General features: G+C 67.6%; 41 protein-coding genes, 1 pseudogene and 1 riboswitch. Of the genes and pseudogenes, 14 read left to right on the top strand and 28 right to left on the bottom strand.

What is annotated here, in order from left to right:
* Positions 1–12: 12 nt before the first annotated feature.
* The 5 genes from RSO01_RS31495 to RSO01_RS31515 all read right to left on the bottom strand — a co-directional run bounded on the left by RSO01_RS31495 (position 13) and on the right by RSO01_RS31515 (position 7,788).
* Positions 13–1,338: an NAD(P)/FAD-dependent oxidoreductase gene (locus tag RSO01_RS31495; protein WP_147154526.1), complete on the bottom strand. Its 1,326-nt coding sequence runs from the start codon at positions 1,336–1,338 to the stop codon at positions 13–15.
* Between the two features lie 71 nt (positions 1,339–1,409).
* The gene (locus tag RSO01_RS31500) at positions 1,410–2,393 is read right to left on the bottom strand and encodes a Bug family tripartite tricarboxylate transporter substrate binding protein (RefSeq protein ID WP_218037517.1); all 984 of its coding nucleotides are present in this window, start codon (positions 2,391–2,393) and stop codon (positions 1,410–1,412) included.
* An 11-nt stretch (positions 2,394–2,404) separates the two neighbouring features.
* Entirely contained in the window at positions 2,405–3,733 is a 1,329-nt protein-coding gene (locus tag RSO01_RS31505) for an NAD(P)/FAD-dependent oxidoreductase (protein ID WP_147154528.1), read from the bottom strand.
* Positions 3,734–3,736: 3 nt separating this feature from the next.
* A complete protein-coding gene (locus tag RSO01_RS31510) occupies positions 3,737–5,737 on the bottom strand; it encodes a hydantoinase B/oxoprolinase family protein (RefSeq protein WP_147154529.1) in 2,001 nt (666 codons plus the stop codon).
* A gap of 5 nt (positions 5,738–5,742) precedes the next feature.
* Entirely contained in the window at positions 5,743–7,788 is a 2,046-nt protein-coding gene (locus tag RSO01_RS31515) for a hydantoinase/oxoprolinase family protein (protein WP_147154530.1), read from the bottom strand.
* A gap of 104 nt (positions 7,789–7,892) precedes the next feature.
* Between RSO01_RS31515 and RSO01_RS31520 the strand changes: the two genes are divergently transcribed.
* The 4 genes from RSO01_RS31520 to ald all read left to right on the top strand — a co-directional run bounded on the left by RSO01_RS31520 (position 7,893) and on the right by ald (position 11,938).
* Positions 7,893–8,801: a LysR family transcriptional regulator gene (locus tag RSO01_RS31520; RefSeq protein ID WP_147154531.1), complete on the top strand. Its 909-nt coding sequence runs from the start codon at positions 7,893–7,895 to the stop codon at positions 8,799–8,801.
* A 118-nt stretch (positions 8,802–8,919) separates the two neighbouring features.
* Positions 8,920–10,248 carry an NAD(P)/FAD-dependent oxidoreductase gene (locus RSO01_RS31525; protein ID WP_147154532.1) on the top strand — a complete coding sequence of 443 codons (1,329 nt, stop codon included), beginning with the start codon at positions 8,920–8,922 and terminating at the stop codon, positions 10,246–10,248.
* A gap of 8 nt (positions 10,249–10,256) precedes the next feature.
* Positions 10,257–10,745 (top strand): Lrp/AsnC family transcriptional regulator, encoded by a 489-nt coding sequence (locus RSO01_RS31530; RefSeq protein ID WP_147154533.1) that lies wholly within the window; start codon positions 10,257–10,259, stop codon positions 10,743–10,745.
* Between the two features lie 107 nt (positions 10,746–10,852).
* Entirely contained in the window at positions 10,853–11,938 is a 1,086-nt protein-coding gene (gene ald / locus RSO01_RS31535) for an alanine dehydrogenase (RefSeq protein WP_147154534.1), read from the top strand.
* Between the two features lie 117 nt (positions 11,939–12,055).
* On the opposite strand, the gene RSO01_RS31540 is transcribed toward ald, so the two are convergent.
* The 5 genes from RSO01_RS31540 to RSO01_RS31560 all read right to left on the bottom strand — a co-directional run bounded on the left by RSO01_RS31540 (position 12,056) and on the right by RSO01_RS31560 (position 16,885).
* Positions 12,056–12,886 carry an ABC transporter permease gene (locus RSO01_RS31540; RefSeq protein WP_147154535.1) on the bottom strand — a complete coding sequence of 277 codons (831 nt, stop codon included), beginning with the start codon at positions 12,884–12,886 and terminating at the stop codon, positions 12,056–12,058.
* Positions 12,883–13,647: an ABC transporter ATP-binding protein gene (locus RSO01_RS31545; protein WP_147154536.1), complete on the bottom strand. Its 765-nt coding sequence runs from the start codon at positions 13,645–13,647 to the stop codon at positions 12,883–12,885. The genes RSO01_RS31540 and RSO01_RS31545 overlap by 4 nt, the downstream gene beginning before the upstream one ends.
* Before the next feature lie 114 nt (positions 13,648–13,761).
* Positions 13,762–14,772: an ABC transporter substrate-binding protein gene (locus RSO01_RS31550; RefSeq protein WP_147154537.1), complete on the bottom strand. Its 1,011-nt coding sequence runs from the start codon at positions 14,770–14,772 to the stop codon at positions 13,762–13,764.
* A 17-nt stretch (positions 14,773–14,789) separates the two neighbouring features.
* Entirely contained in the window at positions 14,790–15,995 is a 1,206-nt protein-coding gene (locus RSO01_RS31555; RefSeq protein ID WP_147154538.1) for a CaiB/BaiF CoA transferase family protein, read from the bottom strand.
* Complete coding sequence (locus RSO01_RS31560; protein ID WP_147154539.1) at positions 15,992–16,885, bottom strand: SMP-30/gluconolactonase/LRE family protein; 894 nt, start codon at positions 16,883–16,885, stop codon at positions 15,992–15,994. The genes RSO01_RS31555 and RSO01_RS31560 overlap by 4 nt, the downstream gene beginning before the upstream one ends.
* A gap of 80 nt (positions 16,886–16,965) precedes the next feature.
* Here RSO01_RS31560 and RSO01_RS31565 point away from each other — a divergent pair, with 80 nt between their 5' ends.
* The 4 genes from RSO01_RS31565 to RSO01_RS31580 all read left to right on the top strand — a co-directional run bounded on the left by RSO01_RS31565 (position 16,966) and on the right by RSO01_RS31580 (position 22,021).
* Positions 16,966–17,424 (top strand): MarR family winged helix-turn-helix transcriptional regulator, encoded by a 459-nt coding sequence (locus tag RSO01_RS31565; RefSeq protein WP_147154540.1) that lies wholly within the window; start codon positions 16,966–16,968, stop codon positions 17,422–17,424.
* 84 nt (positions 17,425–17,508) lie between these two features.
* Positions 17,509–18,795: a cystathionine gamma-synthase family protein gene (locus tag RSO01_RS31570; protein ID WP_147154541.1), complete on the top strand. Its 1,287-nt coding sequence runs from the start codon at positions 17,509–17,511 to the stop codon at positions 18,793–18,795.
* A gap of 76 nt (positions 18,796–18,871) precedes the next feature.
* A complete protein-coding gene (locus RSO01_RS31575) occupies positions 18,872–20,386 on the top strand; it encodes an ABC transporter substrate-binding protein (protein ID WP_147154542.1) in 1,515 nt (504 codons plus the stop codon).
* A gap of 120 nt (positions 20,387–20,506) precedes the next feature.
* Entirely contained in the window at positions 20,507–22,021 is a 1,515-nt protein-coding gene (locus tag RSO01_RS31580; RefSeq protein WP_147154543.1) for an ABC transporter substrate-binding protein, read from the top strand.
* Positions 22,022–22,134: 113 nt separating this feature from the next.
* Here the strand turns inward: RSO01_RS31580 and RSO01_RS31585 are convergent, their stop codons facing one another.
* The 13 genes and pseudogenes from RSO01_RS31585 to RSO01_RS31640 form a co-directional block, all read right to left on the bottom strand.
* A complete protein-coding gene (locus RSO01_RS31585) occupies positions 22,135–23,157 on the bottom strand; it encodes a methyltransferase (RefSeq protein ID WP_147154544.1) in 1,023 nt (340 codons plus the stop codon).
* Positions 23,154–24,134: an NADPH:quinone oxidoreductase family protein gene (locus tag RSO01_RS31590; protein WP_147154545.1), complete on the bottom strand. Its 981-nt coding sequence runs from the start codon at positions 24,132–24,134 to the stop codon at positions 23,154–23,156. Before RSO01_RS31590 ends, RSO01_RS31585 begins: the two co-directional genes overlap by 4 nt.
* Positions 24,135–24,247: 113 nt before the next feature.
* A complete protein-coding gene (locus RSO01_RS49560) occupies positions 24,248–25,294 on the bottom strand; it encodes an AMP-binding protein (RefSeq protein WP_373867969.1) in 1,047 nt (348 codons plus the stop codon).
* A gap of 209 nt (positions 25,295–25,503) precedes the next feature.
* Positions 25,504–25,941: pseudogene (locus RSO01_RS49565) on the bottom strand (AMP-binding protein); the annotation flags it as partial.
* Positions 25,892–26,794: a cupin domain-containing protein gene (locus RSO01_RS31600; RefSeq protein ID WP_147154546.1), complete on the bottom strand. Its 903-nt coding sequence runs from the start codon at positions 26,792–26,794 to the stop codon at positions 25,892–25,894. The pseudogene RSO01_RS49565 and the gene RSO01_RS31600, both read right to left, overlap by 50 nt.
* A 12-nt stretch (positions 26,795–26,806) precedes the next feature.
* Entirely contained in the window at positions 26,807–27,559 is a 753-nt protein-coding gene (locus RSO01_RS31605; RefSeq protein ID WP_147154547.1) for an SDR family NAD(P)-dependent oxidoreductase, read from the bottom strand.
* Positions 27,546–29,249: an acyl-CoA dehydrogenase family protein gene (locus tag RSO01_RS31610; protein ID WP_147154548.1), complete on the bottom strand. Its 1,704-nt coding sequence runs from the start codon at positions 29,247–29,249 to the stop codon at positions 27,546–27,548. Before RSO01_RS31610 ends, RSO01_RS31605 begins: the two co-directional genes overlap by 14 nt.
* Positions 29,246–29,836 (bottom strand): TetR/AcrR family transcriptional regulator, encoded by a 591-nt coding sequence (locus RSO01_RS31615; protein WP_170303506.1) that lies wholly within the window; start codon positions 29,834–29,836, stop codon positions 29,246–29,248. The genes RSO01_RS31610 and RSO01_RS31615 overlap by 4 nt, the downstream gene beginning before the upstream one ends.
* Before the next feature lie 207 nt (positions 29,837–30,043).
* Positions 30,044–31,213 (bottom strand): acetylornithine deacetylase, encoded by a 1,170-nt coding sequence (gene argE, locus RSO01_RS31620; protein WP_147154550.1) that lies wholly within the window; start codon positions 31,211–31,213, stop codon positions 30,044–30,046.
* A gap of 18 nt (positions 31,214–31,231) precedes the next feature.
* Positions 31,232–31,858: a GTP cyclohydrolase I FolE gene (gene folE / locus RSO01_RS31625; RefSeq protein WP_147154551.1), complete on the bottom strand. Its 627-nt coding sequence runs from the start codon at positions 31,856–31,858 to the stop codon at positions 31,232–31,234.
* A 42-nt stretch (positions 31,859–31,900) separates the two neighbouring features.
* Entirely contained in the window at positions 31,901–32,293 is a 393-nt protein-coding gene (gene apaG / locus RSO01_RS31630; protein WP_147154552.1) for a Co2+/Mg2+ efflux facilitator ApaG/CorD, read from the bottom strand.
* Positions 32,294–32,354: 61 nt separating this feature from the next.
* On the bottom strand, positions 32,355–33,263 hold the full coding sequence (locus RSO01_RS31635) for a cation diffusion facilitator family transporter (RefSeq protein ID WP_147154553.1): 909 nt from the start codon (positions 33,261–33,263) through the stop codon (positions 32,355–32,357).
* Between the two features lie 51 nt (positions 33,264–33,314).
* The gene (locus RSO01_RS31640; RefSeq protein ID WP_246158955.1) at positions 33,315–33,785 is read right to left on the bottom strand and encodes a PaaI family thioesterase; all 471 of its coding nucleotides are present in this window, start codon (positions 33,783–33,785) and stop codon (positions 33,315–33,317) included.
* 79 nt (positions 33,786–33,864) lie between these two features.
* Here RSO01_RS31640 and RSO01_RS31645 point away from each other — a divergent pair, with 79 nt between their 5' ends.
* Complete coding sequence (locus RSO01_RS31645) at positions 33,865–34,302, top strand: MarR family winged helix-turn-helix transcriptional regulator (protein WP_147154555.1); 438 nt, start codon at positions 33,865–33,867, stop codon at positions 34,300–34,302.
* On the opposite strand, the gene RSO01_RS31650 is transcribed toward RSO01_RS31645, so the two are convergent.
* The 4 genes from RSO01_RS31650 to RSO01_RS31665 form a co-directional block, all read right to left on the bottom strand.
* Positions 34,299–34,910 (bottom strand): TenA family protein, encoded by a 612-nt coding sequence (locus RSO01_RS31650; RefSeq protein ID WP_147154556.1) that lies wholly within the window; start codon positions 34,908–34,910, stop codon positions 34,299–34,301. The two genes, RSO01_RS31645 and RSO01_RS31650, sit on opposite strands and share 4 nt — an antisense overlap.
* A gap of 55 nt (positions 34,911–34,965) precedes the next feature.
* Positions 34,966–36,174: an O-succinylhomoserine sulfhydrylase gene (locus RSO01_RS31655; RefSeq protein WP_147154557.1), complete on the bottom strand. Its 1,209-nt coding sequence runs from the start codon at positions 36,172–36,174 to the stop codon at positions 34,966–34,968.
* A gap of 74 nt (positions 36,175–36,248) precedes the next feature.
* Positions 36,249–36,325: riboswitch (SAM riboswitch) on the bottom strand.
* A 52-nt stretch (positions 36,326–36,377) separates the two neighbouring features.
* A complete protein-coding gene (locus RSO01_RS31660) occupies positions 36,378–38,066 on the bottom strand; it encodes a thiamine pyrophosphate-binding protein (RefSeq protein WP_147154558.1) in 1,689 nt (562 codons plus the stop codon).
* 9 nt (positions 38,067–38,075) lie between these two features.
* On the bottom strand, positions 38,076–38,372 hold the full coding sequence (locus RSO01_RS31665; protein WP_147154559.1) for an NIPSNAP family protein: 297 nt from the start codon (positions 38,370–38,372) through the stop codon (positions 38,076–38,078).
* A 299-nt stretch (positions 38,373–38,671) separates the two neighbouring features.
* Here RSO01_RS31665 and RSO01_RS49995 point away from each other — a divergent pair, with 299 nt between their 5' ends.
* Complete coding sequence (locus tag RSO01_RS49995; protein WP_147154560.1) at positions 38,672–39,361, top strand: RNA recognition motif domain-containing protein; 690 nt, start codon at positions 38,672–38,674, stop codon at positions 39,359–39,361.
* Positions 39,362–39,483: 122 nt separating this feature from the next.
* Positions 39,484–40,221, top strand: a complete 738-nt coding sequence (locus RSO01_RS31675; RefSeq protein WP_147154561.1) for a DUF1194 domain-containing protein — start codon at positions 39,484–39,486, stop codon at positions 40,219–40,221.
* Here the strand turns inward: RSO01_RS31675 and RSO01_RS31680 are convergent.
* Positions 40,196–41,557 (bottom strand): alpha/beta hydrolase family protein, encoded by a 1,362-nt coding sequence (locus RSO01_RS31680; RefSeq protein ID WP_147154562.1) that lies wholly within the window; start codon positions 41,555–41,557, stop codon positions 40,196–40,198. The genes RSO01_RS31675 and RSO01_RS31680 overlap by 26 nt on opposite strands.
* Positions 41,558–41,658: 101 nt before the next feature.
* On the opposite strand from RSO01_RS31680, the gene RSO01_RS31685 reads away from it, so the two are divergent.
* From RSO01_RS31685 to RSO01_RS31695, 3 genes are read left to right on the top strand one after another with little or no spacing between them, the layout of a single operon-like run.
* Entirely contained in the window at positions 41,659–42,402 is a 744-nt protein-coding gene (locus RSO01_RS31685; protein WP_147154563.1) for an aldolase, read from the top strand.
* Positions 42,403–42,412: 10 nt separating this feature from the next.
* Complete coding sequence (locus RSO01_RS31690) at positions 42,413–43,009, top strand: hypothetical protein (RefSeq protein ID WP_147154564.1); 597 nt, start codon at positions 42,413–42,415, stop codon at positions 43,007–43,009.
* A 34-nt stretch (positions 43,010–43,043) separates the two neighbouring features.
* Positions 43,044–43,592, top strand: a complete 549-nt coding sequence (locus RSO01_RS31695) for a carboxymuconolactone decarboxylase family protein (RefSeq protein WP_147154565.1) — start codon at positions 43,044–43,046, stop codon at positions 43,590–43,592.
* Positions 43,593–43,596: the final 4 nt, after the last annotated feature.

Consider the following 43,596-nt stretch of genomic DNA (forward strand, 5'->3'; position numbering starts at 1 on the left):
TGTGCAGAGCTACTAGAAGTCCGCGACCTTGCCCCAGGCCGAACCGGCGAACCGTTCTACTCGGTAGGGCGTGGGATCGACCACCGGCCGCGCGCCGGTGATCAGGTCGGCAACGAGGTGCCCGGCACCCGGGCCGATGCCGAAGCCGTGGCCGCTGAATCCCGCCGCCAGGATCAGACCGGGCAAGCCCGGAACCTCGCTGATGGCCGGGATGCCGTCGGGCGTGCTGTCGATGTAGCCCGCCCAGGCCGCGGTGATGGGCACACCCTGCAACGCCGGCAACAGGCGGCAGGCACGGCGATGCGTCTCGTCGACCTGCCGCTGATCCGGCGGCGGATCGAGCGTGCGAATGCGCTCCATCGGTGAGGGTCCATCCGGGCGCCAGCGGTCGAGCGTCTCGAAACCGGCGCGCCATCCTTCAAGCCCGCCGGGAGCCAATGAACGCCAGCGCCGCGCGAACATCGGCACGAACTCGCGCGCAAATCTCACCTTCTGCGGCGTTGGATCGACTCGGCCACGGCCGCTGATCGCGAGCGTATATCCGCCGTCGCCGCGGCGCGTCACCGAGACGGCGGCCGTATGGAGGGCGGCGGGCAGCTCCTGTCCGACCGGTCCGACGGCGAGGATGGAGGCGCGGACCGAGGCCTGCGGGAAGCGTATGCCGAGCTGGCGGCAGAAAGCCGACGCCCAGGCGCCCGCGGCCAGCACGACCGTGCCGGTGCGGATCGTGCCTGCCTCCGTGACCACGCCGCTGACGCGGCCGCCCTGGGTTTCCAACCCGCGCGCTGCACACATCTGATGCACGCTGCCGCCGGCCGTGAGGATAGCGCGCGCCACGAGCGGCCCGGCGCGCGCCGGATCGGCGATGCCGTCGGACGGCGAGAAGACGCCGCCCTTCCAGGGCCGGTTGGTCGCCTTGCCACGCTCAGCCGCCTCTGTCGCGCCGAAAACCTCCGTCGTGAGGCCGAAGGGGCGCGCGAGATCGCGCCAGCGCGCCCAGGTCTTGATCTCCGTTTCGTCGTCGCTGAGATAGAGCAGTCCACAGCGCCGGAAACCGACGTCCTCGCCGATTTCCCCGGCGAGCCGCTCCCACAGCGCCATGCTCTCGATGGAGATCGGCAGCTCGCGCGCATCGCGGTTCTGTTGTCTGCACCAGCCCCAGTTGCGGCTCGACTGTTCGGCGGCGATGCGGCCCTTCTCCACCAGCGCCACGCCAAGACCGCGCCGGGCGAGGTAGTAGGCGGCGAAGACACCGACGATGCCGCCGCCGATCACCACGGCATCGGCGGCCGTCGGCACCGTGGACGTGGTCTCGATATGGAGCAGCGGGGCGGGCATCCGGCTCTTCTAGCCTGCCGATGGTAGTGAGATTCACCAAGTTGACGTCGGCAGTCAGTGTTTGTGCCTGGCTACTGAACGCGGGCTCCTGATGCACGGACAATCGGCGGCCAGAAGACGCGCTCCTGGCCGATGAACTGCTCGAACTTCGCCGGCGTGGCGTATTGCAGCATGGGCGGCAGGCCGTTGTCGTTCAGACGCTTGGCGATCGCCGCATCGGCCAGCACTTCGGCCATCACCGTCGAGAGCTTGGTGACGACGGGCTGGGGCAGACCGGCGGGACCGAAGATGCCGAACCATGAATAGGCCTTGAACTCGGGCAGTCCGGCTTCGGTAGGATCCGGAACATCGGGGATCAGCGGCTGCCGGTCCGGGGAGGCCATGAGGATGCGGAGGTTGCCGTCGCGATGATGCGGGCCATGCAGCACCGGCACGTCGAAGGCCCACTGCACGTCGCCGTTGACCAGCGCCTGGATGGCCTCGGCGCCGCTGCGATAGGGAACGTGCTCGGCCTGGCAGCCGGTGAGGCGCAGCAGGTTGGCGCCGGCGAGATGGCTGGTGGCGCCGATGCCGTTGCTGGCATAGCTGAGCTTGCCCGGGTTGGCCTTCATTTCCGCGATCAGGTCCTGCAGCGAGTTCACCTTGAGACCCTTGCGCGTGACCGACAGGCACATCGGCACGAACACGGTCGGCGCGATCGCGGTCAGGTCCTTCTCCGGCGCGAACGGCAGGCGCTCGTAGAGAGCGGGCGCGATGACGACCTGGGAGACAGTGCAGTGGCCCAGGGTGTAGCCGTCGGGCGCCGACTTGGTGACCTGGTCGGTGCCGACCACGCCCCCGGCCCCCGCGCGGTTCTCGACGATGCAGGGCTGGCCCAGCATCTCGTTGAGCTTGGGCGCCAGGATGCGCATGGAGATGTCGGTCGAGCCGCCCGGCCCGAAGGGCACGATGAAGCGGATGGGCTTGTTGGGCCACGCGTCCGCGCGAACGATGGCCGGCGCCGCCATCGCCGCAGCCGAGGACAAGAGCAGGGATCGACGGGTGATGGTGCGCACGACTCTTCCTTTCATGCAGCGAGACGACGGTCGAGCCAGTCGCGCGCCTGGTAGTAGGTGCCGACGATCGGCAGGAACCACGGCTTGCCGTGAAACAACGGATGCGTCGGCATCGTGCCGGTATCGAAGGCGTTCACCCGATCCGACGTGCCATTCAAGATCTTCTGGGCAATGCCATGGCCCAGCCAGTTCATCATCACCACGCCACTGCCGTTGCAGCCCAGCGCATAATGGACGCCGTCGTGCTGGCCGATATGCGGCATGTAGTCGAACGGCACGGCGACGCGCCCGCCCCAGCTGTGCGAGATGCGAACGCCGGCGAGCTGCGGGAAGCGCTGCAGCATCGCGCGATGGAGAATCGCCGCGGTGACCTGCTCGGCTGCCGGGAAGAAGCGCGCCCGGCCGCCGAACAGCAGGCGTCGGCCGTTGGGCGATAGCCGGAAGTGATTGATGACGCGCCGCGTCTCCGACACCGCACGATTCGACGGCAGCAGGCTTTTCGCAAGATCGGCGGGCAGTTCCTCGGTCGCGATCATGTGCGTCGTGACGGGAATCACCTGGCGATGCAGCGGGCCGACCAGCCGGCCGGTGTAGCCGTTGGTCGCGACCACGACGGTTTCGGCGGTCAGCGAGCCGCGGCTGGTCTCGACCTTCCAGTCGCCATCGCGCTGCCGCATGATGGCGGTGACGCGCGTGCTGCCCTGGGCCTTGGCCCCTGCCCGGCGCGCTGCCGCCAGCAGCCCGGCATGGAGTTGAGCCGGCTGCAGATGGCCCGCTCGTCCTATGACCACGCCGCCGCGATAGAAGTCGCTGCCGATCTCGTCCGCCATCGACTTGGCGTCGATCATCCGCGCCTCGGCATCGGAGTAGCGGTTGAGATCGTCGAGACGGTCCTGCCATCCCTTCCAGTGATCGGCCGTCCACAACGCCGTCAGCCGGCCGGTGCGATGCAGGCCGCACTGGATCTGATGGCGTTCGATGGTGGCTTCGAGATGCCGCAGACCGGCCGCAGCATCGCGCAGGATCGCCTGTCGCTGTTCGGCCGCCGCCGACTTGGTGGCATTGCCGCCGCCCGGGATCTTGCCGACATTGACGCCGCCGGTGATCTGCCCGCCGTTGCGCGAGCTCGCTCCCCAACCGAGGCGCTCGGCATCGAGGACCAGCACGTCGCGCCCGCCCTCGGCCAGGGTCAGCGCGCAATGGACGCCAGCGTAACCGCCGCCCACGACCAGCACGTCGACGGCGCGCGGCAGGTCGGCGCGCGGCTCCTCCGGCGTGCGGCAATCGTCCCACCACCAGGGCGCGGCGCGGAAATCCGCCGTGAAGATGTCGATGGCCATGGGCTACTCGGCCGCCGCTTGCTGCGCACGGATGTAGGGCAACTCGGCGAGCAGAGCCTGCCACACGGCCTGGACGTCGGCAGCGCTGCTGCCCTCGCGCTTCAGGCCCTCCATCAGCTTGCGCTTCACGAAGTAGCGCCAGTGGACAGGCAGGCTCGCCAGCAGCGCGGTCATGGCGTCGTAGGCGCTGCGCGTCCACACGCGCTCGTAGGCCTCGCGCGCGGCGCCGAAATGGAAGTGCGGATGCGGCTCGTTGCGGCGGCGCTGCGCCCGCAACGCTTCGGTCGCGGCTAAGTCGACCGCCAAGTCAGCGCCCATGCCGGTCAGCACCACGCCGTACTCCGCTTCAGCATCGGCGATAGCGACGTAGTTGCAGATCACATCGCGCAGCACTCGCTCGGGCTCGCGGTCGAGCGGGTCGCCGCGGCCGCCGCCGCCCGGCGAGACGATGCTGACGATATCGCCGGGACCGGCAGTGAAGGTGTCGATGTTGTTCAGCACGCGCATGTCGGGACGGCCGGGGTTGAGCGACATCGTCGAGCCGCGGCCTGCCTTGCCGCCCAAAATGCCCCAGGCCTGGAAGCGGCAGCGGTCGCGGTTGCGCGCGGTGATGCGCGTGTTGGGCGTGAAGACCTGGAACTCCATGTGGGTGGCGAGCCCGCCGCGCCAGCGGCCGGCGCCGCCGGTTCCCGAGGCCAGGCCATAGCGCCGGAAGCGGATCGGCACCTCGGCCTCGGTGATCTCGACCGGCGTGTTCTTGAGATAGGCCGCGTCGGCGCCGCTGCCGTTGGTCCCGTCTCCCGTCGGCATTCCGCCCGAGCCGCCAACCACGGGATTGACCGCGGCGATCACCGCCTCACCCGTGCGATCGTCGTGAGTCATCACATTGACGATCGAGCTCGAGCCCGCGGGCGCGGCCGGCATGCGCTCGGGCATGGCCTGGCCGAAGGCGCCGAACAGCAGGCTGCGGATGCGCCCGCAGGTCAGGCTGCGCATGCCGACCGCGGCCGGGAACTGCGGATTGACCACCGTGCCCTCGGGCAGGATGCAATGGAACGGCCGCGTCAGGCCGAAATTCAGCACCACGTTGGGATTGAGCGAGTAGAGGATGTAGTAGACGCCGACCAGCATCAGCGTGTGATGCGGATTGCCGCCGGTCGGCACGTTGAGCGACGACGTGAGCTGCGGGTCGCTGCCGGTGAAGTCGAGGATCGCCGAATCGCCTTTTATGCGCAGCGTCACGACCAGTCGCGCGGGATACCCCTCCGGCCCGTCCTCGTCGGCATAGTCGGAGAAGAAGTACTCGCCATCGGGAATCGAGCGCAGGATCTCGCGCGCCTGGTGCTCGGCATAGTCCAGAAGATCGCTCATGCCCTGGCGCAGCGTGTCGGCGCCGAACTTGGCCACGAGCTCGCGCACCTTGCGCTCGCCAGTGTTCATGGCGCCGACGAACGCCTTCAGGTCGCCGACGTTCAGATCCGGCTTGCGGACGTTGGTCATCATGACGTCCAGCAGTTCCTGGTTCAGCACGCCGGCGCGATAGAGCTTGCTGGGCTTGAAGCGGATGCCTTCCTGGTGGATCTCCGTCAGGGCGCGCGACAGACTCGCCGGCACGGCGCCGCCCATGTCGGTGTTGTGGATGTGGCCGGCGGTGAAGCACAGCAGCTCACCCTCGTGGAAGATCGGCTTCCACAGCACGAGGTCCGGCGTGTGGGTGGCGAGAAAGCCCGAATAGGGATCGTTGGTCAGCGCGATGTCGCCCGGCTCGTAATGGGAGATCATCGGAATGGCGCGGCCATAGTCGAGGCCAGGATACCAGGTCGCCCCGAGGTCCATGGGCACGGCGGCCGTGCGGCCCGCTGCATCGAGGATCTGGATGGTGAAGTCCTCGGTCTCCTTCACGAAGGTCGAGTGCGCCGTGCGGTAGAGCGTGTAGGCCATGCTCTCGGCCGCGGCCCGCATGTGGTTGGCCAGGATCTCGAGCGTTATCTTGTCGACTTTCATCACCCCTACTCCGCCCGCTCGAGAACGATGTTGCCGCCGCCGTCGACCGTGGCGCCGAAGCCGGGCGGCACGCAGGCCGTCGTGTCGTCCTGGACGATGACGCAGGGACCGGAGAAGCGGTGATGCGCCTCCAGCGCCGCCCGCCGGTAGAAGGGAACGAGGTGCCAGTCGCCGTCGAAGAAGACTTTCAGCGTCTGCTCCGCCACGGGTGCGGCGGTCGCAGCGCGCGCCAGAGGCCGCAGATAGGGCTTCGACGAGGCGCCCGAGACGACCAGGCGCAGGTTCATGATCTGCACGGGCGACTCGCGGTCGCAGAAATCGTAGATGCCTTCGTGGGCGCGATGGAACGCCTCGGCGATCGCCGCCATGTCGCCGGCCTCGATGAGCTCCTGCGCCAGCGGCACCTCGATCTCGAAGGACTGGCCGCGGTAGCGCATGTCGGCGAACCACGCATAGGCGGCCTCGCCGGTGAACTCCTGCTCGTCGCGCAGCCAGGCCGTTCCGTCGGCCTGGAGCGTCTTGGCCGCCTCGCGCAGCCGAGCCGAGTCGGCGTCCGCCGCCATGATGAAGAGCGTGCGGATAAAGTCGTTTTTCACGTTGGCGACCAGGCCGCCCAGCGCGCTCACGACGCCGGGCCGCGACGGGATCAGCACGCGCTGCATGCCGAGCTCGCGCGCCAGGAAGCAGCCCAGCATCGGCCCGGCGCCGCCGAACGGCAGCAGCGCGAAGTCGCGCGTGTCGACGCCGTAGCGGGCGACGAGCTTGTTGACCTCGACGAACATGCCGGAGATGGCGATTCGGATGATCGCTTCCGCCGTCTGCTCCAACCCGAGGCCGATGCGGCTCGCAAGCGTGCCGATCGCCGCCCGCGCCAAGCCGACGTCGGGGCGGAACGCGCCGTAGGCGAGGTCGTGCTGCCCTAAAAAGCCGCAGACCGTGAAGGCGTCGGTGATGGTGGGCTGCGTGCCGCCGCGGCCGTAGCAGGCCGGGCCCGGTGCGGAGCCGGCGCTCTCTGGCCCGACCTTGAGCACGCCGAAGCCGTCGACCCAGGCGATCGAGCCGCCGCCGTCACCGATCGACGAGACGGCCACGCTCGGGATGTAGAGCGGCAGGTCACCGATCTTCTCGCCCAGGCCGAACTGCGGCTGGCCATCGATGATCAGGGCGACGTCGGCGCTGGTACCGCCGATATCGAGGGTGATGACGTTGGGATGGCCCGCTTCCTTGGCGACCCAGGCGGCGCCCATCACGCCCGACGCCGTGCCCGACAGGACCATGCTGACGCAGGCGCGCTTGCCGAGTTCGGCGCGCATGATGCCGCCGTTGGACTTGGTGATCAGCGGCTCGGCCACGACACCGCGGCTTTCCAGGCCCTCGATCAGCTTCTCGAGGTAGTCGCTGACCTTGGGATGGACATAGCCATTGATCAGCGCGGTCGTCGTGCGCTCGTACTCGCGGATGATCGGCCAGACCTCGCTCGAGCGGAAGACGAACAGCTGCGGCGCGACGCGAGCCGCAATCGCCGCCACTTGGGCCTCGTGCGCCGGATTGCGATAGGCGTTGAGCAGCGAGATGACGATGCCGTCGACGCCCTTGGCCAGCGCCTTCTCGATCGCCGCCACCACCGAGGCCTCGTCGACGGCCTGCTCGACCGAGCCGTCGGACAGCATGCGTTCGCGAATGCCGAAGATGCGGTCGCGCGGCACCAGCGGCGCACCCCGCCGCGAGAACAGGCTGTAGGCCTCGGGCATGCGCAGCCGCGCCAGCTCGACCACATCCTCGAAATTCTCGGTGGTGATCAGCGCCAGCGACGCGCCCTTGCGCTGGATGACGGTGTTGATGCCGACGGTGGTGCCGTGGACGAAGCTCGTGATGTCGGACGGGCTGACGCCGTGCCGCTCCTGCAGCAGGTCGAGGCCGCGCAGCAGCTCGGCCCCCGGCGTCTGCGGCGTGGTGAGCACCTTCAGGCTGTGCAGCTCCTCCTTCGCCTCGTCCCACAGACAGAAGTCGATGAAGGTGCCGCCGATATCGACGCCAACGCGCATGCCCATGTCGACCAAGAGCTCCCGTTTCTGTGCCGTCGATTGTGACGGCCGGCGCCCGGCCGTCGATAGAAGACATTGAGCAGCCCCATAACCTCCGGTTATGGTCCGGCATGAACGCCCGCCAACTCGAGATCTTCCATGCCGTGATGCGCAGCGGGACGATCACGGGCGCGGCAGCCTTCCTCGGTATTTCACAGCCGGCTGTCAGCAAAGCCATGCGCGCGATCGAACGACAGCTCGGCTTCAAGCTGCTGCGTCCGATCAAGGGCCGCCTCTACCCGACACCGGAGGCGCAGCGCCTGCTGCCCGATGCCGACCGCATCATGAGCGAGCTGTCGGCCTTCGAACGCCTGACCGGCGAGGTCAAGACCGGCGGCGCCGCGCTCGTCCGCGTGGTCGCCTCGTCGTCGAGCGCCACCGCGCTACTGCCGGCGGCCGCGGCGCCGTATCAGAAAGCCAATCCGGCCGTCCGCATCTCCTCGCACCTGCTGCCGGCCCGCGAAGTCGCCGAAGCCGTCGCCGCCGGCGAAGCGGATTTCGGCCTGACGCTCTCGCCGGTGCAGCTTCCCGGGCTGACGGTGCGAACGCTGGGCGCGGCCGAAATGGTGTTCGTGGCGCCGATCGGCCATCCGCTGCTCGAGCGCGAGACGATCACGCCGGTCGATCTCGCCCCGCATCCGCTGATCTCATTCGGCCGCGAGACCCATTTCGGCCAGCTGCTCGACCAGGCCTTCGAGTCTGCCGGCGAGCGGCGGCAGATCGGCCTGCAGGTGACCATGAGCCTCGTCGCCGCCTGCTACGTCCAGCGCGGGCTGGGCGTAGGGCTGGTCGACAGCTTCTCACTCAATATCGGATTGGTCGGCGTCGGCTGGCGGCCGTTCACGCCCACTGTCGTGCTGCCGGTGACGCTCATGAGTCAGGGCAACCATCTGTTGTCCCGCCACGCCAACGGCCTGGTGGGCAGCATCGAGAAGGTCCTGCAGGGCTGGGCGCGCTCGATGAGGAAGAGCCGGCGGTGAGAGCGCTGCCCTACAGGGGTTGGGACTCGCGCCAGAGTTTCATTTTGGTGTCTATTGGTTGACGCACTGCTATATCGCAGTCGCTTCGCCTGTTCCTGCCATCAAGGAAGATCGCCGAATGTCGCCTCCGGTTACCCGTATCCAAAGCGACGCAGCGTTGCCGCAATCCGCCGACGTCGTCGTGATCGGCGGCGGCATCGCCGGCATCACGGCTGCCTACCATCTCGCAAAGAAAGGCCATTCGGTCGCGGTGGTGGAGAAGGGTAACGTCGCGGGCGAGCAGTCCAGCCGCAATTGGGGCTGGTGCCGCCAGCAGCATCGCGATCTGCGCGAGTTGCCGCTGGCGCAGCGCGCCGTCGACATGTGGAGCGGACTGAACGCAGAGCTCGGCGCCGAAACCGGCTTTCGCCGCACCGGGCTCGTCTATGTGACGACCAGCCAGGCCGATCTCGACCGGTACGCGAGCTGGACCGACAAGGCGCGCGAGATGCAGATGCATAGCCACGTCCTGTCCGCGGCGGACGCCAAGGCGATGACTCCGGGTAGCACCGGTGCCTGGGTCGGCGGCATCCATTCGCCGACCGACGGCCGGGCGGAACCGGCTCTCGCTGTGCCAGCGATCGCTGAAGGCGCGCGGCGGCTCGGCGTCACTATCCATCAGGAGTGCGCGGCGCGCGGGCTCGAAACGTCGGCGGGCCGCGTCTCGGGCGTCGCCACGGAGAAGGGCACGATCCGCACCAGCGCCGTGTTGGTCGCGGGCGGCGTCTGGACCTCGATGTTCTGCCGCCATCACGGCATCGACATGCCACTGGCCGGCGTGCGCTCGACCTCGTTTTTCACGGCGCCGGCGCCGCAGATCACCGAAGGCGGCATCTCGACGCCCGACATCACGTTCCGCCGCCGGCTCGACGGCGGCTACACGATCGGCATCAGCGGCCGCGGCATGCTCGAACTCACGCCGCAGGGCCTGATGTATGCCCGGTCGTTCTGGCGTACCTTCAAGAAGCGCTACAAGCTCGTCACCATCCGCGTCGGCCGCTCCTTCTTCGATGGCCCCGAGGCCATCCTGAACTGGCGCAACGACACGGTCTCGCCGTTCGAGCGCATGCGCACCTACGATCCGCCGGCCCAGGAGAAGCTGGTGAGCTTCGCGCTGAAGCGCATCGCCGAGCTCTACCCCGAGCTCGCCAACCTGAAGATCGTGCACATGTACGGCGGGCTGATCGACTTCACGCCCGACTGGATCCCGGTGATCTCCGCCATCGACAAGTTGCCGGGCCTGCATGTCTCGGCTGGCTTCAGCGGCCACGGCTTCGGCATCGGCCCGGCGGCGGGGCGGTTGGCTGCCGACATCGTCGCCAACGATTCGCCGATCGTCGATCCGTACCCTTATCGCTATAGCCGCCTCGTCGACGGAACGGATCTGGGCGAGCCCGGCTTGATGTGAGGCCCGCCATGTCCCTCGATCGTTTTTCAATCGCCCTTCTGAGCGCGCTGGTTCACGACGGCCGCGCCAGCCATGTCGAGTTGTCCGAAAAGGTCGGCCTGTCGCCCACGGCGTGCGCCCGGCGACAGAAGACGCTCGAGCAGGAAGGCATCATCGCCGGCTACCGGGCCGAGGTGGGCTACAAGGCCCTGGGGATGGGCACGACCGTCATCGTCCACATTGCCCTCGACAGCCAGCGCGAGGAGGCCCTGAACGCCTTCGAGGTGGCAATCGCCAAGTGCGAGTCGATCGTGAGCTGTTACCTGATGTCCGGCACCGACGACTATCTGGTCGTCGTCGCCGCGCGCGACATCGAGGACTACGAGCACATCCACAAGGACCAGCTCTCCCGCCTGCCGCACGTGCTGCGCATCCAGTCCAGCTTCGCCTTGCGGCAGGTGCTCGACCGACCGCCGTTCCACGCGCTCGCCAAGCGGCTGCAGGTTTCCAGCGCCTAGCTGGACAATCCGCGCCGGAATCGGGCATCTCTCCCCCATCCGCCGTCGACAAAAGCTGGGAAACACCGCCTGCCACTCCGTAGAACCGGGGCAGGAGGAAACAAAGCATGCGCGTCGGCGTTCCCAAGGAGATCAAAGTCCACGAATACCGCGTCGGCCTGACGCCGGAAGCGGTTCGCGAGTACGTCGTCCGTGGTCATTCCGTCGTCGTCGAGAGCGGAGCCGGGCTCGGCATCGGCGCCGACGATGCCGCCTACAGCGCGGTCGGCGCCTCGATCGCCGCCAGCGCGGAGAAGGTCTTCGACGCCGCCGAGATGATCGTCAAGGTGAAGGAGCCGCAGCCTCAGGAATGCAAGCGGCTGCGCGAAGGCCAGATCCTCTTCACCTATCTGCACCTGGCAGCTGATGCCGCGCAGACCAAGGGCCTGATCGATTCGGGCTGCACCGCCGTCGCCTACGAGACCGTCACCGACGCCACCGGCGGCCTGCCCTTGCTGGCGCCGATGAGTGAAGTGGCCGGCCGGCTCGCCATTGAGGCCGCCGGCAGCGCTCTCCGGCGCCATGCTGGCGGCCGCGGCCTCCTGATCGGCGGCGTGCCCGGCGTGAAGCCTGCACGCATCGCGGTGATCGGCGGCGGCGTGGTCGGCACGCACGCCGCGCGCATGGCGGTCGGTCTGGGCGCCGAAGTCGTCATCCTCGACCGCTCCCTGCCGCGGCTGCGCCAGCTCGACGATCTGTTCGCCGGCCGCGTGCGCACGCGCTTCTCGACCCTGCACGCCATTGAAGAAGAGGCCGTTGCCGCCGATGTCATCGTCGGCGCCGTGCTGGTGCCGGGCGCCAGCGCGCCCAAGCTCGTGTCGCGGCAGCTGGTGAGCGCCATGAAGCGCGGCACCGTGCTGGTCGACGTCGCCATCGACCAGGGCGGCTGCTTCGAGACCTCGCATGCGACGACGCATGCCGATCCGACCTACGAGGTCGACGGCGTCATCCACTACTGCGTCGCCAACATGCCGGGCTCGGTCCCGCTGACCTCGAGCTATGCGCTGAACAACGCCACGCTGCCCTTCGGCCTCGCCCTTGCCGACCGCGGCATGGCGGCGATCGAAGCCGATCCGCATCTCGCCGCCGGCCTCAATGTCCATCGCGGCAAGGTGACCAGCAAGGCCGTGGCGGAGAGCCTCGGCCTTCATTGAATTCCGCTGCCATCGGCGGGTCCGAACTCTCCTGGACGAATGATGGCAAGCGCCCTTGGGCGTTTCCTCCCTAGACTGGCCGGAGCCTGAAAAGGCTCCGGCCTCTTTTTTGTCCGGTCATCCAGGCACATCCGTACTGCCCCTGCTCCATTCCAGCAGGCGTCGCTCCACCAGGTCCATGACGGACGTCAGGGTCATCACCAGCAGGGCGACGATGAGGATCAGCGCCAGCACGCCCGCGACGTCGAAGCGGCCGCTGAAGCTCTGCAGCAGCACGCCGAGACCGCTCTTGGCCGCGATCATCTCGCCGATGACGGCGCCGGCGCTGCAATAGATCAAGGTGAGTTTCAGGCCGGCAAAGATGCCGGGCAGCGCCCAGGGAAACCGAACGTGGCGAAACAGCCGCAGCTCGGACGCCCCGAACAGCCGCGACATCAGCAAGAGATCGCGATCGACGTTCTTCAGCCCGCCCAGCGTGCTCAACAGCATGATGAAATAGCCCAGCGAGAAGGCGAGCACGACCTTCGAGGCGATGCCGATGCCGAACCACAGCACGAACAGCGGCCCCAGCGCGATGCGCGGCATGCTGTTGAACGCCGTCAGGAAGGGCGAGACGATGCGGTTGAGCCAGTCGTTGCGATCGAGGACGACGGCGCTGGCGATGCCGAACACCACCGACAGGGCGAAGGCGATCGTGATCTCGAGCACGGTCGTGCCGAGATCAGGGAAGATCTCGCCGTCGCGGAACAGGTGCCACAGCGACTGCGCCACGCTGGCCGGCGTCGAGATGAAGGCGGCGTTGGCAAGGCCCGAGTCGACGGCGCCCTGCCAGGCGAGCAGGATGATGGCGAGGAAGGCGGCCCGAGCCGCGAAGATCGAGGCCGGCCGGCCGCCAACCGACCGCGCGGCCGAGCCGAGCTTTGCTTCGGAGTTCGCGACGTCGGTCATTGCGCACTCGCTTTCAAGGCTGTCCAGGTCCTGCGATAGAGATCGTGGTAGCGCTCATCGGCCTGCAGCGCTTCGGCAGAGCGCGGCCGCGCCAGGTCGACGTGGATCTCGTCGACGACGCCGATTCCCTTCTTCGACATCACGAGCACGCGGTCGGCGAGCGTGATGGCCTCGCCGATATCGTGGGTCACGAAGACGACGGTGGCGCCGCTCGTTTCCCACAGGCCGAGCAGCTGGTCGTGCAGCGTGAGCTTGGTCTGGGAATCGAGGGCGCTGAACGGCTCGTCCATGAGATAGACGCTGCGGCCGACGGCAAAGGCACGCGCCAGCGAGGCACGCTGGCGCATGCCCTGGGAGAGCCGTGAGGGATAAAGGTCGCGGGCGGCGGCCAGACCGACCTTGTCGATGTAGGTCGCCGCGCGCCGGGCCCGTTCCTCGCGGCCGACACCGGAGAGTTCCAGGCCGTACTCGACGTTGCCCGTCACGGTGCGCCACGGCAGCAGCGCGTCGCGGGCGAGCACGTAGCAAATGTCGCCGCGCCCGGCGACTGGCGGCGCACCGCCGATGGTCACCGTACCGGCCGCGACAGGCACCAGGCCGGCGATGACGTTCAGCAGCGTCGTCTTTCCGCAGCCGCTGGCGCCGATCAACGCCACGAACTCGCCGCGCCGCACAGCAAGCTCGACGCCGGTCAGGACATTACGCGCCTGGCCGAAATTCACGTCGAGGCCGCGGACGCTGATGTCGAGTGAGGCGTTCATGACCTGTCACCTCTGTCACCCCGAGCGCAGCGAGGGGCCTTTAGGGAACGGTAAAGGTCCCTCGCTGCGCTCGGGATGACAAAGGGCTGTAGCGGGCGTTTGCCATTCCAGGCGCTAGTTGGCACAGCGGAAGCTCTCTTTCGCCGTGTCGGCGACCACGTCCTTTCGCGTCCTGGCGGCAGCGAGCTGCTTGTTGTCGATCAGGAGCTTGGCCCAGGTGTCGATGGTGTAGGACGTGATCTCGGGTCCGAAGGTCGGCAGCAGACCCTTCACCATCGTCTTGAAGGCATCCTCGGAAAGGTCCGGCACCTTGACGTACTTCTGCATCAGGGCGACGACTTGGTCGAGATTCTCCGGCTTGCTGAACCAGCAGTAGGAATCCTCGAGTGACTTGGTAAAGCGCGCCACCACCTCGGGTCTGTCCTTCAGCGTGGAGGTCGACGCCCACCAGCCGTTGTAGCCCAGGTCATGGAAGACCTTGGGCCCCTGGTTCTTCGAGAGATCGACCACGACGGTGCCTTCGCCGGTCGCGGCCATGATCGACGGCAGCGGCTCGCCGCCGAGATAGGTGTCGACGGCGCCGCGCTGCAAGGCCGGCCGTGCCGTATTGGGCAGGCCAACGGCGAGGAACGTCACCTCGCTCGCCTTGTAGCCGGCATCGGTCAGGATGGTCTGCGCCATGAAATGGACGGACACGCCCATCGCCAGCACGCCCCAGTTCTTGCCCAGAAGATCCTTGATGACGGCGGGATAGCCCTTCGCCAGATCGGGCAGCGGCACGCCCTTGCGCACGATCAGGGCGAACGGGACTTTCACGGTCGAGCCGGTCACGGCGCGCACCGGCAGGCCCTTGTCGACTGCCAGGATGAGATTGTCCCAGGAGTTGTTGACGAAGGTCACGCTGCCGCTGGCGACAGCCGAGGTCATGGCCGGCCCGCTGGCCACCGGCACGAGCTCCACATTGAGCCCGTTCTTCTCGAAGAACTTCTGCTCGCTGGCGACCAGCGCCGGCATGGATATCAGCGCGCCGGGATAGTAGCCGACGGTCGCCTTCTCCTGAGCCCCGGCCGTCGCCGGCACGACGAGGCCGAGAGCCAGCACTCCCCCAATGAATCGATTTCGCATGTATTCCCTCCCTTTGTTCACCACACTCCGTCGTCGCGCAGGGCCTGACGTTGCGATGCGTCGTAGCCCAGTTCGCTGAGGACGCTTTCGTTGTCGGCCGCCAGCAGCGGCGGCGCCCGCTCGGGCGCGACCCGGCGACCGTTGAGCTTGAAGCCGGCCGTCGACAGTGCCGCGTCGCGGCCCTGCTGCGGCAGCTCGATGCGGCGGAACAGGTCGCGCGCGGCGACCTGTTGTTCCTCCAGCAGCTCGGGCACCGATCGCACCGCGCCGCACGGCACGCCGGCCGCGGCCAGCAGGCCCTCCCATTCGATCGCCGGCCGCTCGCTGAGGCGCGCCGCGATGAGGGCGCGCAGCGCATCCTGGTTCTGCTTGCGGACGGCGGGCTGGCGAAAGCGCGAATCGGTCAGGAGCTCGGACAGCTCCAGCACGCGGCACAGCGCGGCATGCTGCGCCTCGGTATTGGCAACGACGGCGAGTGGCGACGTCCTGGTCGAGAACATGCCCGACGACGGCGAGCCGCTCGCCGCGGCATTGCCGATCGGCGCGGCCGGTATGCCACCGTTGACATGGCCCGACACGATCGAGCTCATGCCGGCGACGGCGCAATCGAGCATGCCGACATCGACGTGTTGCGCCTCGCCGCTGCGGTCGCGCTCGCGCAGCGCGGCGACGACTGCGAGGGCAGCCGAAAGGCCGGTCAGGTAATCGACCAGCGGCGGCCCGGTACGGCTCGGCGCCGTTTCCGGCGTGCCGGTGACCGACATGATGCCGGACACCGCCTGGATGATGTGGTCGTAAGCGGGACGCTCCGCCATCGGCCCGTCCTGACCGAAGCCCGAGATCGAGCAGTAGACGATGCGCGGGTTGACGGCCTTGATGTCGTCGAAGCTCACGCCCAGCCGCTTCGCCGTGCCGGGCCGCCAGTTCTCGATCATGACGTCGACGCCGGCCGCGATCTCGCGCGCGATCTTCACACCGCGCGGATCCTTCAAGTTCAGCGCCACCGAGCGCTTGCCGGCATTGCACGACAGGAAGGCGCTGCCGAGGCCCGCGGCTGCCAGGGCCGCGTCGCCGCCTTGGGCGCGCATCCAGTCGCCCTGCGACGGACGCTCGATCTTGATCGTCTCCGCGCCCAGCAAGGTCAGCATGTAGGAGCAGTAGGGTCCGGCGATGATGCTGGCGAATTCCAGCACGCGCACGCCCTGCAACGGCAGCCGGCTCATGGCTTGAACTCCGGTTCGGCAATCCCGCGCGCGCCGAGGCCCGCGACGGCGAAGAGGTGTCCGGCCAGCGGCTGGGTGCGCCGGGCGGCGTCATCGAGGAAGCGACTGGCCGAGGTGACGTAGAGGATGTCGAGGTCCGGCCCGCCGAAGGCACACATGGTGGGATTGGCGACCGGCAAGCGAACATGGCGCACCAGCCGGCCATCGGGATCGAACTGGGCAACAGCGCTGCCCCGAAACAATGCCGCCCAGTAGCAGCCGTCGGTATCGACCGTGGCGCCATCGACGAAGCCGTCGATATGGTCGGTCGAGATGAACAGCCGGCGGTTGGCGAGCGCGCCGGTGGCGAGGTCGAAGTCGCAGCGCCACACCCTGCGCGTCAAGGTGTCAGAGAGGTACATCGTCCGGTCGTCGGGGCTGAAAGCGATGCCGTTGCCGATCGCGAGGCCGTCCTGCATCAAAACGGGGTCGCTGCCCGACAGCCGCCACAAGGCGCCGGTCGGCGAGCGATGGTCGGTGTTGACCGAAGCGCACCAGAAGCGGCCGGCGCGGTCGCACTTGCCGTCGTTCAGCCGGTTGGTCGCCGGCCGATCGGCCTCGACGGCCGCGATCGGCTGCGCGCTGCCACGCTCGGGATCGAGATGCCAGAAGCCGCCCTTGATGCCGGCGATCATGCCGCCGGCCGAGTGGCGGCCGATCGAGCCGATGGGCAGGCCGCCGAGCGCGTTGCTCAGCTCCATGCAGCGGATCTCGCCGGTTGCCGGGTCGAGCGCATGGACCTGCGATCGCCAGGCGTCGATCCAGTAGAGACGCCGCTTCGCTGAATCCCAGTAAGGCGATTCGCCGAGATCGTTGGCGACAGAGGACACGCAGGCGATGTCCGGGCGCATCCCCTTCCCTTCGGCTTAATTAGTAGTGATCACTACCATATGGCTTGAGCTTTCACACGGTCAAGTGCTAAGCCCTCGCCATGCGAGAGCCGAAGTCCGTCACGGACCTGCTGACCTATCGCCTGCTGCGGCTGTCGAACACGCTCGGCCTCTACAGCAACCGTCGCTATCGTGCAGAGTTCGACGTGACGCTGCCGGAATGGCGCGTGATGTCGATCATCGCGCTCATGGAAACGACCAGCGCCCAGGAAATCAGCCGGTCGGTCTCGACCGACAAGGCCTGGGTCGGGCTGACCTTGCAGAAGCTCGAGAAGCGCGGCTTCGTGCGGCGCGTGTCGGACAAGCAGGACGGACGTCGCACGCTGGTCAGTTTCACGCGCCAGGGCAAGGAAGTGCACGACGCCATCCTGGCCAACGCCAAACGGCGACAGCGGCGCCTGCTGGGCGCCCTCGGCGAGGATGCCGAGACGGTGTTCGCGGCCATCGAGCGGCTCCAGGCCGAGGCCGACCGCATGCTGGAAGAGCTCGACGAATCGTAGGGGGCGGCGGCGCCGAAGACAGCCGTGCTTTTGTCACGCTGCCGGGGGACACTGCGGCCACCCCGCTGCAACAGGAGAACCGCCATGGCCGCGCCGCGCCCGTCCAAGACCCGCATCGGCAACCACGTGCTCCGGCCCGAGACCTTGATGCTGAGCTACGGCTACGACCCGATGCTGTCGGAAGGCGCGGTCAAGCCGCCGGTCTTCCTGACCTCGACCTTCGTGTTCGGCTCGGCCGAGGAAGGCCGCGACTTCTTCGACTACACCGCAGGACGCAAGAAGCCACCCGAAGGCACCGGCGCCGGCCTCGTCTATTCGCGCTTCAACCATCCCAACAGCGAGATCGTCGAGGACCGGCTCGCCGTCTACGAAGGCGCGGAATCTTGCGTGCTGTTCTCCTCCGGCATGTCGGCGATCTCGACGACCATCCTCGCCTTCGCCCGGCCGGGCGACGTCATCCTGCACTCCCAGCCGCTCTACGGCGGAACGGAAACGCTGCTGGCGCGCACCATGGCGGACTTCAATATCGCCGCCGTCGGCTTCGTCGATGGCGTGAGCGAGCCGGCCGTCCGCGCCGCCGTGCAGGAGGCGCGCGGCAAGGGGCGGATATCGGTCATCATGATCGAGACGCCAGCCAATCCGACCAATACGCTGGTCGACATCAAGCTCCTGGCGAGAATCGCCGACGAGATCGGGGCGGCCCAGGGCTTTCGACCCGTTCTGGTCTGCGACAACACCCTGCTCGGCCCGGTGTTCCAGCGCCCTCTCGACCACGGCGCCGACGTCTCGGTCTACTCGCTGACCAAGTATGTCGGCGGCCATTCCGATCTCATCGCCGGTGCCGCTTTGGGGTCGAAGGCGACCATCGCGCCGATCAAGGCGCTGCGGGGCAGCGTCGGCACGAACCTCGACCCCCACTCCTGCTGGATGCTGGGCCGTTCGCTCGAGACGCTGGGTCTTCGGATGGAGCGTTCGAATACCAATGCCCGGCTCGTTGCAGAATATCTGCGCGACCATCCCAAGGTCGACAAGGTGCACTACCTGGCTTTCCTGGACGAGGGGTCGGAAGCACAGGCCGTCTTCGCCCGGCAGTGCACGGGGCCGGGCTCGACCTTCTCCTTCGACATCAAGGGTGGAGAGAAGCAGGCCTTCGCGTTCCTGAATGCCCTGCAGATCTTCAAGCTGGCGGTCAGCCTCGGCGGCACCGAATCGCTCGCCAGCCACCCCGCCGCCATGACGCACTCCGGCGTTCCGGTCGCGGTGCGCGACCGTATCGGCGTACTCGATACGACGATCCGCCTGTCGGTCGGCATCGAACATCCCGATGATTTGATCGCCGACCTGACGCAGGCCCTGGCGGCGATTGCGTAGAGCGATTTACGCTTCGACGGCGTGAATAGACCTTGGCATGGGGCGTGCAGCGCCGATTGTCATCGATGGAGGCATCATGAGACTGACAATTCGCCGTGCCGCTTTTGCCCTCGCCTTCTGCCTCGCGGCCGGCACTTCCTTCGCGCAGGGCAACCTGCGCATCGGCCTGGGCGATGATCCGGACGGCCTCGACCCGACGACGTCACGCTTCTACACCACGCGCATCGTCTTCGCCGCGCTCTGCGACAAGCTGTTCGACATCGACGACAAGGGCGGGATCGTCCCCCAACTGGCGCTGGGCTCCGAGACCTCGGCCGACGGCAAGACGGTCACGATCAAGCTGCGCCCCGGCGTGAAGTTCCACGACGGCGAACCGGCCGACGCCGCCGCCGCCAAGTACAGCCTCGAGCGACACATGAACATGAAGGGCTCGTTCCGCAAGCCCGAGCTCGCCGCGGTCGACACCGTCGATGTCGTCGACCCGCTGACCGTGAAGCTCAACCTCAAGCAGCCCTTCTCGCCGCTGCTCGCCCAGCTCACCGATCGCGCCGGCATGCTGGTCTCGCCCAAGGCCGCCGAGGCCGCCGGCGACAAGTTCGCCCTGAAGCCGGTCTGCGCCGGTGCCTACAAGTTCGTGGAGCGCATCCCGCAGGACAAGATCGTCCTCGAGAAGTTCCCCGACTACTGGAACAAGGAGCATGTCTTCGTCGACAGGATCACCTACCTGCCGATCGTCGACTCCACGGTGCGTCTGGCCAACCTGCGCTCGGGCGGGCTCGACCTGATGGAGCGGCTGCTCGCCACCGACATCAAGACGGTGCGCGACGATCCCAAGCTCAAGCTCAGCAAGGCGGTGTCGCTGGGCTTCTGGGCGCTGCTGGTCAACGTTGCCAACGGACCCAAGGCCGACAATCCGCTGGGCAAGGACCCGCGCGTACGCCAGGCCTTCGAGCTCTCGATCGACCGCGAGGCGATCAACCAGGTCGTGTTCAATGGCGAGTTCGTGCCGGGCAACCAGTGGGTCAACCCGCAGAGCCCGTGGTACATGAAGGACTTCCCGATCCCCAAGCGTGACATCGCCAAGGCGAAGGCGCTCCTGAAGGAAGCTGGCATCACCGGTCGCATCCCGATCGACTACATGGTCGCGAACAATCCGGAGCTGCGCCAGGTCGCCGAGGTGCTGCAGTCGATGGTGGCCGAAGCGGGCTTCGACCTGAAGATCCGGGTGGTCGAGGCGGCGACCGGGCTCAAGGCCGCCGAGGACGGCGACTTCCAGCTCTACGAGAACACCTGGAGCGGCCGCGTCGATCCCGACGGCAACACCGTGCTGTACCAGATGTGCGGCTCGCCGCTGAACACCGGCCGCTATTGCGACAAGGAGGTCGACGAGTGGCACAAGGAGGCACGCGCCTCGGGCGGCCTCGCCACGCGCAAGAAGGCCTACGAGAAGATCGCGGGCAAGTTCCTGTCCAGCGGCTGGATGATCTACGTCTACCATCCCAACTACCTGATCGCCCACACTGCGCGACTCGAGGGCTTCAAGCCCTATCCGGACGGCCTGATCCGCGTCATGGACGTGAAGCTGAAGTAGCGAATGGCATGGCGTGTGCAACACGTACCTTGTCATCCCGAGCGAAGCGAGGGACCCTTGATCGGCATCGCTAAAGGTCCCTCGCTTCGCTCGGGATGACAGCGTGTTTGGGGGAAATGCATGAGACAGATAGTCCGCGCGACCGCCTTGGCATTCGCACTGTCGTTGGCTGCCGGCACCGCCTTCGCCCAGGGCCACCTGCGCATCGGCATCGGCGATGATCCCGACGTGCTCGATCCGTCGCTGTCGCGCACCTACACGGCGCGCATCGTCTTCGCTGCGTTGTGTGACAAGCTGTTCGACATCGACGAGAAGGCCAACATCGTCCCGCAGCTTGCGACCGGCCACGAGGTCTCGGCCGACGGCAAGACGGTGACGATCAAGCTGCGCTCGGGCGTGAAGTTCCATGACGGCGAGGTCTTCGACGCGGCGGCGGCCAAGTACAGTCTCGACCGTCATCTCAACATGAAGGGCTCGTTCCGCAAGCCCGAGCTCGCCCAGGTCGACACGGTCGAGGTGGTCGATCCCGCGACCATCAAGCTCAACCTCAAGACGCCCTTCTCGCCCCTGCTGGCGCAGCTCACCGACCGCGCCGGCATGATGGTCTCGCCCAAGGCGGCCGAGGCCAGCGGCGACAAGTTCGGCCTGAAGCCGGTCTGCGCCGGCCCCTACAAGTTCGTCGAACGCGTCCAGCAGGACCGCATCGTGGTCGAGAAGTTCGCCGACTACTGGAACAAGGACCAGGTCTTCGTCGGCAAGATCACTTACCTGCCGATCGTCGACGCCACGGTGCGGCTGGCCAACCTGCGCTCGGGCGGGCTCGACATGATGGAGCGCGTGCTCGCCACCGACATCAAGACCGTGCGCGACGATTCCAGGCTCAAGCTCAGCAAGGCGGTGTCGATCGGCTGGTTCGGCCTGCTGGTCAACGTCGACAACGGACCCAAGGCCAACAACCCGTTGGGCAAGGATGCCCGCGTGCGCCAGGCCTTCGACCTCGCGATCGACCGCGAGGCGCTGAACCAGGTCGTGTTCAACGGCGAATTCGTGCCGGGCAACCAGTGGGTCAACCCACAGAACTACTACTATCAATCGAAATTCCCCGTACCCAAGCGCGACATCGCCAAGTCCAAGGCGCTCCTGAAGGAGGCGGGTGTCAGCGGACGCATCCCGATCGACTTCATGGTCAGCAACACGCCCGAGACGCGCGCGGTCGCCGAGGTCGTGCAGTCGATGGTGGCCGAGGCCGGCTTCGACCTGAAGATCCGCGTCACCGAAGTCGCCACGGCGCTGAAGCAGGCCGAGGACGGCGACTTCCAGCTCTACATGAACACCTGGAGCGGCCGCATCGATCCCGACGGCAATTCGGTGATCTACCAGATGTGCGGTGCGCCTCAGAACATGGGCAAATACTGCAGCAAGGAGGTCGATTCGCTGCACCAGGAGGCGCGCGCCGTCACCGATCCGGCCGCCCGCAAGGCGATCTACGAGAAGCTGGCCGAGAAGTTCCTGTCGGACGGCTGGATCTTCTACCTCTATCACCCGCAGTATCTGATCGCCCACACCAACAAGCTCGATGGCTTCAAGCCGATGCCCGACGGCCTGCTGCGCGTGACGGGGGTGAAGCTGAAGTAGTCTTGCCGGACCGCGGGCCTCCAGGCCCGCTCAAATTCTTCCAGACCGCGAGTGTCCCGCTCGCTCATGCGCATGAGCGGGCCTGGAGGCCCGCGGTCCGGGCAAGAGAAGATTCACGGCTTCCGCGCGCGCGTCAGTGCGGTGATCTCGGCCAGCATCGGCTCGGTACCGTCGACGGCGAAGCCGGCGTCATTCAGGCAACGCTCGACGAAGCCCGGTGACAGGCACTCCGCCTCTGGATTGTCCGGGAGGGAGGCGAGCAGGTACCAGGCGGCGAAGGCCGGGCCCGCGTGGTCGTCGTCGACCATGAAATCATGGACTAGTACCAGACCGCCCGGCTTCAGGGCGTCGAAGGCGCGGCTCGCCAGGGTGCGGATGTCGTTGCCACCGACAGCGCTCCACACATAGGACATCAGCACCACGTCCTGGTCGCGCGGCCATGGCGTGCTGAGCGCGTTGCCAGCCACGTGGCTCACCCGGTCAGCCATGGCGGCCTCGGCGGCGTAGCGGCGGGCGGTTTCGACGGTCTGCGGGAAGTCGAGGATGGTGGCCCTGAGCTTGGGGTTCTTGCGCAGGAACGCGAGCGTATAGGCGCCGCTGCCACCGCCGACATCGAGGAACGTCCTGGCGTCGCCGAGATCGACGCGCCGCGCCATGAGCTGCGCAGGGCCGAGCGAGCCCGCATGCTGGGCTTTGCTGAAGGCCTCGCCGCCGACCCCGCTCTCGGAATAGACGATACCCTCGTAAAAACCCTTGTCGGGAAAGATGCGTTCGCCACGCATCGCCTTCCCGAGATGGCGCAAGCCCTCGTAGAGGAAGCCGCCGTTCACGACGCTGATGTAGTCGCGGAAATCGCCCGGCGCGCCGGCGACAAGGTAGGTCGCTGCGGCCGGCGAATTGCCAAACGCGCCGTCGGTCTCGGTGACAAGGCCCGCTGTCTTCAATGCGGTGAGCAACGTCCGCAGGCGGTTGGGCGCCACGCCAGTTGCGCCAGCGAGCGCATCGAGGTCGGTCACGCCACCGGCGATGCGCGTGAAAAGATCGAGATCGACCGCGGCAAACAGCGCCTTCGAGGCGATGAAGCCGTAGGTCAGCGCCGAAATCTGGCGCACGTCGTCGAGCGGCTTGACGGTCATGAGCGTATCGTGACGACGACGCGGCCGGTGGCAGTGCGCTCGCCGATCGCCGCCATGGCCCGACGGATCTCCGTCATCGGCACGGTCAGGCCGACATGAGGACGGAGCTTGCCCGCCTCGATCAGCTCCATGATCGTCTCCTTGGCCTGCCGCGCCGCTTCGGGCTCGCGATCCTCCCAAGCGCCGGCGAAGACGCCGACCACGGAGAAGTTCTTGAGCAGCGGCAGGTTCATGGCGAGCTTCGGCACTTCGCCGCCGACGAAGCCGATCGGCAGCAACCGGCCGCGCCACGCCATCGACCGAGCGAGCTGTTCGAACAGCGCGCCGCCAACATTGTCGAAGCAGACGTCGATGCCGCGGCTGCCGGTCAGCTCGCCGAGCCTCTTGCGCACGTCCTCTTTCGCATAGTTCAGGACGTGCTTCACGCCGCGCGCCCTGAGCGCCGCAACATGGCCCTCCGAGCCGATGGCGGCGATCACCTCGCCGCCGAGATGCAGGGCGACATCGACCGCCGCCATGCCGACGCCGCCACCCGCACCGGTGACGACGACGGTCTCACCCTTCGCCAGCAAAGCCCGATCAGCGAGGGCGTACCAGGCGGTGTCGTAGCTATGGATGACGGTTGCGCCGACCTCGAAGGAGACACCGTCGGGCAGGCGTGCAGCCTTCCACTCCTTGGCGACCATGCGCTCGCCCATGCCGCCGATCCAGTTCAGGCAGGCAACCCGATCGCCGACGCGGAAGCGCGTGACCTTGTCGCCCAGCCCGACAACGACGCCTGCGGCTTCCGTTCCCGGCACGAACGGCGTGGGTGGCCGCATCTGATAGCCGCCCGACACCAGCAGGCGGTCCATGTAGGTCACCGAGGCGGCATGGACCTCGATCAGGATCTCGTCGGCCGCCGGCACCGGCTCCGACGCCTCGCCGATCTCCAGGCGATCCGGACCGGAAAACTCGCGACAAATGACGGCTTTCATCTGGCCTCCCGCAAGGGGGGCGCATGTTCGCGGCGAACATCGCGACGCGCAACAAAAGGAATCGGTCAGGCGAAGTCTCGTTCAATCACCTCCCCCGTCTTACGGGGGAGGAGTCATGGCTGCGCCTGCCGCATCAGATGATCGCGGAACCGCTCGCGCAGGGTGAGCTTGGAGACCTTGCCGGTCGCCGTCATCGGCAGGGCGTCCACGGTGACCACATCGTCGGGTAGCCACCACTTGGCGATGCGTGGCCTCAGGTGATCGAGCACATCCTCGCGGGTGGCGGGGTGCTCCTCGTCCGGGACAATGATCAGCAGCGGCCGCTCCTCCCACTTGGGATGATAGGCGGCGATCACCGCGGCCTGGCGCACGCCGGGCACGCTGCAGGCGAGGTTCTCGATCTCCAGCGAGCTGATCCACTCGCCGCCTGACTTGATGACGTCCTTGGTGCGGTCGGTGATACGGAGATAGCCGTTGCCATCGAGCGTGGCCACGTCACCGGTCGGGAACCAGCCCTCGTCGTCGAGCACCTCGGTCGCGGCGCCGAAATATCCCTTCGCCACCCAAGGCCCGCGCACCCACAAGGCGCCCGCCGTCTTGCCGTCGCGCGCCGCTTCGGTGCCGTCCTCGCGCACGATGCGGGCGTCGAGGCCCCAGCGGACGCGGCCCTGCTGCGCCAGCACGTCGGCCCGCTCCGCCGCGTCGAGGGCCGTCACCGCCGGTGTCGACGTCGCGATGGTGCCGAGCGGGCTGGTCTCGGTCATGCCCCAGAGCTGCAGCACGGTGCAGCCGTGACCCGCCAGCTCGTCGATCATCGCGCGCGGCACCGCCGAGCCGCCGATACCCGCGCGCGCCAGCGGGGAGATGCCCTTGCCGGTCCGCCGCAGATGGTCGAGCAGCATGGTGAAGACCGTGGGCACGCCGACGGTGAAAGTGGCGCCTTCGGCCGTGATCAGCTCCTGCAGGCTCTCGCCGTCGAGCTTCGGCCCGGGCAGGACGAGCTTGGCGCCCGTCATGGCCGCGAGATAGGGGAAGCTCCAGGCATTGGCGTGGAACATCGGCGGGATGGCGAGCAGGACGCTATGCGCCGAGATATCGAACGAGCCCGGTTGGCAGGCCGAGAGCGCGTGCAGCACCGTCGAGCGATACGAATAAAGCACGCCCTTGGGATTGCCCGTCGTGCCCGACGTGTAGCAGAGCGTCGATGCGGTGCGTTCGTCGAACAACGGCCATGCCTCGCCGTCGCAGCCGGTCGCCAGGAAGACTCGTAGTCGACGACGTTCGGCAGGGCGCGCGCCGCCTCGTCGAGGGCCTCCGGCCCGCCCAGCACGACGTAGCGGCCGACTGAGCGCAGCGCCGGCGCCAGCGGACCGACCAGGGACACGAAGGCCGGATCGACGAACAGGATCCGGCTGCCGCCGTGATTGACGATGTAGTCGATCTGCGGCGCGAACAGCCGCGGATTGACCGTGTGCAGCACGGCGCCCATGCCGGAGACGCCGAAATAGAGCTCGAAGTGGCGATGGTGGTTCATCGCCAGGGTGGCGACGCGGTCGCCCGGCCGAATGCCGGCAATCTGCAGCGCCGAGGCGAGGCGCCGGGCGCGCGCTGCCGCCTCGGCATAGCCGTAGCGGTGCTCGCCGCCGTCGGCGTCGCGCGACACGATCTCAGCCCGCGGGTGATAGCGCTCGGCGTAGTCGAGCAGGCCGCTGATGAGCAGAGGCCCGTCCTGCATCAGTCCCAGCATGCGGTCTCCGTCAGGCGAAGCTGAAGCCCATGGTGCGGCCGTAGTAGTGCAGGCCGCCATCCTGGACGATCAGCGACAGGGCGATGTCGTCATCGCCCACGGCGCCGTCGACCTTCGGCGCGTTGCGATGGTCGTGGGCGGCGCCGGCCGGAGTCAGCAAGGTCACGTGCCGCGTCCACGGGAAGGTGCGGCCGCCGATGGTCGAGGCGCAGTGCGCCTCGCGCAGGGAGAGCACCAGGGCGGCGGCGTTGTGGCGATGCGGCCGCTGCTCCTCGCCCGGACGCACGGCATTCAGGGTCAGCGTCATCGCCGGCAGGCAGGTGCCCAGCCGCTCGGTGCGTGCGCTCGCCATGAACAGGGCGCGGCCCGGCGTGTCGGGCGCCATCGGCCGCTCGTAGAGCGTGCGCAGCTCGCGGGCGATGTCCTCGGCGCGATAGTGCGTGGCCTCGATTGGCGCGCGTTCGCCGATCTCGGGCCGGACGCCCAGGAAGGCGAGCGCCGGCTCGTCGGTCGCCAGCCACAGCACGGCATCCTCCTCGGCGAGCCACGTCGACGCGACGCCGCCCGGCAGGGCGAGCATGTCGCCCTCGCCCCAGGCCAGCGCCTGGCCGTCGCGCTCCAGCGTGCCGCGGCCGCGCAACACCGCCCAGATCTCGCCGCTCGCTGCCAGCGTGCAGGCCAGCCGCTCGCCGCGGCGGATGCGGGCATAGCGCGCCAGCATGAAGGGCGTCGTAGCGGCATGACCGCTGCCCAGCGCCAGCGACAGGTCGAGGGCGATGAAGCCGGTCGGCGTGTCGGCCGCGAAGGCGCGGGCCGCTTCCGCGACGAAAGCCTGCGGCTCGATCGCCGTCCGCGCGATGTTGAAGCCCCGCTCAACGGGGACGTAGCGGGCGCGATCAGCATGGATCGACATGACGTACTCCCTTCACAGCGCCATGAAGCCGCCATCGGTGCACAGCACGTGTCCGACGACGAACGAGGCGGCGTCGGAGGCGAGCCAGGCGACCGCCTCGGCCACCTCCTCGGGCTGGCCCATGCGTCGCAACGGCAGGCCAGCGGCAACGGCCTCCATGTCCATGATCTTCGAGGCCAGCATCATGTCGGTGACGACGCGGCCCGGCGCCACCGCATTGATGCGCACGCCGTGGGCGGCATATTCCATCGCCGCCGAGCGCATCAGCGAGATCACCGCGGCCTTTGATGCCGAGTAGAGCGCCAGGCCGGGATTGGGATTGCGCAGGCCGCTCACCGAGGTGTTCACCACGATGGCGCCGCCGCCGCGTTCCGCCATATGCCGGATCTGGTGCTGCAGGCAGAGAAAGACCGACCGCACGTTGGTATCGAAGACGCGGTCGTAGAGGCCATCGTCCTGCTCGGCGAGCGGTGCGCGCGGCTCCTGGTAGCCCGCATTGTTGAAGGCGATGTCGAGACGGCCATGGTCGGCGACGATCGTGCGGTGCAGGACGGCGATCTCGTCCGGCCGGGTGACGTCGGTGGCAATGAATCGGGCCGTCCCGCCGGCCGCCTCGACGGCAGCCACCGCCGTCTCGCCCACAGCGCGGCGGCGACCCGCGATCACCACCGTGGCGCCGCGACGCGCCAAGGCGAGCGCAGCGGCGCGTCCGATTCCGGTGGCCCCGCCCGTCACCAGGGCGACCTTGCCGTCAAAGTCCCGCATGGGAGACCCTGGCGCGTTCAACGATGGCGCGCTGGTCGAGGCCGGCCGGCAGGCCGCCATAGGCCGTGCCGCCATCGCCGCCGAGCCGCGTCGCACAGAAGGCATCGGCCACGGCCAGTGGCGAATGGCGGATCAATAGGCTCGCCTGCAGGGCGATCGCCATGCGCTCGGCGATGCGGCGCGCCCGTGCCTCGTGCTCCTCCGGCGCCGCGAGTTCGGCCTCGATCTCGGCAACCAGGCGGTCAAGACGTCGGTCGCCACCCTTCGCGAGGCGCACCTCATCGAGGAAGGCGGGCACGCTTTGCGGCGAGCGGCCGGCGGCGCGCAGCACGTCCAACGCGATGACGTTGCCGCTGCCCTCCCAGATGCCGTTGAGGGGCGCCTCGCGATAGAGCCGCGCCATCGGCCCCTCCTCGATGAAGCCGTTGCCGCCATGGCATTCGAGCGCCTCGTGGACCACGCCGACGGCGCGCTTGCAGTTGAAAAACTTCGCGACCGGCGTGCCGATGCGCACCAGCAGCGCCGCCGCGGGATCGCCCGCCTGCTCGTCGTCAACAGCGCGCGCCAGCCGGAAGGCGAGCAGCGTCGCCGCCTCGACCTCGAGGGCGAGGTCGGCGATCACGTTCTGCATCAGCGGCTGGTCGACCAGCCTTCGCTGGAAGGCGCGGCGTGCCGTGGTGTGATGGATCGCCTCGGACAGCGCGCGGCGCATCAGCCCGGCCGAGCCGATGGCGAAGTCGAGCCGCGTGAGATGCGTCATGGCGAGCGCCGCCTTGATGCCCTGCCCCTCCTCGCCGACCAGCCAGGCGAGTGCGCCGCGGTATTCGATCTCCCCGGAGGCGTTCGACTTGTTGCCGCACTTGTCCTTCAGCCGCTGGATCAGCAGGCGGTTGCGCGTGCCGTCGGGCAGCCAGCCCGGCAGCAGGAAGCACGACAGGCCGCGGTCGGTGCGCGCCAGGGTGACGAAGACGTCGCTGTGCGGGACCGAGAAGAACCACTTGTGGCCGTCGATCCGGTAAACCTCGCCCGGCCCGCGCCGTGCGCCGGCGGGGCGCGCGGTGGTCTCCGTCGCACGCAGATCGGAGCCCGCCTGCTTCTCGGTCAAGGTCATGCCGACGGTGCCGCCGGTCTTGCGCTGCATCGGCGCGGCGCTGGCGTCGTAGCGGGTCGACAGGATGAACGGCTCCCATGCCGCCGCGAGATCGGGCTGCAGCCTGAGCGCCGGCACTGCCGAGTAGGTCATGCCGAGCGGGCAGCAGATGCCGCTTTCGCCCTGGTTCCAGAGATAGGAGAGCATGCCGCGCGCCACGTGTGCGCCGGGTCGGTTGGCGGTCCACGCCAGGGCATGGGTGCCGTGGCCGATCGCGAGCGACATCAGCTCGTGCCATGCCGGGTGGAAGGCGATCTCGTCGATGCGATGGCCGAAGCGGTCGTGACTGCGCAGTTCGGGCGTGTGCCGGTTGGCCTCGCGCGCCAGCTCGGCCACGCGCGCGCTCGCCACCGTCGCGCCGGCTTCGGCGAGGCGATCCCCGGCCCATGCGATGCGCTCGCGCCCGGCGATTTCCGTCAGCAGGCGATCGTCGGTAAAGGCATTGTGGCCGACGAGCGGGCTCGCCTGGTTCATCACCTCGTGCGTGGCATAGCCGTCGGCCGGCACCGAGGGCAGGCGGGCGAAGGGTTCGACGGTCATGCCTTTTGCTCCGTCATGCCGACGCTGGCGCGCAGGCAGAACTGGGTGATCTGCTCGATGAGATGGCGGTCGGCGCGCGGACCCGTGCCCTTGGCGGGCGCCAATGGGCCGACCAGGGCCTCCATGAAAGCGCCAACGATGCAGGCCGCGGCCACCGCAGGGTCGAGGCGCGGGAAGGCGCCGCGCATGATGCCCTCGCGCAGGATGCGCTCCAGGCAGCGCGCCAGCTGCGCGCGATAATCCAGACGGACCGTCTCGACCTCGGGATCGACCGGCTCGGCGATCAACGCGTAGGCGAGGCGGCGGCCACGCAGCGCGCGGCTGGCGAAGGTGCGGATGGCGGCATCCAGCTTCTCGACCGGCGAGCCATCGGCGTCGGCCACCGCCTTCACGATCCCGACCTCGCGGGCGGAGACCGTGGCCACGATCTCGGCGCAGAGCTCGGCCTTGGATGACCAATGGCGATAGACCGTGCCGGTGGCGACGCCAGCCTTGGCGGCGACGTGGTCGACCTGCGCGGCCGCCCAGCCGCCGTCGGCCACAAGATCGCGCGCCGCCGCCAGGATGCGGGCGCGCTTGTCGGCCAAGCGCTTCGTGGCGTTTTCCGTCTGCCTATAGACCAAAGTGTGAACCCAGGTTCATTTCAAGGAATGAACTATGGTTCACAGTTTGAGTCAAGGACAGGTTGAAACAGGTGTCATGGTCTTCCGGACCGCGCGCATCTTGCGCGCTCATGAATCATGAGCGCGCTGGAAGCGCGCGGTCCGGAAGAAGATGAGGAAAGCCGATGCCGGCTAGTCCCGGCAGCACCACTCGATCATGCGATGCATGAAGCCCTCGCAGGCGTCGATCTGGGAGGCGAGGATGAACTCGTTGGGCTGATGGGCCTGGGCGATGTCGCCGGGGCCGCAGACCACGGTCGGCACGCCCAGCGTCTTGCGGAAGATGCCGGCCTCGGTGCCGTAGACCACGCTGCCCACCGTGTTGGATCCCGACCAGCTGCGCGCCAGCGCCTTGGCCTCGTCGTTGCCCTCCGACGAGAAAGCCGGCGTCGAGGAGCGCAGCACCGTGCCGATCGTCGCCGCCGGATGCCTGGCCTTCATCTTGGGCAACAGTTCCTTTTCCAACCATTCGATGGCGCGGTCGCCCAGCGCCTCGATCGGCAAACCGGGCAGTTCGCGATAGCCCCATAGGACCTCGCACTCGCGCGCCAGGATGTTGCCTGCCGTGCCGCCGACGATGGTGCCGACATTGAAGGTCGCCGCCGCCGGCATGAACTCGCTCTGCTTCGGCGCCTTGGCGTCGAGCTCGTCCTGCACCGTGTTGAGGTAATGGACGAACTCGCCGGCGAAATGGATGGCGCTGACCCCGAGATGGGTCATCGAGGAGTGCGCCTCGAAGCCGGTGAACTTGGTGATGTAGATCTGCGCGCCCTTGTGGGCGTGCACCACCGTCATCATGGTCGGCTCGCCGATGATGATGGCGCGCGGCTTCGGCACCTCGCTTGCCATGCGGGCGGCGAGGCCATGGGCGCCGATGCAGCCCACTTCCTCGTCGTAGGACAGGGCGAAGTGGATCGGCTTCTTCAGCTTGGCGTTCTTGAACGCCGGCAGCATGGCGAGGCCGATGGCATAAAACGCCTTCATGTCGCAGGTGCCGCGGCCGTAGTACTTGCCGTCCTTCAGGGTCAGCGTCCAGGGATCGGTATCCCACGGCTGGCCGTCGACCGGCACCACGTCGGTATGGCCGGAGAGCACGACGCCGTCCTTCACATTCGGCCCGACGGTGGCGAAGAGATTGGCCTTCTTGCCGTCCTCGCTTGGCACCAGCTTGCTGTCGATGCCGTGTCCCTGAAGGTACTGCTGTACGTACTCGATCAACGCCAGGTTGGAATTGCGCGAGGTGGTGTCGAACGCCACGAGACGGCGCAGCATTTCGACCGAGCCGACGATCTCCCCTGCCATGATGCTCCTTGATGAGGCTTAGACGGATGTCCGGCCGATCATGGTCAAAAATTCGCGTCGTGTCTCGCCATTGTCGCGGAAGGCGCCCAGCATGCGGCTGGTCACCATGGCGACGTCGGATTTGTGCACGCCGCGGGTGGTCATGCACTGGTGCGCCGCCTCGATGACGACGGCGACGCCGCGCGGCTGCAGAACCTCCTGCAGGGTGTTGGCGATCTGCGCCGTGAGCTTCTCCTGGATCTGCAGGCGGAAGGCGAAGGCGTCGACCACGCGGGCGAGCTTGCTGATGCCGACCACGCGCTTGTCGGGCAGGTAGCCGACATGGACCTTGCCGATGATCGGCACCATGTGGTGCTCGCAGTGCGATTCCAGGCGGATGTCGCGCAGTACGACGACCTCGTCGTAGCCTTCGACCTCCTCGAAGGTCCGCTGCAGCATCTCGCGCGGGTCCTCGTCGTAGCCGCGGAAGAATTCCTCGTAGGAGCGCACGACGCGATCGGGCGTGCCGACCAGGCCCTCGCGATCGGGGTCGTCGCCCGCCCAGCGGATCAGCGTGCGTACGGCAGCTTCCGCTTCGTCGCGCGACGGACGGGTCAGGCCCGTGGCAAGCGAGACCATCTCGCTCTTCTTCACCATCTTGTTCATGGTCGTTTCCCTCAATTGAGCCGGCGCCACTGTCCTATCGAATCAATTCAGCTTCCGGTCTGGGCTAGGCAGGTCGAGTGAAAATGTGGGGATCTCGATATCGAAGTTCTCGCCGGATTCGCTCACCATCTGGTAGGCGCCGCCCATGAAGCCCGAGGGCGTGGAGAGCGACGTGCCGGAATTGTACTCGAACATCTCGCCCGGGCGCAGCAATGGCGTCTTGCCGACGACGCCCGGCCCCCGCACTTCCTGCACGCGCCCTAGCGCATCGGTGATCTTCCAGTAGCGGCTGCGCAACTGCACTGCGACATCGCCCGCGTTCTGGATACGGACGAAATAGGCCCACACGAATTGCGACTTCGCGGGATCGGAATCCTCGGGCAGATATTGCGGCCTGACGGTCACTTGGATGGCACGGGTTGTGGCTGTGTACATGCGAGTTCCTGAAGTCCTGACATGGGACGTTCGCGCAAAAAGGTCAAATCGCGCAATGCCCCTACAGCCAGCGCGGATCAGCGGTGAAATCGATGGTGAGCCAGCGCTGCGGCCCCTCGCCGCCCAGCGCGTCGGCGATCTCGCGCCGGATGGCGTCGACTTCGGTGACGTTGTCGATCCGCATGCCCTCGGGTACCGCGAGGTGGATCTCGATGAACTCGGCGCGGCCGACCTTGGCGGCGTAGCTGGTGTAGGTCTTGAAGCCGCGGCGGGCAATCACGCCGTCCATCACGCTGCGGACCTTGGCGTCGAGCTCGGGCGGCGTGATGAGCAACACCTCCTGCAGCGCCTTGCGCACGGTGCGGATCGGCACGAACACCAGGCAGATCGTCAGCAGCGCCAGCACGACGGGATCGACATAGGGCGTGAGATGACCGTACGGCGTGCCGCGCAGCGACCAGGCGATGCCGAAGGCGACCAGTAGCGCCGAGGTGATGGCGGCCGACATCAGCCAGCTCTGCGCGTCGAGCCGCACGAAATCCGAGCCAACGCGGCGGTTGGCGTGGAGCTCGTAGAAGAACATGCTGAAGCAGGCAATGCAGACGATCACGGCGTAGGTCATCGCCCAGTCGAAATCGAGCTGCCGGCCGCCAGCCAGGAAGCTGTCGACGGCGTTCAGGAAGGCATAGAAGCAGAGCAGCATCAGCGTGCCGCCGTTGAAGGCCAGCACCATGGGCTCGATGTGCCAATAGCCGAACTGGAAGCGGCGGTTGGTGCTTTCACGGCTGACCAGGCGCGAGACGAACAGCGCCAGGCCCGACATGGCGGCGTCGATGGCGGCGAACACGCCATCGAACACGATCGACAGCGAGCCCGACAGCAGGCCGAACACGACGCCGAACAGCGAGACGACGATCGTCACGCCGATCGACAGGCGCAGCAGGCGTTGCTCGGCGGTGGCCTGGGGCATGACCCAGCCTAGTCTTCCGGACCGCCGGCGTCTCGCCGGCGGTCTGGAAGATCAAATGGGAAAAATCAGACAAGTCGTCGTGCCGTGCGCCAGAAGCTTGCCGGCGCTGTCATAGAGCTTGCCTTCCGAGGTGCCGATGCGCGAGCCGACGTTGATCACCTTGCCTTCGGCCTTCACCGGGCCGGTCTTGTCGGTCATGGCGCGCACGTAGTTCACCTTGATCTCGACCGTGGTGTAGCCGATGCCGGCCTTGAGCGTGGTGTGGATGCAGCAGCCCATCACCGAATCGAGCAGGGTGGCGGCGATGCCGCCATGCACGGTGCCCAGCGGATTGAAGTGGTCGAAGACCGGCGTGTAGTCGAAGACGACGCGGCCCAGCTCGACCTCCGACACCCGGAAGCCCAGCACCTTGCTGATCGGCGGCGCCGGAAAACGGCCCTCCAGCAGGCCCTTGAACAGGCTGAGCCCGTCCATGGCACGGGCCTGCTCGAGAGGCACCACGCCGTAACCCGCTTCGCTCATCGTCGTCTCCGTCATCGCGCTTGCGTGCATATACACATTTGCACTTGGCCATCGCAAGCACCCGGATTAGTCTGCCGTCATGTCCGGCCTCCGCCTCTCGCCGCTCGACTGCACCTGCTTTCGTATCCGCGGCGCGGCGCGGCGTGTGACCCAGATCTACAGCAAGCATCTGGCGTCGACCGGGCTGAAGATCTCACAGTTCTCGCTGCTGGGTTTCGTGACGGCCCAGGGCCCGGTGTCGATCGGGCGGCTGTCCGACCTGCTGGCCACCGACCGCACGACGCTGACGCGCAACCTCGGCCCGCTCCTGAAGGACGGTCTGATCGAGCGCGCCCAGTCGGGCGACAAGCGGCGTCACGACCTGGTCGCGACGCCCGCCGGCCGCGCCCTGTTCAAGCGCGCCCTGCCCCTGTGGGCCGCCGCCGAGCAGGAGGTGCGCGACGCCATGGGTGCCAAGCTCACCGCCGACCTGCACGGCGCCATCGAACGCTCGATGGAGAAGCTCGCAGCCCTCTAGAGGTTGGCGGCGAAGAAGCCGAGTTCCAGTTCCATCGCCCGGCGATAGTTGGCGCGCACCGCGGGCGTGTCGATGGCGTGCTTGTCGAGCAAAGCCTCCAGCCGCACCGCCAGCGCCTCGAAGCCGGGATCGGAATAGGTCTTCACCCAGTCGGCGTAGGCCGGCGCGACGTTGGTCCTGGCAAGCGACTGGCCGAGCCAGGCGTAGAGCCGCATACAGGGCGTCATGGCCGCAATGGTCTCGCCGAGCCGGCCACGCCGGGCGGTGTTCAGCAGGAACTCGACATAGAACTTGGTCGCCGCGACGGGCGTCACGCTTGAAAGGTCGATCTGCAGGCGCTCGGTGTAGCTCCTGTGCAGCTTCAGCTCCTCGACGACGCCCGAGATCAGCTCCGAGAAGTCGTAGAGGTCGTCGCGCGAGGTGCCGTTGGCGAGACAGAAGGCGTATGCGCGCGCAAAAGCTTCGAGGAAGTAGGCGTCCTGCGCCACGTAACGCTTGAAGCTCTCGACCGGCAGGGACCCGTTGCCGAGTCCCTCGACGAAGTCATGTATGCGGATGCGCGCGCCCAGGTCGCCGTTGATGTCCCACAGGCGCTGCGCCAGCGACATGGTCAAGCCTCTTTACTGGACCGCGGGCCCGGAAGCCCGCGGTCCGGAAGAAATATCAGCCCAGCGCCTGCACCAGGTCGGCGATGATGTCCTCGGCGTCCTCGAGGCCAACCGAGATGCGGCAAGTGCCGTCGCCGATGCCGAGCTTGGCCCGCTCCTCGGCGCCGATGCGCATGTGCGTCGTGGTCGCCGGATGCGTGACCAGGCTCTTCGCGTCGCCGAGGTTGTTGGAGATGTCGACGAGCTTCAGCCGGTTCAGCGTCTCGAAGGCCGCCCACTTGCCGGCCTTGAGGTCGAAGGTGACGACGCCGCCGGCGCCCGACATCTGCTTCATGGCGAGCGCATGCTGCGGATGGTCCTTGCGGCCGGGATAGAGCACGCGGCCGATCGCGGGATGGGCGGCGAGCGCATCGGCCACGCGCGAAGCGTTGGCGCAGTGCCGCTCGATGCGCAGGCCCAGCGTCTCCATGCCCTTGACCAGCACCCAGGCATTGAACGGGCTGAGCGAGGGGCCGGTGTTGCGGATGATGGGCTGCAGCTTGTCGAGGATGAATTCCTTGGAGCCCAGCACCGCGCCGCCCAGGGTGCGGCCCTGGCCGTCGATGTACTTGGTCGCGGAGTGCACGACGATGTCGGCGCCCCATTCCAGCGGCCGCTGCAGGATCGGCGTGGCAAAGGCGTTGTCGAGCACGACCTTGGCGCCGGCCTTGTGGGCGAGGTCGCACACTGCCTTCACATCGACGATGTCGAGCATCGGGTTCGAAGGCGATTCGAACAGCACGGCTTGCGCCGGCTTCGATAGCGCCTTCTCCCACTGCGCGAGATCGCCGCCGTCGACGAATTCGCCCTGGATGCCGTACTTGGGCAGCAGGTCGGCCACGATGTAGTGGCACGAACCGAACAGCTGGCGGGCCGCGACGACGCGATCGCCCGACTTGAGCAGCGCCAGCAGAGTGAAGAACACAGCCGACATGCCGGTCGAGGTGGCGCGACAGGCCTCGGCGCCTTCGAGCGCGGCCAGCCGGTTCTCGAACATGCTGACGGTCGGATTGCCGAAGCGCGAATACTGATAGTGCGTGCTCTCGCCCTTGAAGGTGGCCTCGGCCTCCTCCGCGCTCGAGTAGGCGTAGCCCGAGGTCAGGTAGAGCGCCTCCGACGTCTCGTCGAAGTTGCTGCGCAGCTGCCCGCCGCGCACGGCGCGCGTCTGCGGCCGCCACGTCGATTGATCGGCCTTCGCCTTCTTCTTGGGAATCGTTCCGTCCATTGCCCTCTCCTTACGTCCGCGCCTTTGTAAGGACGCGCAACGAAAAAGCCCCCGACCTAGAAGGACGGGGGCTTTTGCGAGAGCCTCCGACCTTTTAGCGATTTTTAACGTGGTCGCAAGCCGGTCGGCTCAAATCTCCACGAGGCGTTTCTATACAGACGAAGAAGGGGGTGCGCAAGCACCCCCTTCACCCGCCTCTTGTCTCAGTGTTTCTGCCTGGCCAGCGACTGCTCGCGCAGCTTGCTGAGCGTGATGCGCGAGGTCAGCGCCTCGGGATCGGTCTTCACGTGGATGATGGCGGGCTTGGCCGCCGCCACCGCGCGCTCGAACGCCGCGGCATAGTCTTCCGTCTTCTCGACCGTCTCGCCGTGGCCGCCGAACGCCCGCGCGTAGGCCGCGAAGTCGGGGTTCTTGAGCTCGGTGCCGACCACGCGCGTCGGATACTCGCGCTCCTGGTGCATGCGGATGGTGCCGTACATGCCGTTGTCGACCACGGTGATCACGATGTTGGCGCCGTGCTGGACGGCGGTCGCGAACTCCTGGCCGTTCATCAGGAAGCAGCCATCGCCCGCCAGCGACACCACCATGCGATCGGGTTCGGCGATCTTCGCCGCCACCGCCGCCGGCACGCCGTAACCCATGGCGCCGCTGGTCGGCGCGAGCTGGGTCTTGAAGCCGCGATACTGGAAGAAGCGATGCAGGAAGGCCGCGTAGTTGCCCGCGCCGTTGGTGATGATTGCATCGTCGGGCAGGCGCTTGTTCAGCCAGGCGATGACCTCGCCCATGTTCACCGTGCCGGGCAGCGGCCCGGGCTTGATGTTGTCGAGGTACTCGGCGTGCGCCGCCGCGGTCTCGGCCTTCCAGCGCTTGCCATCGACCGGCCTCATCGCCTTTGCGGCGGCGGCGAAGTTCGCCATGCCGCTGTTGATCGGCAGGGTCGCCTGGTAGACGCGGCCCAGTTCCTCGGCGCCGGCATGGACGTGCACCAGCTTCTGCTTCGGGACCGGCAGGTCGAACAGCGTGTAGCCGCCGGTTGTCGCCTCGCCAAGTCGAGGGCCGACGGCGATGATGAGGTCGCAGGCCTTCAGGCGCTTGCCCAGCGCCGGTCCGACGCCGACGCCGAGATCGCCGGCGTAGTTCGGATGGCGGTTGTCGAACAGGTCCTGGTTACGGAACGAGGCGCAGACCGGCAGGTCGTTGGCCTCGACGAAGGCCCTGATGTCGGCGCAAGCCTTGGCCGTCCAGCCGCCGCCGCCCACGATCACCATCGGCTTCTCGGCCGCCGCCAGAAGCTCGCGCAGCGTCGCCATGTCCTCGGCCGCCGGCGCGCCGCGCGCGATCTTGTAGGGGCCGGCGTCCGGCACCTCGACCTCGTCGACCAGCATGTCCTCGGGCAGCGCCACCACGACCGGGCCGGGCCGGCCGTTCAGCGCGGTGTGAAATGCCTGGCTGATCAGTTCGGGGATGCGCCGTGCATCCTCGATCTGGACCACCCACTTGGCCATCTGGCCAAACATGCGGCGGTAGTCGATTTCCTGGAAGGCTTCGCGGTCGGAGGCCTCGCGCGCCACCTGACCGACCAGCAGGATCATGGGCGTCGAATCCTGGAACCCGGTATGCAAGCCGATGCTGGCGTTGGTTGCACCCGGACCGCGCGTGACGAAGGCGATGCCGGGCTTGCCGGTGAGCTTGCCGTAAGCCTCGGCCATGTTGGCGGCTCCGCCTTCCTGGCGGCAGATGACGAAGCGGATGGAGTTGCGCTGGGCGTAGAGCGCGTCCAGCGCCGCCAGGTAGCTTTCGCCCGGCACGCCGAAGATCGTGTCGGTGCCGTGGATGCGCAGCTGATCGATCAGGACTTGGGCGCCGCTGCGCCGCGGATGAGAGCTCGTCATGGCTTTCCCTTACTTCGTGGGTGAAATCGGGTTCGACACCAACATCTTGTTGCCGATGTCGTTCATATATTCTCGGCTCTTCTGCAAATAAGGTCGCTCTGCGGGATCATCCGCCATCGCAGGGCGACGCCTGGTGCCGACGGCGAGCTCTTCGCGGGCCGAGATATGCATGATCGCGCTCACATTGCCGACGTCGCCGGCGAGGAAGCCGACTACAGTGTCGGGATGCTTTTCTTTTTCGCGCAGCGCGAGAAACTCTCGGACGATGCCCGCCTCTAGCTCGTGCGTCCGATGGTCGGCGATCATGCAATTCCTCCCATTTCCATGTCGATTGTGTGACCTGCACAAATCGATCTCAACCCTGCCATCTTCGTGATCCGCTTACGGTGGACTTGAGCCGTGATTCAGCGCATAAAGCCTGCATTGCGATACTGGCCGACGAGCATCATCATGAGTCTCGGCACGATCGCGGAGCGCTACGCCGGTCAACGTCTTCTCGTGAGCTTCTTGGTCATCTGTCAAATGTCATCGAAACGCTTGGACCCAGTCGTCCAGCAAGCGCGAGCCGGACTCCGCTCTATCCTTCCTCCAGCCCCGAGCCTTGAATGAGTCGCAAATTGTTTGTGGGCAACCTGCCCTACTCGGTCACGTCTGAGCGTCTGTCAGAAGCCTTCTCTCAGTTCGGCACCGTTACCTCTTCAAAAGTGATCGTGGATCGCGAGACCGGCCGCAGCCGCGGCTTCGCGTTCCTCGAGATGGAAACAGATGATCAGGGCGCCTCGGCCATGCAGGCCATGAACGGCGCGTTGCTCGATGGCCGCTCGATCGCGGTCCGTGAAGCCGTCGAACGTCAGCCCGGTGGTGGTGGCGGCGGTGGCTTCGGTGGCGGCGGTGGTGGTGGTCGCGATGGCGGCGGCTTCCGTCCGCGCGGTCCGCGTCCGCCTTACGGCGGAGGCGGTGGTGGCGGCGGCGGCTACGGCGGCGGCGGTGGCGGTGGCTATCGCGGCGGCGGTGGTGGCGGCGGCTACGGTGGTGGCGGCGGTGACCGCGGCGGCGGAGGCGGTGGTTACCGCGGCGACGCTGGCGGCGGCGGTGGCGGCCCGATGCGCGATCGACGCGCCGACTTCTCCGGCGGTCCGCCGCCGGCTGGCGGCGGTTTCGATGGCGGCGGTGGTGCTCCTGGTGGTGGCGACTTCGGCCGTCCGCCGCGCCGTCATGGCGGCGGCGGCGCAGATCGCCCGCGTCGCGAGCGCGATTACGAGCCGCGCAAGCGCGGCTTCGACGACGATCAATAGGCCGCTGACAGCGACCTGAACGAACGGAACGCCGGGGGCTCTGCCCCCGGCGTTTTCGTTTGGCCATCATGACGGTCGAATGAGAAGTGCTATGCTCCCAACCCTCTATCCGGAGGGTGGGCATGAAGCGACGGACCGCGCTCTTGGGCTCCCTGGCGGCCGCTGCCGCCGCATCGACGGCCATAAGCTCGGCAAGGGCAGAGACGCCGGTCGACTTGCAGCTCGTGCTGGCGGTCGACGTGTCGCGCTCCATAGACGAGGTCGAAGCCGAGCTGCAGCGTCGCGGCTACATCGAAGCGCTCACCAACGATCGCGTCATCGATGCCATCCTGTCGGGCGAGACCCAGCGCATCGCCGTCTGCTACACCGAATGGGCCGGCACGCATTATCAGGTGGTGGTGATCGACTGGACCGTGATCGACAGCCCGTCCGCCGCGCGCCGCTTCACTGAGAAGCTCGCCGAGGCGCCGCGCCAGTCGCAGAGCTGGACGGCGGTCGGCGCCGCGCTGGCCCATGCCGGCCAGCGCTTCGACAATTCGGGCTTCGTCTCCAAGCGCCGCGTCATCGACATCTCGGGCGACGGCCGCACCAACGACGGTCCGCCGGCCGAGCTGGTGCGCGACCGCCTGGTCGAGCAGGGCATCGTGGTCAACGGCCTGCCGGTGATGATGAACCGCACCAACTTCGGCCGTCCGCCCGACCTTACCCTCGACAAGTACTACGAGGAGAACGTCATCGGCGGTCCGGGCTCGTTCATGATCGTGGCCGACAACTTCGACCATTTCGGCCGCGCCGTGCGCACCAAGCTGGTGCGCGAGATTTCCGGCGCCGACGTCACGCGCCGGCCAGTACCTGCCTGAGGCGCTCGAACGGCTGGGCATCGCGCGTGAGCTGCACCGGCATGCCGAGATGGCCGAGCGGATAGCGGAAGACATTGGCGTCGGGCAGCCGCCAGCGTTGCGCGACCGCCAGGCCGTCGTCGTAAGGCACCCAGCGGTCGGTCTCGCCCAGCACCGAAACGATGTTCGCGGGCGCGATCGCGGGATCCGCAGTCGGATCGATCAGCTCCGACAGGTGGGCCAGCGCCTCGCGCGACCAGCCAGCGCGCGCCAAGGCACGATCGAGGCCGAGCGTGACGGCGAGCGCGCCGCCGAAGGTCACGTCCTCGATGCGGCCGGAATGGCTGATGAGCATGACGCCGTCGGGCCGCGCCTCGGCCGGCCACAGGTGGCAACGGCTGGCAGCCTGCTGGGCCACGAACGACGTCATCGAAATGCCGGCGAGGCCCACCTTGCCGCCGAAGCGCTGATGGCACCAGGCGATCAGCAGCGCCGATTCGATCGCCTGCCCGGCGATGAGGTCGATCGAGCTGGTCGGTCCCGCGGCGAAGAACGGCTCGCCGCCATAGCGTCCCGGCATGGCGCGCAGGCCGTGATAGGGCGAGATCGGCTCGACCACGCGCCAGCCCAGCTCGGCGAGCCGGGTGGCCGGGCCGCGCGAGACCGTCAGCAGCTCAAATTCCAGGCAGAGGCCGCTGCCGAAGATCAGCGTCGGACATGGTCCCGCGTCGGCTGGCTCGACCACGCGGGCATAGAGCGCTTCGCTGCCCGGCCGCTGCCCCAGTCGCGGCGCGGGCGTCGGCGCGCGCAACCAATACTCGCGCAGGCGGTCTCGCATCACCGGCCGCGAAACGGCGACGGTGCCGACATCGACGGCGGTGTCGTAGAGGCTGTCCGGCCGGGCAATCGCCGGTCCAAGGGTGTGCTCGACATCGGCGGGTTGGTCGATCTCCCAGCGCGCCGATGGCGGCCGGGTCGGAAACAGCAACGGATAGAACGAGGCGCGCGTCGCCAGATGGCGGGTGGCGGTGGCACGGCGCCGATGATCCAGGACGAGGCCGTCCTCGTCGGACGCATCGTCGAACAGCGCGGTTTCCCATGCCGAGCGAGCGGCCTCCGCCGCCACCTTGCGCGCCGCATGGCGTGCCAGCACCGATCGCAGGTAGGACTCCGGCCAGGCCGCGACCGGCGCACCGATCTCGTCGCGGAAGCGCGCCGTCTCGTCGCCGGCGGCGTTGGCCGCCGCCCACAGGCGCGACAGCGGAAAGTACCAGCGTTTGAGGCCGAACAGGCCGGCCTGGTCGACCCACGGCTTGGCCAGCAGCGCCCCCAGCGGCGAGCGAAACAGGACGTCCATCGATCAGCTCCCACGCCGGCGGTTCCATCCGGTCACAAACCGCTTTAGGGTTGGCAGCATCATCGCCACTCGCTACGTCCTTCGGCAATGGAGACCTCTTGATGCTGGCCAACGACCCCGTGACACAGGCACGGATCGACCTCACGACCGCCCTGCGGGCCGCCGCGCGGCACGGCCTCAACGAAGGCGTGTGCAACCACTTCAGCATGACCGTGCCCGGCCGCGAGGACCTGTTCCTGGTCAACCCGCAGGGCCTGCACTGGTCGGAGATCACGCCCTCGGACCTGGTGATCGCCGACGGCGCGGGCAACATCGTCGAGGGCAAGTACGCGGTCGAGGCAACCGCCTTCTTCATCCACGCCCGCATCCATGCCGGCAACCCGCGCGCCAAGGTCGTGCTGCACACCCACATGCCCTACGCCACAGCGCTGACCTCGATCCGCGACGGCCGCATCGAGATGTGCACCCAGAACGCCTTCCGCTACTGGAACCGCATCGCCTACGACGACGACTATGCCGGCGTCGCGCTCAGCAACGAGGAAGGCGACCGCATGTGCAGCGCCATGGCCGGCAAGGACATCCTGTTCCTGCGCAACCACGGCGTCATCGTCTCGGGCCCGACGGTGGCCCAGACCTACGACGATCTCTACTACCTTGAGCGTGCCGCCATGGTGCAGGTGCTGGCCATGCAGACCGGCCGGCCGTTGCACAACATCGACGCCAAGCTCGCCGAGCACACCGCCAACCAGATCGCGGGCGAATCCCAGCAGGCCCTGCTGCATTTCGACTCACTGAAGCGCCTGCTCGACCGCGATGAGCCGGGCTGGCGCCGGCTCGCAGCCTAAGGAGCGCCGGATGCGTATTGCGATTTTCGCGGCGGCCCTCGGGCTGCTCGCCACCACGACCCAGGCCTCTGCGCAGAGCTACGGCCTGCCGCCAGGTCCCAAGCTCGGTGAGATCGAGGTCAAGGCCTACCAGAAGATTCCCAAGACCAAGGTCGCCGTCCAGCTCACGTCCGACACCCACCTGTCGCGCGAGCTGCGCCGCGAGGTGATGACGCGCCTCTCCAAGCGCGGCAACGAGGTCGGCTTCTCGGGCGGCAACGTCATGCGCATGGACGTGAGCTACTTCGACTTCACCGACAGCAGCCGCGGCGACTACAGCACCCAAGGCGGCCAGCCCTCCTACGCTCCGCCGGGCTCCAATCCGCGCATGGACCTGCCCAGCAATGCGATCCGGCGGCGCGATGGGCTCAGCTCGCCGACCAGCGTGCCGACCTTGCGCGTCACGCTCACCCTCTACTCGACGGACGGCGGCAAGGTGCTGTGGGCAGCGACGGGTTCGTGCGGCGCCCAGGCCGACAAGGCGCAGAATGCCGGCGAGGCGATCATCAATCGAATCTTCGACAACGCCGACAAGAGTCAGACCGGCGACGCCGGCTGCCCGCTTTAGCGCGCCCTGCTGTCACAACCCGGAGGAATTGGTAATGCCGCGTCTGGCTCCGCTCGACCTGAACCAGCTCACGCCCGAACAGAAGAAGGTGGCCGACGCGATCGTCGCCGGGCCGCGCGGCGGCCTGCGCGGGCCGTTCGAGCCCTGGCTCAGGAGCCCGCACCTTGCCGACCGCGCCCAGAAGCTCGGCGAGTATTGCCGCTTCAACAATTCGCTGCCCCGCGACCTCAGCGAGCTCGCGATCTGCCTGGTCGGCCGCCACTTCAAGGCGCAGTACGAATTCTATGCCCACGCGCGGCTCGCCAAGGAGGCCGGGTTGTCTGAAGCGATCGTCGAGGCGGTCCGCACGCGCCAGACGCCACCCTTCACGCGCGACGTCGAGAAGGTCGTCTACGACTTCGTCAGCGAATATCTCGCGACCAACCGAGTCGCCCAGCCCAACTACAAACGCGCCGTCGACGCCTTCGGCGAGCAGGGCGTCGTCGATCTGGTGGGCGTGTGCGGCTACTACATGCTGGTGTCGATGACGCTCAACGTCTTCGAGATGCCACTGCCACCGGGTGAGCCAGAGCCGCTGGCTTAGCGTC

The organism is Reyranella soli (assembly GCF_007992495.1).
Classification (GTDB): Bacteria; Pseudomonadota; Alphaproteobacteria; order Reyranellales; family Reyranellaceae; genus Reyranella; species Reyranella soli.

Bases quoted from the DNA above. Each gene is read 5' to 3' on its own strand.
- RSO01_RS31525 (WP_147154532.1), top strand. From the start codon at position 8,920: ATGTCGCCTCCGGTTACCCGTATCCAAAGCGACGCAGCGTTGCCGCAA.
- RSO01_RS31590 (WP_147154545.1), bottom strand. From the start codon at position 24,134: ATGAAAGCCGTCATTTGTCGCGAGTTTTCCGGTCCGGATCGCCTGGAG.
- RSO01_RS31515 (WP_147154530.1), bottom strand. From the start codon at position 7,788: ATGGGCATGCGCGTTGGCGTCGATATCGGCGGCACCTTCATCGACTTC.
- RSO01_RS31655 (WP_147154557.1), bottom strand. From the start codon at position 36,174: ATGGACGGAACGATTCCCAAGAAGAAGGCGAAGGCCGATCAATCGACG.
- RSO01_RS31510 (WP_147154529.1), bottom strand. From the start codon at position 5,737: ATGAAAGTCGACAAGATAACGCTCGAGATCCTGGCCAACCACATGCGG.
- RSO01_RS31660 (WP_147154558.1), bottom strand. From the start codon at position 38,066: ATGACGAGCTCTCATCCGCGGCGCAGCGGCGCCCAAGTCCTGATCGAT.
- RSO01_RS31675 (WP_147154561.1), top strand. From the start codon at position 39,484: ATGAAGCGACGGACCGCGCTCTTGGGCTCCCTGGCGGCCGCTGCCGCC.
- RSO01_RS31605 (WP_147154547.1), bottom strand. From the start codon at position 27,559: ATGCGGGACTTTGACGGCAAGGTCGCCCTGGTGACGGGCGGGGCCACC.
- RSO01_RS49995 (WP_147154560.1), top strand. From the start codon at position 38,672: ATGAGTCGCAAATTGTTTGTGGGCAACCTGCCCTACTCGGTCACGTCT.
- RSO01_RS31495 (WP_147154526.1), bottom strand. From the start codon at position 1,338: ATGCCCGCCCCGCTGCTCCATATCGAGACCACGTCCACGGTGCCGACG.
- RSO01_RS31575 (WP_147154542.1), top strand. From the start codon at position 18,872: ATGAGACTGACAATTCGCCGTGCCGCTTTTGCCCTCGCCTTCTGCCTC.
- RSO01_RS31600 (WP_147154546.1), bottom strand. From the start codon at position 26,794: ATGTCGATCCATGCTGATCGCGCCCGCTACGTCCCCGTTGAGCGGGGC.
- RSO01_RS31560 (WP_147154539.1), bottom strand. From the start codon at position 16,885: ATGCGCCCGGACATCGCCTGCGTGTCCTCTGTCGCCAACGATCTCGGC.
- RSO01_RS31505 (WP_147154528.1), bottom strand. From the start codon at position 3,733: ATGGCCATCGACATCTTCACGGCGGATTTCCGCGCCGCGCCCTGGTGG.
- RSO01_RS31680 (WP_147154562.1), bottom strand. From the start codon at position 41,557: ATGGACGTCCTGTTTCGCTCGCCGCTGGGGGCGCTGCTGGCCAAGCCG.
- folE (WP_147154551.1), bottom strand. From the start codon at position 31,858: ATGAACAAGATGGTGAAGAAGAGCGAGATGGTCTCGCTTGCCACGGGC.
- RSO01_RS31570 (WP_147154541.1), top strand. From the start codon at position 17,509: ATGGCCGCGCCGCGCCCGTCCAAGACCCGCATCGGCAACCACGTGCTC.
- RSO01_RS31540 (WP_147154535.1), bottom strand. From the start codon at position 12,886: ATGACCGACGTCGCGAACTCCGAAGCAAAGCTCGGCTCGGCCGCGCGG.
- RSO01_RS31555 (WP_147154538.1), bottom strand. From the start codon at position 15,995: ATGAGCCGGCTGCCGTTGCAGGGCGTGCGCGTGCTGGAATTCGCCAGC.
- RSO01_RS31685 (WP_147154563.1), top strand. From the start codon at position 41,659: ATGCTGGCCAACGACCCCGTGACACAGGCACGGATCGACCTCACGACC.
- RSO01_RS31550 (WP_147154537.1), bottom strand. From the start codon at position 14,772: ATGCGAAATCGATTCATTGGGGGAGTGCTGGCTCTCGGCCTCGTCGTG.
- RSO01_RS31580 (WP_147154543.1), top strand. From the start codon at position 20,507: ATGAGACAGATAGTCCGCGCGACCGCCTTGGCATTCGCACTGTCGTTG.
- RSO01_RS31690 (WP_147154564.1), top strand. From the start codon at position 42,413: ATGCGTATTGCGATTTTCGCGGCGGCCCTCGGGCTGCTCGCCACCACG.
- RSO01_RS31545 (WP_147154536.1), bottom strand. From the start codon at position 13,647: ATGAACGCCTCACTCGACATCAGCGTCCGCGGCCTCGACGTGAATTTC.
- RSO01_RS31520 (WP_147154531.1), top strand. From the start codon at position 7,893: ATGAACGCCCGCCAACTCGAGATCTTCCATGCCGTGATGCGCAGCGGG.
- RSO01_RS31650 (WP_147154556.1), bottom strand. From the start codon at position 34,910: ATGTCGCTGGCGCAGCGCCTGTGGGACATCAACGGCGACCTGGGCGCG.
- RSO01_RS31610 (WP_147154548.1), bottom strand. From the start codon at position 29,249: ATGACCGTCGAACCCTTCGCCCGCCTGCCCTCGGTGCCGGCCGACGGC.
- RSO01_RS31695 (WP_147154565.1), top strand. From the start codon at position 43,044: ATGCCGCGTCTGGCTCCGCTCGACCTGAACCAGCTCACGCCCGAACAG.
- RSO01_RS31640 (WP_246158955.1), bottom strand. From the start codon at position 33,785: ATGAGCGAAGCGGGTTACGGCGTGGTGCCTCTCGAGCAGGCCCGTGCC.
- argE (WP_147154550.1), bottom strand. From the start codon at position 31,213: ATGGCAGGGGAGATCGTCGGCTCGGTCGAAATGCTGCGCCGTCTCGTG.
- RSO01_RS31645 (WP_147154555.1), top strand. From the start codon at position 33,865: ATGTCCGGCCTCCGCCTCTCGCCGCTCGACTGCACCTGCTTTCGTATC.
- RSO01_RS31565 (WP_147154540.1), top strand. From the start codon at position 16,966: ATGCGAGAGCCGAAGTCCGTCACGGACCTGCTGACCTATCGCCTGCTG.
- RSO01_RS31635 (WP_147154553.1), bottom strand. From the start codon at position 33,263: ATGCCCCAGGCCACCGCCGAGCAACGCCTGCTGCGCCTGTCGATCGGC.
- RSO01_RS31665 (WP_147154559.1), bottom strand. From the start codon at position 38,372: ATGATCGCCGACCATCGGACGCACGAGCTAGAGGCGGGCATCGTCCGA.
- ald (WP_147154534.1), top strand. From the start codon at position 10,853: ATGCGCGTCGGCGTTCCCAAGGAGATCAAAGTCCACGAATACCGCGTC.
- RSO01_RS31530 (WP_147154533.1), top strand. From the start codon at position 10,257: ATGTCCCTCGATCGTTTTTCAATCGCCCTTCTGAGCGCGCTGGTTCAC.
- RSO01_RS31585 (WP_147154544.1), bottom strand. From the start codon at position 23,157: ATGACCGTCAAGCCGCTCGACGACGTGCGCCAGATTTCGGCGCTGACC.
- apaG (WP_147154552.1), bottom strand. From the start codon at position 32,293: ATGTACACAGCCACAACCCGTGCCATCCAAGTGACCGTCAGGCCGCAA.